At 69.6% G+C, this 42,358-nt stretch carries 40 protein-coding genes; 26 read left to right on the top strand and 14 right to left on the bottom strand.

Going from position 1 to position 42,358, the window contains the following annotated elements; translation table 11 throughout:
* Positions 1 to 147: 147 nt before the first annotated feature.
* Positions 148 to 375, bottom strand: coding sequence for a sugar phosphate nucleotidyltransferase (locus DMB66_RS32825; RefSeq protein ID WP_125808001.1), 228 nt, complete (start codon positions 373 to 375; stop codon positions 148 to 150).
* Between the two features lie 492 nt (positions 376 to 867).
* On the opposite strand from DMB66_RS32825, the gene DMB66_RS32820 reads away from it, so the two are divergent.
* A complete protein-coding gene (locus tag DMB66_RS32820) occupies positions 868 to 1,389 on the top strand; it encodes an NUDIX hydrolase (protein ID WP_233625013.1) in 522 nt (173 codons plus the stop codon).
* A gap of 496 nt (positions 1,390 to 1,885) precedes the next feature.
* On the opposite strand, the gene DMB66_RS32810 is transcribed toward DMB66_RS32820, so the two are convergent.
* The 6 genes from DMB66_RS32810 to DMB66_RS32785 all read right to left on the bottom strand — a co-directional run bounded on the left by DMB66_RS32810 (position 1,886) and on the right by DMB66_RS32785 (position 10,943).
* On the bottom strand, positions 1,886 to 2,998 hold the full coding sequence (locus DMB66_RS32810) for a hypothetical protein (RefSeq protein ID WP_125808000.1): 1,113 nt from the start codon (positions 2,996 to 2,998) through the stop codon (positions 1,886 to 1,888).
* A 44-nt stretch (positions 2,999 to 3,042) separates the two neighbouring features.
* The gene (fxlM, locus tag DMB66_RS32805; protein WP_125807999.1) at positions 3,043 to 5,097 is read right to left on the bottom strand and encodes a methyltransferase, FxLD system; all 2,055 of its coding nucleotides are present in this window, start codon (positions 5,095 to 5,097) and stop codon (positions 3,043 to 3,045) included.
* Between the two features lie 34 nt (positions 5,098 to 5,131).
* Positions 5,132 to 6,358, bottom strand: a complete 1,227-nt coding sequence (locus DMB66_RS32800) for a lanthionine synthetase C family protein (protein ID WP_125807998.1) — start codon at positions 6,356 to 6,358, stop codon at positions 5,132 to 5,134.
* Positions 6,355 to 9,459, bottom strand: coding sequence for a lantibiotic dehydratase (locus DMB66_RS32795; RefSeq protein WP_125807997.1), 3,105 nt, complete (start codon positions 9,457 to 9,459; stop codon positions 6,355 to 6,357). The genes DMB66_RS32800 and DMB66_RS32795 overlap by 4 nt, the downstream gene beginning before the upstream one ends.
* 69 nt (positions 9,460 to 9,528) lie before the next feature.
* Positions 9,529 to 9,693: an FxLD family lanthipeptide gene (locus DMB66_RS32790; RefSeq protein WP_125807996.1), complete on the bottom strand. Its 165-nt coding sequence runs from the start codon at positions 9,691 to 9,693 to the stop codon at positions 9,529 to 9,531.
* A 500-nt stretch (positions 9,694 to 10,193) separates the two neighbouring features.
* Positions 10,194 to 10,943, bottom strand: a complete 750-nt coding sequence (locus tag DMB66_RS32785) for a GntR family transcriptional regulator (protein WP_125807995.1) — start codon at positions 10,941 to 10,943, stop codon at positions 10,194 to 10,196.
* 111 nt (positions 10,944 to 11,054) lie between these two features.
* Between DMB66_RS32785 and DMB66_RS32780 the strand changes: the two genes are divergently transcribed.
* On the top strand, positions 11,055 to 11,894 hold the full coding sequence (locus tag DMB66_RS32780; RefSeq protein ID WP_125808003.1) for a phosphoribosylaminoimidazolesuccinocarboxamide synthase: 840 nt from the start codon (positions 11,055 to 11,057) through the stop codon (positions 11,892 to 11,894).
* Between the two features lie 24 nt (positions 11,895 to 11,918).
* Entirely contained in the window at positions 11,919 to 12,161 is a 243-nt protein-coding gene (locus tag DMB66_RS32775) for a hypothetical protein (RefSeq protein ID WP_125807994.1), read from the top strand.
* Positions 12,162 to 12,498: 337 nt separating this feature from the next.
* Here DMB66_RS32775 and DMB66_RS32770 read toward each other — a convergent pair whose 3' ends face one another.
* Positions 12,499 to 13,323 carry a phosphotransferase enzyme family protein gene (locus DMB66_RS32770; protein WP_199752753.1) on the bottom strand — a complete coding sequence of 275 codons (825 nt, stop codon included), beginning with the start codon at positions 13,321 to 13,323 and terminating at the stop codon, positions 12,499 to 12,501.
* 89 nt (positions 13,324 to 13,412) lie between these two features.
* The gene (locus tag DMB66_RS32765; protein ID WP_125807992.1) at positions 13,413 to 14,792 is read right to left on the bottom strand and encodes a tol-pal system YbgF family protein; all 1,380 of its coding nucleotides are present in this window, start codon (positions 14,790 to 14,792) and stop codon (positions 13,413 to 13,415) included.
* Between the two features lie 218 nt (positions 14,793 to 15,010).
* On the opposite strand from DMB66_RS32765, the gene DMB66_RS32760 reads away from it, so the two are divergent.
* Entirely contained in the window at positions 15,011 to 15,442 is a 432-nt protein-coding gene (locus DMB66_RS32760; RefSeq protein WP_125807991.1) for a hypothetical protein, read from the top strand.
* Between the two features lie 156 nt (positions 15,443 to 15,598).
* Here DMB66_RS32760 and DMB66_RS32755 read toward each other — a convergent pair whose 3' ends face one another.
* Positions 15,599 to 16,090 (bottom strand): GNAT family N-acetyltransferase, encoded by a 492-nt coding sequence (locus DMB66_RS32755; protein ID WP_125807990.1) that lies wholly within the window; start codon positions 16,088 to 16,090, stop codon positions 15,599 to 15,601.
* On the bottom strand, positions 16,044 to 17,357 hold the full coding sequence (locus DMB66_RS32750) for a hypothetical protein (RefSeq protein WP_233625012.1): 1,314 nt from the start codon (positions 17,355 to 17,357) through the stop codon (positions 16,044 to 16,046). The genes DMB66_RS32755 and DMB66_RS32750 overlap by 47 nt, the downstream gene beginning before the upstream one ends.
* 69 nt (positions 17,358 to 17,426) lie before the next feature.
* Here DMB66_RS32750 and DMB66_RS32745 point away from each other — a divergent pair, with 69 nt between their 5' ends.
* From DMB66_RS32745 to DMB66_RS62850, 20 genes are all read left to right on the top strand, one after another.
* The gene (locus DMB66_RS32745; protein ID WP_199752755.1) at positions 17,427 to 18,404 is read left to right on the top strand and encodes a GNAT family N-acetyltransferase; all 978 of its coding nucleotides are present in this window, start codon (positions 17,427 to 17,429) and stop codon (positions 18,402 to 18,404) included.
* 376 nt (positions 18,405 to 18,780) lie between these two features.
* Entirely contained in the window at positions 18,781 to 20,259 is a 1,479-nt protein-coding gene (locus DMB66_RS32740; RefSeq protein ID WP_158647455.1) for an APC family permease, read from the top strand.
* A complete protein-coding gene (locus tag DMB66_RS32735; RefSeq protein WP_125807986.1) occupies positions 20,256 to 21,191 on the top strand; it encodes a hypothetical protein in 936 nt (311 codons plus the stop codon). Before DMB66_RS32740 ends, DMB66_RS32735 begins: the two co-directional genes overlap by 4 nt.
* On the top strand, positions 21,188 to 22,441 hold the full coding sequence (locus DMB66_RS32730) for a pyridoxal-dependent decarboxylase (protein WP_125807985.1): 1,254 nt from the start codon (positions 21,188 to 21,190) through the stop codon (positions 22,439 to 22,441). The genes DMB66_RS32735 and DMB66_RS32730 overlap by 4 nt, the downstream gene beginning before the upstream one ends.
* A gap of 487 nt (positions 22,442 to 22,928) precedes the next feature.
* Positions 22,929 to 23,777, top strand: coding sequence for an SAM-dependent methyltransferase (locus tag DMB66_RS32725; RefSeq protein WP_125807984.1), 849 nt, complete (start codon positions 22,929 to 22,931; stop codon positions 23,775 to 23,777).
* Positions 23,774 to 24,682, top strand: coding sequence for a hypothetical protein (locus DMB66_RS32720; protein WP_125807983.1), 909 nt, complete (start codon positions 23,774 to 23,776; stop codon positions 24,680 to 24,682). Before DMB66_RS32725 ends, DMB66_RS32720 begins: the two co-directional genes overlap by 4 nt.
* Positions 24,679 to 25,395 carry a hypothetical protein gene (locus DMB66_RS32715; RefSeq protein WP_125807982.1) on the top strand — a complete coding sequence of 239 codons (717 nt, stop codon included), beginning with the start codon at positions 24,679 to 24,681 and terminating at the stop codon, positions 25,393 to 25,395. The genes DMB66_RS32720 and DMB66_RS32715 overlap by 4 nt, the downstream gene beginning before the upstream one ends.
* Complete coding sequence (locus DMB66_RS32710) at positions 25,392 to 26,339, top strand: hypothetical protein (protein ID WP_125807981.1); 948 nt, start codon at positions 25,392 to 25,394, stop codon at positions 26,337 to 26,339. The genes DMB66_RS32715 and DMB66_RS32710 overlap by 4 nt, the downstream gene beginning before the upstream one ends.
* Positions 26,340 to 26,552: 213 nt before the next feature.
* Complete coding sequence (locus DMB66_RS32705) at positions 26,553 to 27,389, top strand: hypothetical protein (protein ID WP_125807980.1); 837 nt, start codon at positions 26,553 to 26,555, stop codon at positions 27,387 to 27,389.
* Positions 27,386 to 27,823: a helix-turn-helix domain-containing protein gene (locus DMB66_RS32700; RefSeq protein ID WP_125807979.1), complete on the top strand. Its 438-nt coding sequence runs from the start codon at positions 27,386 to 27,388 to the stop codon at positions 27,821 to 27,823. Before DMB66_RS32705 ends, DMB66_RS32700 begins: the two co-directional genes overlap by 4 nt.
* A gap of 50 nt (positions 27,824 to 27,873) precedes the next feature.
* Positions 27,874 to 28,983, top strand: a complete 1,110-nt coding sequence (locus DMB66_RS32695) for a hypothetical protein (protein ID WP_125807978.1) — start codon at positions 27,874 to 27,876, stop codon at positions 28,981 to 28,983.
* Positions 28,984 to 29,086: 103 nt separating this feature from the next.
* Complete coding sequence (locus DMB66_RS32690) at positions 29,087 to 30,019, top strand: CPBP family intramembrane glutamic endopeptidase (protein WP_158647454.1); 933 nt, start codon at positions 29,087 to 29,089, stop codon at positions 30,017 to 30,019.
* Between the two features lie 191 nt (positions 30,020 to 30,210).
* Positions 30,211 to 31,575: a hypothetical protein gene (locus tag DMB66_RS32685; RefSeq protein ID WP_125807976.1), complete on the top strand. Its 1,365-nt coding sequence runs from the start codon at positions 30,211 to 30,213 to the stop codon at positions 31,573 to 31,575.
* Positions 31,575 to 32,510, top strand: a complete 936-nt coding sequence (locus DMB66_RS32680) for an SAM-dependent methyltransferase (RefSeq protein ID WP_125807975.1) — start codon at positions 31,575 to 31,577, stop codon at positions 32,508 to 32,510. The genes DMB66_RS32685 and DMB66_RS32680 overlap by 1 nt, the downstream gene beginning before the upstream one ends.
* A 428-nt stretch (positions 32,511 to 32,938) precedes the next feature.
* Entirely contained in the window at positions 32,939 to 33,592 is a 654-nt protein-coding gene (locus DMB66_RS32670; protein ID WP_125807974.1) for a hypothetical protein, read from the top strand.
* The gene (locus DMB66_RS32665) at positions 33,589 to 34,314 is read left to right on the top strand and encodes a hypothetical protein (RefSeq protein WP_125807973.1); all 726 of its coding nucleotides are present in this window, start codon (positions 33,589 to 33,591) and stop codon (positions 34,312 to 34,314) included. Before DMB66_RS32670 ends, DMB66_RS32665 begins: the two co-directional genes overlap by 4 nt.
* Positions 34,311 to 35,219: a hypothetical protein gene (locus DMB66_RS32660; RefSeq protein WP_125807972.1), complete on the top strand. Its 909-nt coding sequence runs from the start codon at positions 34,311 to 34,313 to the stop codon at positions 35,217 to 35,219. Before DMB66_RS32665 ends, DMB66_RS32660 begins: the two co-directional genes overlap by 4 nt.
* A 157-nt stretch (positions 35,220 to 35,376) precedes the next feature.
* On the top strand, positions 35,377 to 35,751 hold the full coding sequence (locus DMB66_RS32655; RefSeq protein ID WP_125807971.1) for a hypothetical protein: 375 nt from the start codon (positions 35,377 to 35,379) through the stop codon (positions 35,749 to 35,751).
* Positions 35,752 to 35,780: 29 nt separating this feature from the next.
* Positions 35,781 to 36,536 carry a hypothetical protein gene (locus DMB66_RS32650; protein ID WP_125807970.1) on the top strand — a complete coding sequence of 252 codons (756 nt, stop codon included), beginning with the start codon at positions 35,781 to 35,783 and terminating at the stop codon, positions 36,534 to 36,536.
* Positions 36,537 to 36,701: 165 nt separating this feature from the next.
* Positions 36,702 to 37,448 carry a hypothetical protein gene (locus DMB66_RS62850; protein WP_199752752.1) on the top strand — a complete coding sequence of 249 codons (747 nt, stop codon included), beginning with the start codon at positions 36,702 to 36,704 and terminating at the stop codon, positions 37,446 to 37,448.
* Positions 37,449 to 37,672: 224 nt separating this feature from the next.
* Here the strand turns inward: DMB66_RS62850 and DMB66_RS32640 are convergent, their stop codons facing one another.
* Positions 37,673 to 39,439, bottom strand: coding sequence for a ricin-type beta-trefoil lectin domain protein (locus DMB66_RS32640; RefSeq protein ID WP_158647453.1), 1,767 nt, complete (start codon positions 39,437 to 39,439; stop codon positions 37,673 to 37,675).
* Positions 39,440 to 39,892: 453 nt separating this feature from the next.
* On the opposite strand from DMB66_RS32640, the gene DMB66_RS32635 reads away from it, so the two are divergent.
* Both DMB66_RS32635 and DMB66_RS32630 read left to right on the top strand, forming a co-directional pair.
* Entirely contained in the window at positions 39,893 to 40,075 is a 183-nt protein-coding gene (locus DMB66_RS32635) for a hypothetical protein (RefSeq protein WP_125807968.1), read from the top strand.
* Positions 40,076 to 40,331: 256 nt separating this feature from the next.
* Positions 40,332 to 41,237, top strand: coding sequence for a LysR family transcriptional regulator (locus DMB66_RS32630; protein ID WP_255441074.1), 906 nt, complete (start codon positions 40,332 to 40,334; stop codon positions 41,235 to 41,237).
* Here the strand turns inward: DMB66_RS32630 and DMB66_RS32625 are convergent.
* Together DMB66_RS32625 and DMB66_RS32620 are read right to left on the bottom strand one after the other, a co-directional pair.
* Positions 41,234 to 41,734, bottom strand: a complete 501-nt coding sequence (locus DMB66_RS32625; RefSeq protein ID WP_199752751.1) for a pyridoxamine 5'-phosphate oxidase family protein — start codon at positions 41,732 to 41,734, stop codon at positions 41,234 to 41,236. The two genes, DMB66_RS32630 and DMB66_RS32625, sit on opposite strands and share 4 nt — an antisense overlap.
* Before the next feature lie 7 nt (positions 41,735 to 41,741).
* Positions 41,742 to 42,358: TetR/AcrR family transcriptional regulator (locus DMB66_RS32620; protein WP_148112783.1), on the bottom strand; the 617-nt coding region annotated here is incomplete at its 5' end.

Raw genomic sequence — 42,358 nt, 5'->3', positions numbered from 1 at the left:
TCCACGGCCGAGCGACTCGTCGGACACCGCATCTCGCGAGCGGTGACCGCGCCGGCGCGAACCAGTTGACCGGCCGAGGCGAATGTTTCCAGGCGAGCGGATGTTGTCGCCTACCGGCCCAGCTCCTGTTGTCCGGCTGAGGCGCCATCATCCGATCGCGTAGGCGACGACCGGCCGGTTCAAGATCGGAATCATTGCTTTGTTCACGGATTTCCCTACCGGAAATAACCTGCTGCCGATGCCCCCGATGATGATGATGATGGCCTTCATGCGCTCACCATTCGTCTGCATGCACCGAGCGTCGTGCTCGGTGACGGCTAAGGGGTTCTGTTGGGCGTCCTGGTTACGCAGATTGCTGTGCTCACCTGCTGCCATGGACACGAGCGTCCCTCGGATACGGCGGAGAAGTCCGCCGGCTGCGGCACTTTCGTGCAGGCGTACCTGTCGAAGATCCAGTCGAGATCAGCGCACTGAGGACGCCGACGGAGCAGCCACTTGCGGCTGAGCGCGGGTGATGTGCCAGCCTTCGACGGCGCATGCGGTTACCGTGTTGCGGCCGCGCCGCTGGTCACGTGTAGTCACCTTTTGGGTGATTCTGCGGTCGGCTGGGCCCCGGTACGCACGGCGGGCGGCACGTCGGCGCCTTGACACTGGCGACCTGCGCGAGCGGGTCAGCGTGGCCCGGTACGCGCAGTGCAATGAGTGTTGTGGAGATGGTCGCGGTTGCCGTGGTCCACCGTTTGTTGGGTGTCGCGTGGCGCGGGATGCGGGTGTCTGGCGGGATGTGTCTGCGGGTGTACCGTGCCCTGGGCCGGTCGGCAGAGTCGCCGATCGGTAAGGGCAGGGCTTCCTGGCGGAGCCGCTGGCGTGGAGGCGAAAGAGCCGGTGAGTGGATACGACACGGTGCGGACGGCAGCTTTGGCGATCGTGCCGGGTGCGGATGCGACGATCACGTTTGTCCATCAGCAGCGGGGTCCCTACGCCGGGCATTGGCTGTTGCCGGGCGGCCAGGTCGAGTTCGGGGAGTCGCTGCCGGACGCTGCGCGGCGCGAGACCTTGGAGGAGTCCGGGTGCCGGATCGACAAGGTGACGCTGACCGGCGTGTACGAGATGCGCGGGCAGTCGCGCAGCGGCGCCTACCACGTGATCATGTTTGCATTCCTGGCTGGCAGTCCGGTGGCGGTGCCGACCCTGGCCACCACCGATGAGGGGGTTGGTGAGATCGTTCAGGGTGATCCAGCGGTCGTGCGTCCGCATCCGACGGTCATGCGGATCCTCAATGATGCGGGTGTCGCTCGTTTCGATCAGGCAGAGATCGATGAACTGTTGGATCGCGACGGCATCACGATGGTGTGCATGCCCACCGCAGCACGCACCGTGTTCGCCTAGTGTCGCGTGACTCTGGTTGTGTTACCTGGCGTTGTTGTCGACGAGTTGTCTGACGCCGGTCTTCACCTAGTGGGCCTTGGCCAGGATCTCGCCGGCGGTGGCGGTCCAGACGAACGGTTCCGGATCGGTGTTCCAGTGCTCGATGTAGGCGCGGATGCGGTAGATCAGGGCGTTGACCAAGGTGAACGTGCCCCGGCGGATGGCTTGCTTCGTGATAGTCCCGAACCAGGTTTCGTCGGGTAGGCCGGCGCACTGCTGCGCCAGGGCCGCGCCCCCTGATTGGAACCGGCCGTGCCCGCTTTCAAGGCAACCGGCTCAGGCAAGCCCTGAAGGCTCGCGAGGGGGAAGTGCTGGCTTCCTGCCGTTGCCGGTGGCCCGGCGGTAGCCAGTAGGTGTGGATGAGGCGGGTGGCGACGCGTTCGTCCGGCGCGGATCTCCACGGACTTCGTCACTGCGGGTTCGACCTCGTGGTAGATGACCGCAAGCGCGTGGGTTGTCAGCGGGTCGAGATGACATGTCTGAGGGCGTCGGTCGCGGCGTCCGCTGCCGTGGTGAGAGTTGCATCGAGATCGCCGGGAACGCGCTGTCCAAGACCTGCGGCGGCGACCGTCTCGGTGAGGGCGGTACCGATATTGCGGCTGAGAGGCAGCGCCGGAGACTGTGTGAGCAGTTCCGCTGCCGGGTAGGCGTCCAGGTCGCCTGCGATGATCTGTTCGATTTTGCCGACCACGGCTTGGGTATCGTGATTGCTGGCGAGAGCGATGACGGCGAGGCCAGCCCGCATGAGGAAGACGGTGTGTTCGGGTGGGGCATCCAGCGCGTCATAGGCACACAGCATCGTTTCGACGTCTGCGTTGATGTCGGCGCCACCGAATCTGCCGGCGAGAACGCTCAGGCACGCGGCGACGCAGAGTTCCCAGGGATCGGTCACCACGGCGGTGTCGATCAGCGTTCGCGCCTCGCGGTGACCGCCGCTGGTGGCTGCCGCGATGATCGCGATCTGTCGACCGTCCAGCAGCCGGTCACCGATCCCGTGGTGGGCTCGGGCCTGCTGCTGGGCCTGATCCCACCTGCCGGCGCGGCAGAGGGCTCTGAGGCCGTCGGAGAGCAGCACCATCCACAACGCCTCGACGAGTGCGCGTCGGGCATCGCCGGGTCGGGCGATGCCGCCGAGATCGACAGCCCGGCCGTCGATCGTGGTGGGGGCGTTGCGGCGGACGGCTTCGAACATGGCCTTGTGCACGTGGTAGGCGGCGCTGCCGTTGCCGGCTCTGGTGTGGAGCCGGCCGATGTTGATCAGTGGTTGGATGGCGGTCTTCGCGGTGGGTTCGTCGTACGGGCCGCCGCCAGTGAAGGCCTCGAACTGCCGCCAGCACAGCGCCCGGGCGGCGTCCGGCATCGCGCAGTCGCTGTAGATCAGCGCGGCCAGGTTGAGGGCCTTGGCGGCGTGATCGATTGACCGATGGTGCTGTGCAGTTTCGGCGTTCCGCCGGACTCGTTCGACGCGTTCGGGCAGGGACCGGCACAGGGGTTTGGATCGGGGCAGGAGCGGAAATCGGCGGACGGCGAGGTCGGTGAGTTCTGGTGCCGGTCGAGTGGTTGCTGGCATGGTTCCGCTCCTGCCCTGGAAGGGGGTGGATCAGATCGGTGACCTCACCACGTGACGGTGAGAGTGGTGTTCGGGCGCGCGAAGTAGCGTGCGGTGCTGACCGAGTCGGGGTTGCGGTACGCGGTGACGGTGGGCTGACCCGGACGGGACTTGTCCCACTCGGCCAGCAGGTTGACAGTGGTTTCAGCGAGCGTGCTGTGCTGGGGGCCGCAGGCGACCACGCCGAGTTCGGCGACGTCGTCGCTCAGGTCTCGGGTGACGAGGTAGCTGACCGTGCCGTCGTCGTAGAGGGCGGCGCCGCCCCACCGGCGAGCCGGATCGATTCCCGCCGAGCGGGCCTCGGCGGTGACAGCCAGCCGGCCGAACCGGGCGGTGGCGTGGGTAAGCAGCCACAGGTCGAGGTGGTCGGCCGGGTCGTGGTCGTAGCGGGCGGTGATGCCGGTCCATTGTTCGTGACGGGTCTGGCCGAACCCGTCGGTGAGCGCGGCCGGGTCCGGCTGGTCGGTTGATTCGACCCGGAACACGACGTCGTCGGTGAGGTTGATGCGCTGCTCGTCGCGTTCGGTCATGCCGCGCATCGGGACGAACCCGCAGACGACCGCGCCGTCGGCGACGAGCCGCCCGGCGTCGGTGCGGTTGAACGCGAGCGAGCGGGTCAGGCCACTGCCGTGTAGCCGCAGCGGGACGACGATCCGGCCGGTGAGGGTGAGTTGGTTCCAGAATGCCGGTGGCAGGTCGAACGCGCCTGCGGTGATGATGATCCGGTCGTACGGGGCCTGGTCGGGGTGTCCGAGCGCGCCGTCGCCGGCGATGACGGTCACGTGGGGGTATCCGGCGGCGGTGAGGTGCTCGGCGGCGCTGGCGGCGAATGCCGGGTCGAACTCGATCGTGACGACGGTGCCGTCTACGCCGGTGAGCTCGGCCAGCAGCGCGGCGTTGACGCCGGTGGCCGCGCCGATTTCGAGGATGCGCTGGCCGGGGTGAACGGTGAGTTGTTCGAGCATGGTCGCGACCATGTTCGGGGCGGATGCCGACGACAGTGACATGCCGGCGTCGTCGCGGCGGGTGACGACCGGGGTGCGGCCGTACGCCACATCCAGGGGGACATCGGGGAGGAACAGTTCCCGGCGCACGGTGCGGAAGGCGGTTTCCACCGTGGGGGTGCGGAACGTGCCGCGGCCTTTGATCCAGTCTGCGAGTTCGTGGCGGAGACGGGCGCTGTTGTCGGCGTGGGTGGTGTGGGTGTCGGTCACCGCGCCGAGGCTAGCGGGGCCGCCGCTGCTGGCGGTGGTGTTGCTGGCGGTGTCCCGGATTTCACCCGGTGAGTCGAAGACCGCGTGGCGTGCCGCGGTGGCGAGCTGGTACTGGTCTGCGCCGGAGACCCCGTGTCGGTTGAACAGGAACATCAGGTGATGGGTGATCACGGCGCGCAGGCCACGGGTCAGTGTCCCAGCTGCGTTGAGTTCCGCGAGACGACGGCCCGTTTCCTGTACGGCGGTGGCCCATGCGGGCGCGGCGCTCAGCGGGCTGCCGGGAGCGTCCGCCGCAGACAACAGCAGCTGCTCGACAGAGGCGACCAGGTGGGCTGGGGGTTCGCCGTCGGCGACGGCCGTACGTTCGGCGGCCAGGCGCGCCCAGCAGTCGCCCTGCTCGTGCCATTCGAGGCCTGCGGCGCGCATCAACCGGACGCCGAGCACGAAGGGTAGCTCTCGGCGGTAGGTGCCGCCTGCCGCGGCGAGGTGTTCGAGGACGAACCGGCTGTCAGTGGCGAACAGCCGGTGGGCTGCTGCCATGGCTTCGGGTCCGCCGAACGCCTCGATCTCCGGCTCGTAGATCGTCGCGGTGCACGCGGTGACCGTTGGTTGCGTCGCGAGGCCTTTGATCAGGGTGTCGATGAATCCGGCTGCAGGTGACCCCAGCCGTAGCCGCCAGGTGCTGCCCTTGCGGATGAACCACCATCCGGCGATCGATCCGGCTGTCTGCGCGTCGGTGAGTACCGGGCGCAGCGCGGTGACGGCGACGTGCTCGGCGTCCTGACGGCTGGCGCAGGTGATGTTGACCTGTGTCCAGTCCGGTCCGGTGGTGCTGTCGTGGGTCATTCTCGACGGGCCTTTCGGGTGGATGCTGCGACGGTCAATTGATCAGCAGACACGTCGGCCATGGCTGTGCCGTCTCGGCGGTGATGGTGTGCAGGGTGACGGCGATGCCGACAGTGCCGGTGATCAGTCCGGGCGGCTGGCCGGCGGTGGGTCCGGCGGTGTCGAGCAACGCCGCGGTCAGCCTGGGCAGGGCGGCGGCCAGGTCGGCGGTGCAGGCGTCTGCGGCCGCGTACCGGACGGTGGCGGCGACACCGGCCCACCCGTGACACAGGTAGGGGTCGATGAGCTCGGCGAGCTGGGCGGGGTCGGTCACGCACCGGATCAGGGCCTGCTCGGCGGCGTGCTGCCGGGCCTGGTCACCGCGGGCGATCGCTGCCAGTTGCAGCGCCCGGCTGATGCCGGGTGTGCCGTAGCACCACGACGGCCGACCGGGGCTCGTTTGTGACGGCTGGCCCGTGCGGACGTCGTCCAGGCTGACGTACTTCGGCCACCACATGCCGCCCGGAGGGTGTTGCTGTTGCCATGAGTTGAGCCAGCTGGTGATCCGGTCGATCGCGGTGGCGTGGTCGGGCACGGTGATCCCGCGGCGTGCGGCCAGGGCGAGCAGCGCGAGCGGGCCGGTGATCCCGTGTGCCATCCCGAGATTGCCGTGTCCCCGGATCGGGGAGTTGACCGACGGGGCGTCGTCGGTCCACCAGCCCGGCAGGTCGGTGCCGCCGTCATCATCGGCCGGCACCGGCTCGGTGAGCCGCACCAGGTAGGCGAGGACATCACGAAGCAGCGGGCCGTTGGGGTCACGGAGGAGCAGGTAGGCGCCGAGACCGGTCAGTCCGTTCACGAGATCGAACTCACCGAGCGGCGGCCGGGTCCGCGCCTCGATCCGGGCTGCCGCGGATGCGAGCCGGGCACGGACGAGCCGGCCTACGGCGGCATCGAGGCGTGCCAGGGCGGTGCGGTAGCGGTCCGGGTTCGTGGTCGCGGCGGCGAACGCGACCGCCGGTGCACCGAACCACAGTCCGCAGCCGTCGCCGATGGTGGCCCCGCCGGCGACGGCCTGGGTAAGCCAACGGTGGGCCTGGTGGGTGTCGCCGTGGACCGCGTGCGCTACCGCGATGCCCGCCGCCCCTCGCGACAGCGATTGAGGCAGCCACCACCGTGCTACCCCGTCGTCCTCGGCGGATCTCGGGGGCACGGCGCCGGCGAGGAGGCGACGGCTGGCGGCGGCGCAGTCCTGCATGAGGTCGGTACCTGCACGCGTCATGACCGGCCCGGTGTGGCTGCGGTGCTACGTGCTGCGGTGGCGAGCGCGATCGCGCGGGTCAGGTGGTAGATCCGGGCCTCGCTGTCCGGGCCGATGCCCGCAGCCCGGTTGTGATGCAGGTGCAGCAGTGACCTGGCGACTTCGTCCGCAGCTGGCGCGGCGGGGTCTGCGGCCAGCCGAAAAGCGTAGTCACGGGCGGCGATGCGGCGGTGCTGCCACGCGGCGGTGATCCGCGCGCCGCCGACCACGCCTGCCAAGTCGAAGGGGTCGCGGGGATCTGTGTCGTCGACGCGGGCGAGGGTGAGCGCCCGCCGCCGCGCTTCGCGGCTGTGGCCGGCGGATCGGGGCACCAGGTCCGCGCGGTCGAGGAGCCACCGGATCGCTGCGTCCCGGGTGCCGAGCAGGCCTGTGAGCAGGTCGAGGTGACTGATCGCCGTGATCGCGTCGGCGTCGTCGCAGGGCCCGCGACACGCGGCCAGTTGGGCGGCGGCGGCAGCGGAGTCGGCCACGAACAGGTTCTCGGCTGCTTGCAGTGCCTGGCCGGTGCCGTACCGGGAGGTTTCCGGCCGGTAGGTGTCCAGGGCCAGGTCACCGGCCAGGCGTAGCCGCCGAAGTTGCGCAGCCCAGCGGCCGAGCCGGGCGGCGTCACGGCCGAAGTCATCGGTTGTCTGCCGTATCCGCAGGTGCGGATACGGGTCGCGGTACCGGACGAACCACCACCGCCCACCGTCGTCCTCGTCGACCAATTGCGGTAGGTAATCGCAGATGATCGTCGAGAAGGCTTCCGGTGGTCCGTACAGCTTGCCGAACAGCACTCCGGTACCGGGCAGGTGTCCGTCTTCGCGGCCGACGATTGGCCGATGGCCGAGTCGCCGCACGATGCCCGGCCGGGCGCCGGGACCGGTGCGGACGAGCGGAACGACGATTTCGTGTGCGCGGCCCGCGCACCAGCCGAACTCATCAGGACCGGCGGCTTCGGTGATCATGACCGGGTCGGTTGCTCTGGTGAGGTGCGCCCGCAGCAGGGCCTGGTCCATCGGTTCGTCCAGCCTCAGCCGCAGCTGCTGGTCCCCGTCGCCGACGAGAACATGGCCCGGCAGCCGGAGCCGCTCCCGCAGGCGGCCGAACGCTGTCTCCCACCGGCCGGGCGGCACATCCGGGCCGGGCAGGACGTCAGGGCACAGGTGCCAGCAGGCCGGGGACAGGATCGTTCGCCCGTACCGCAGCCGCGGCAGGAACGGCAGGTGCGCCGCGGCTCCCCAGTCGAACAGGCTGAGCGCAGGACCGGTCGCTCTGGGGATCTCCAGCAGCAGCCGCACGACCGGCGGCATGGTGTGCGGTGCCGCGGCGGACGTGACGACCGGTTCGATGATCTGCCGGCCGGTCAGCGTCACCACGTACATGCGGTCGAGGTCGGCGGTGACGGCCAGGTCCCGCACCCGGATCGTGTTCCCGGCATCGGGGCGGTGCTCGCCGACGCTGATCACCGTCGGGAGCACCTGCTGTACCCGGGTGACGGTCTCGGCGGCCGGCCGGCGCGGCGGGAACGACAACTGTGCGAGCGTTGCCCCGTCGACAATGGTCGCTACGGTGGCCAGCAGGTTCTCCTGGTGCCCGGGTATCAGGTCCAGGAAGCGGCCGCTGAGCGCGACGATACTGCGGCCCAAACCGTTGACCGTGAGGGTGAAATCGCCCCGGTCGACGGCGGCCGGGGAGACGGCACGAACCTCGACTGTCGCATCGAGATGAGCGGGCCAGGAGCGCCTGCGGCCACGGTGATTGTCGTCATCGACACCGGCGAGCGCAGCCACATCAGTGCTGGCAAGGTGGACTTCGGTGACACCGTCGAGGGCGGCCTGCTGCGCCAGCCGGGCAAGTCGCTCGTCGCGTGTCGCCCACGGCACCGCGGCGGGAGCCGGCGAGGCGGCGAAATGCCGTGGGTAGCCGAGGCCGGCCGCGGGGTCGACGAGATCCGCCACCGGCACCAGCGCACCGGCGCCGTACCGCTGCAGGAAGCGGTCGTGGTACTCGCGCCAGGCCGGCAGGCCGGTGGGGGCCCAGCTCAGCTGCAGCAGCGTCTGGACAGCCTTCGCGGCCTCGGCGGCGACATGCCGGGACACGGTCGGGGTTCCGCCCGCCCGTAGATCGATGCCGAGCGGCCGGTCCGGGCTGGAGGTGATCGCCCGCATCCGCGCGGCGAGCCGGGCCCGAGATCGACCGTCGGACGCTGCGTCCCGGCTGATCAGGGTGTGAACCGCCTGCAGTGCCCTGCTCATACCGCTGGTTGCAGGCTCCGCGGACAGGTCGATGGCATCCAGCACGCGCAGCACATGTCCCAGCGGGTCGATGTCCGTCGACGGTGGCCGCAGCTGGGTGATGAGGGCGCCGGCGGCAACCAGCTGCTGGATCAGCGACTCCACCGTGGGCACGTCTGCGGCCGGGAACTGCTCCTGGACCTTGCCAGCCAGGTCGGCCACCGCGATCGGGTGCTCAGCGAGCACGAGAGCGAAGGCGACCGGAGCGGTGTACCGCAGCGACACCTCGAGAGGCCGCGACAGGTTCGGGTCGCCGCCGTGCGGTTGCCATTCCACATGCAGGCGCCGGCCGCGGACCACCACCAGGTCGTTCGCGGTGACCTGCAGACGCCGCACCAGCCCTGGCGTGGCCTCAATGGTGGCGATGACCGCGGCAACCCATTCTCCGTTGGCCCGCAACCGCACCTGGGTCCGGTCCTCGTCACCGTCCGCGGCGGTAACCAGGCCGAACCGCAGCGGTGCGACACCGGCGAACAGCCCGAACGGCGTCGCGCGGCCCCGCATCCGCACGACGTACCGCGCCAGGGCATACCCGATCTTCTGCCAGCGACGGTCCTCGCGGGTGCTGCCGTCGAGGACGGCGAGGACCTGTTCGGTGAGGACGGGTGACGCCTGCGTGATCGCCTCCGCGACACCGGGACACGCCCACACCTTCGCGATCCATGCTCGCCATTGATCCCTGCTGCCGTCGCGGCCGGGCCAGGAAGCGGCCGGGGTAGAGCCGAAGGCGCTGACACGCCACAGTGCCGCGTCGGCGGGCCGGTACTCGGCGAGTGCCTTCACCACGAGTTCCTCTCCTGGACGGCTAGTCCGTGGCCCGCCCCCGGGATGGCTACCGGGGACGGACTGTCAGGGTCAGCAGTCGCCGGGCTTCTTGGTGTCACAGTTGTCGTCGGTGTCCGCCAGCAGCGCCAGCCGGCCCGGTCCGGCCTCGACGATCTTCACGTCGAGCTCGAAGTCGCCGTCGTCGGCGGCACTGCTTGCCGCGGTTGAGGTCAGCGACAGGTCTGAGGTGATCATTGGGGATTCCTCTCCACAGGACGCGAACACCGACCAAGCAGCGCTCGCTGCGAACCCGGCTGCGGACGCCTGCCGGGCGACGAAACCGGGCCAGCCCTGTGACACGACCTTGGGCAGGTGACCGGCTGGACAGTTGAGGCGCCGCGCCGTAGCGGCCGAGGCCGCCCTTGGGACGCAACGTCCGGTTGCCGTCCGCCCAACCTCGATCCCCCGGGTTCTCTGGGGGATGACGAAAGCTCGATGTGCCTCGTCGCTGGTTGGGCATATCGAGGACCATAGTTCGCGTTCTATAACGCGGTCAACACGCTCCGTCAGATCACGTGCACGCAGTGGTGAATGGGCGCAGTGGCGATCGCCGCACAAGCACGACCCGCCAACTGCCCCGCCGGCACTCAGAACTGGGCGAACACACGGAAAAGCAGTAGCCGCCGGCCGCAAGGACCGACGGCTACCGTCGCGAAATGTCCGATTGAGCTAACGAGTGAGACTGACGCCGAACGTCAGCCGTTGATCTCGTATTCGTAGGTCTGCCACCTGCCGGCCAGCGCGACCGACTCGCCGAACTCGATGGTTTCCCCGTCGCGGTCAAGCACCCAGTTGCGGCCCAGCAGGACCGGGTTGCCGACCTCGACACCGAGGATCTCGGCGACTGCGGCGTCGGCGACACCTGCGGCCACCTGGTCGCGCCCGGAAGTCATGACGCGGCCTGTCCGTTGCTCGATGTATCCGGCCGTGCCGACCTTGATGCGTTCCGCGACGAGCAGGTCCGGTGCGGCGTCGGCCAAAGCTCCGGAGAACCAACTGGTCGACGTCGAGGCCGGCTTGTCGTTGCGGTAGGTGGCGCGCTGCCGCCGGATGACCCGGGAACCGGCCGGGACGCCCAAGGCTTCCGCGACCTCGTCAGGGGCCTCCACGAGCTCGGCGGCCACGATCTTGGCGTACATGCCCTTGGCGTAGATGTTCCCGGTTCGCCGCGTCGACAGCATCCAGTCCCGCGCCGGTGTGCCAACTTTCTGCACGTCGACGAACGTGCCGCCGGCGCCACCTTGGGTGGTCCGCACCAGCCCTTCGGCGCGCAGTGTCGCCAGTACCTTCGCCGCGGTGGCGTGAGCCACCTTCCAATCAGTGGCAAGTTGACGCGCCGAGGGCAGCTGATCGCCGTCCTTGAGCCGGCCTTCCCGGATCTCACGGCGATAGTGATCAGCGATCTGCTGGTACGGCGGCGGTTGGCGGTCGACGCTCGGTGACACCAGGACTCTCCCTACAGAGGTCGTGTTCTATAACGTGAACTGTAAGGTATGGTGACTCCGCTGCAGGTAGGAGGGGCGGTGGCCCCGCCCGACAGGATGCGAGGTCCGCTGGTGCAGTTGATCCACTCGGGCAAGGTTCGCGACGTCTACGCCGATGGCAACGACCTCGTCCTGGTCGCCTCGGACCGGGTGTCGGTCTACGACGTCGTGTTACCCACCCCGATCCCTGACAAGGGAAAGATCCTCACCCAGCTATCGCTGTGGTGGTTCGACCAGCTCGCCGACCTCGTGCCGAACCACGTCATCTCCGCCACGGACGTGCCAGCCGAGTGGGCCGGGCGCGCTATCCGCTGCCGACGGCTGAGCATGCTCCAGGTCGAATGCATCGCCCGCGGCTACCTCGCCGGGCTCGGACTGCGGGAATATCAGGCCACCGGCGCCGTCTCCGCCGTGCCACTTCCAGGCGGGCTCATCGAAGGCTCCCGACTGCCTGAGCCGATCTTCACGCCAACCACCAAGGCCCCACCGGAGCCCGGCGTCCACGACGAGTTCATCACCTTCGACGACGTGGTCGCCCAGGAAGGCGCGGACGTCGCTGAAGAGCTGCGCCGCATCACCCTCGAGGTCTACGGCCGCGGAGCAGCCATCGCCGCCGACCGCGGCGTCATCATCGCCGACACGAAACTCGAATTCGGCCGGGACGCCACCGGCACCCTCACGCTCGCCGACGAGCTACTCACCTCCGACTCGTCCCGGTTCTGGCCCGCCGACCAATGGGAGCCCGGCCGGGCCCAGCACGCGATGGACAAGCAGTTCGTCCGCGACTGGGCAGCCGGCACCGGCTGGGACAAGAAACCCCCAGCACCGGAGGTGCCCGACCAGATCGTCGCAGCGACGCAAGAACGGTACGCCGACGTCTACCAGCGGATCACCGGCCAGCGTTGGCGGTGAGCTCACGGCACGAAGGGACGACCTATGGACGCTCCTGACACCTTTACGATCGCGCGTTGGCCAGACCACGACAGCTACGACCCCAACCAACTCATCGCCGATGTCCGCGACCTGTTGCGGAGCAAGGGCCTGCAGCCCGATGCGACCGGCCACCTGGGCGTCGCTACCGGCGCCGCGGGAACCCTGCTGCGCGCCTTCGGCATCGCCCCGCTCGGCGGGCCGACCACGATAGACCGACACGAGGCCCGCGACTCCGACACCCGATAGGGCCAACCGCCTGCCGGTCGCAGCCCGACGGCCCGACTCCCGCCCCGGCGTCGTGGCCACCAGCAGCACCAGCCAACTCCATCGCCGGCACAAGTCACCGGAGTTCCGGCAGCTCACGCGCCCACATGGTCTCGGGCAGGAATCCCCTCGAACCCGACGAACCAACCGCAGGAAGCACCCACGCATCGATGTCAGTTCTTTGGCTCAGACGTCCAGGCGGCGGATCGGATCGTGACCCCTCAGCACGGCGCGAGATGGCGCAGGGTGCGCATCGGTTTCTCGAGTTGCGCGACGGATGAGCGAGGCCCGTGGCCGTGTTGCCACGTCGGCTGCGAGGTCAGGCTGCCCGGACGTAGGTCGACCAGCGTGCCTTCTGGTTCCCGTCGCGGTAGGTGTCCAGACGGCGCTGCCACTGCGGGCGCAGCACAGCGCGGCTGCCGAGAACCGGGACGAGACTGGTAACAAGCTTCAGCTCGCGCAGCCGGCGCAGGACCGGGAATCCCGGCCAACTGATCACGTCGAAGCCATATCCACGAGCCAGCGCCCCGTAGTCATCGCCTGGGTAGTCGAATCGCAGCTTGCCGACCGCGAGCGGGACCAGATCCCATTCCCGCGGCCCTTCGCAGCTGGAGTCAAAATCGCAGATCACCGCCCCTGCCACACCGTCGATCAGGTTCCCCATGAACGCATCACCGTGGATCGGGCCAGCCGGCAAATCGTACGACAGGTTGCCGAGCTGCTCCTGGAGCCGATCGCACTCGTCACGCAGGTACGCCACGTCGCCGGCGCCGACCCCATCCGGTTCGGTTAGCCGGCCGCGAATCTCCGCCATCGGAGCCCACGCTGGCAGGCCACCTTCGGGCGGTGCGAGCTGGTGCCACTGCCGCAGGATGACCGCCAGGTCGCCGCCGGTTGGCGCGGGACCACCGCTAGCCGCCTCGTCCCACAGGGTAACGTGCAGACCGTCGATGATCAGCGGCTGGTCCAGGTCGAAGAGCCGGACCGCCGGCACGTCACCGTGCTCAAGCCAGCGGGCGACCCGGATGACCTTGTCAACCCGGTCGGCTATCGTCGCCGATGCGGCGATCCGTACGACCACGCCAGCGGCCGGCAGGGCGAAAACAGCGTTGTTCGTGAATTTGATCAGCTGCACGCCGGTCACGTCGACGCCAGCCATCGTCTGCACACCGGCAAGCACGGCGTGCAGCCGTTCATCCGTGATCCGCGCGCCGGGCGGTGAAGTCCTGCTTGTCATCCTCCCTGAAGGGTAGCAATGCGACGTGCGAGCTCTATGGCGCCGTCGTCGTCGGGGTGCTCCCGTGCAGCGAGCAACAGAGGGTCAAGGCGGTCGATCGTGCGTACCGACCGGACCTGCTCGGCCAGCACCACGGCGCGGTTGCCGTCAGCAACCCCACCCGTACGGTCTCCGGCGTTGAGCTTCGCAGCGCCGAGAGCTGTTAGCTCGAAGATCGTGCTGCGGGCAGTGCCCTCGCCGCGGGCCTTGATGCTGGCCGTCAAGTACGTGATCGCCTTGTCGACGTTCTTGTAATCCTTGTCATCCTTGTCATCGGGCAGCAGGCTGTAGACCATCCCTGTGAGTGCGGACAGATCGGCCGCCCCGAAGAACGCCACCCAGGCCGGTAGGTTGTCCTCCCCGCGGACGAACTCGTCCTCGGCCCGACCCAGCGCACTGAGAGCTTTGCTGCCGTTGCCCATCATGGCGTGGGTCCAACCGAGGTTCGCGTGCAGCATCGCCACCGTCAGCGGGTCGTCTGCGTCCTGTGCGGCGAGTTGCCCGAGCTGCAAGAACCGCAGGGCGTGGTCCAGGAATCCACGATGTAGGTGAACCCGGCCCTGCCGGTAGAGGATGTTCGCCGCAAGGGACAGGCTGTCAGTTGCCTTAGCCTGCTCGAGGGCGAGCGAGAAGTGCAGCCGGGCGTTGCCGTACAGGCCGACGTCAAATGACGTCCACCCGGCAAGGTTATGTAGATCGGCAACGGCGATTTGGATACGTCTCCTGACCTCATCGGTGCAATCGGAGTGCATCATCGCTCGGGCGTGCGCGGTCTGGGCGATGACCGCCTCGCGGCATGCTCCGCCGCCGTTCTGGTAGTCCACGGCCCGCAGAACCCGGGTGAGGTACTCCACGTTGTTGACATCTTCGTCACCGATCCGGTCCGGGACCGGGGTGCGAGGCTCGGCAAGCGGCTGCCACCATCGGGCGGCCTCCGGGAGCGAGGTCCCCATCATCACCTCGGCTGCGCGCTTGAGCGCCTCACGAATCTCCTCGGCCTCGTCGAGTGTGGTGGCCCCCACGGTGAGCGCGTCCTCGACCGGGGTGTGCTCGTCGTGGTCGTAGTTACCCAGGCCCATGTAGCCGCGTGGAATCCGCAGACCATCGGCGATGCGCTGAAGCACGCTATAGGCCAAAACCTCACGACCGCCCATGATGTCGGAGATCTCCGACTGGCTTTGCCGGGTCAACTCGCCGATATTCCGCTGGGTGTAACCGCAGCCCTTCAGCTTGTGGAACACCCACGCCAGGTCGTGGTCGCGCAGCGCCCGGCGCATCTCCGGGTTCTCCCACGTTGTCGGCGGCGGCGGGCCGCCGTCGGACCGAGTCGTGTTCACGGAAACTCCATACCGTCAGGTTCGTAGCCGAAGAGTAGCCCTCGACGAGGCTAGATGGAACGGGTAATCGGTCGAGCCGATCACCCGGACCGATCCCATCGGAGATCGGCAAAAGTGATCGCCTTGACGGCTTTCTTCGACCATTGCGTGAGTGAGATCGTCATCTACATCGACGGATGCCATCCATCGACTCAGAACCTTCTCGAGCGAGGCGAGCGATGACTCAGTTTCCCACCGAAGGGCCCAATTCCGGGGCCGATCGCCTCGGTTCCGCATCCACCAGCGAATCCAGTCGAGCGGCCCACAGCAACGACTGGATCAACCGAATGCAACAGCTTCCCGAGGCGCTACTCTGGGCCACGGTCGGCGATCTTGACGTGATCGAGCGACTCAGTCGGCAAGCGCACCAGGTGCGGTTCCCGACCTGGCTTTGTAGCTACGACGGACAGCAATGGCCGTGCGAACCCGCTCGGAGTGATCTGCTCCTCGACCTGGGCTGGATCAAGGTAGCGATCTACTGCGCTGTGCTGATGGAACGCGCCACCAAGGACCTCTCCTCATCTACCCCGAAAGAGCTGTGGCAACGGTTCATCGAGTGGACAGAGCCGCCACACGAGGCTCGGAACCTCCTGTTGAGACAGACGGCCTGAATCGTCTAGACATCGAAATCTCTGACACACAGCAGAGACATCCAGTTGTCACCATCGGAGAGCCAAACGCCTCCTGGAGGCCGCAACACTCTGACCCTCCACCTCGGTTTGGTCACGTCCGATTCCGTTAGCCCCAACGGATCAGGTTCCAACAGTTCAGGAGAGAACACCATGATCCACGTCGAACTGCTTTCGCACGCGTACCCCAGCGACGTCGCCGTGATTTTCGATGGCGGTGATGGTGTAGCCGCTGGCCTGGTAGAGGTCGATGGCGGGGTGCTGGTCTGGCCGGGTGAACAGGACGGCGTGGTGGTAGCCGAGCCGTTGGGCGTGTTCTTCGAGTGTGGTCAGGATCTGTTTTCCGTAGCCGCGGCCTTGGACGCTCGGGTCGACGCGCATCCGGGTGATCTCGCAGGTCAGGTCATCGACGTATCTCAAGGCGCCCATCGCAACGACGTTGCCGTCGATCTCGCCGACGAGCATCGTGGCTCTGCCGGTGAGGTAGGTCGTGGTGATGGTGTCGAGGTCGCCGGCGTCGACGTCGACCGCTACGCCGGCGGCGGCGAGTCCGTAGGCGTTGAGTATGACGACCTGGTCGTGGTCATCGTCGCGGTAGACGCGGATGGCCAGTACCGATGTGGTCGTCATGGTCTCGGCCGGTCAGTGGGTAAGGCCGGCGCTGATGGCGAGGACTTCGTGCAGGGCCCTGACCATCGGTGTGTTGCGGCATGCGGTGGGGATGGCGTCGGCGATCGATTGGGCGCGGCGCAGCACGATGACCGGACGGTAGGCGGCGGGCAGTTGTTGCAGGACGGTGCTGGCGTAGTCGGCGCCTTGGGTGATGTCGCCGTCGTGGACTATGCACAGGGCTCGGTCGAGCCGGACCAGGGGTCGGGTCGAGGCGTTCGCCGGGGCCGAAGGCGGCGATGGCGTCGTCCTGAGCTTGCCAGGCTGCGCGGCTTTCGCCGAGCGTGGTGAGCGCGTGCGAGCGGTAGAAGTGCAGCTGGCCAGCTGTGAACGCGTACGCGCTATTCTCGGTGACGTTGTCGACTGTGCCGAACAGGCTTTCGGCGCGGCGCAGGGCATGGCGGGCTGCGTCGGGTTGGGCCATGCAGGCGGCGGCACGGGCGAGGATGGCCCAGACCATCGCGGTGATCGGCTGCGGGTGGTGGCGGGTGAGCAGTTCGGCGTCCCGGGCGGCGGTGACCGCGGCCTGTGGGTCGCCGAGGTTGAGGCAGGCGACGGCGCCACGGGTGGCGACCCAGGCGCGCAGGGCAGGATCGCATGCCTCGTCGGCGGCGAGCCGGGCGGTGTGGACCCAGTCGCGGGCTTGGCGGTAGTGGCCGAGGTTGACCATGGCCATCGAGACAAGCCTGGCAAGGCGGGCGGTGACCGCGCACAGGTCGCGGCGTTGCCCGGCGGGCAGTTTACGGTCGGTGAGGACCTGCACGTCCTCAAGGTCTTCGAGGATGTTGTCCAGGAACACGCTCGCCGGCTGGGTTTTGTAGGTGCGGCCGTACTGCGCGGCCACGGACTCCTTGTAGGCGACGGGGCTGTCCGACAGCGTGGACGCCGACAGAGCTTCGTCCATACGCCGCCGTACCAGGTCAGCGCGTCGCGCCGCCGCCCCCAGGCCGGAAACGATGCCACTGCGGCCAATGGCCGGGTCGTGCCGCAGCCAGGGCTCGCCGTGCCCGTCTGTTGTCGCGGCGGCGGGGTCGTGGCTGCTCGGGTTGCCGGCCGCACGGTTGTCGCCGTAATCGGCACCGAAGCCGAGATCGACCGGACCGGTGTTGTACACCTGGCACAGCGCGTCCAGGTACGCGTCCGACGGGCGTTCCTGGGCGCGTTCCCACCGCGACACCCGGGACGCGACCAGCCGCTGCCCGACGCCGGCGACGGCGACGGCGACCATCTGACTAATCAGGTGCGTCAGCGACCAGCCACGGGCCAGCCGGCACGCGCGCAGCCGGTGGTAACCGCAATGCCCGGCGATCGCCTCGGCCAGCTCGCGGACCGTCCAGCCCTGCTGCGGTGCCTGCTCGCGCAACCGTTTCGCGCACCGGGCGGCATGCGGAACACGGGGCGACATGTCGGTGAGGCTCACTCGCTGAGCAAATCACGTTTCTGCCGATTCGCTCCTGGCGGTGCGCAACATGGCGCGGTTTGTGTGCGCCCCCCGCAGATTACCGACCAGCCCCAGCGACACGACGCTCAGTACTCGATCGATCACCTTCGAACGACATGCATGTCGTTGCCGGTCCGGCGCGTTCAGTTCGTTCTGGCCTGTCAGGCCGGATCCGGTACATCAGGAAGGACAACCGTGGTGACCTCACCGGCAGCGGTGCTGACGATCCGGGATGCACTCGCGCGGGATGCGTTCATGGTGACCCAGATGTTGAGTGCTCCGTTCGCCGGCAGCGCGGTGGGGCGGTGGCTGGATCCCGACCCGAAGACCAGGCGGCTGTCCGCGGTAGGCCACATCGGGGGCCTGGTCGCCGAAACGATCGCCTCCGGGATCGTCCGGGTGGCGGAGGACGACGACGGTGAGATCGTCGGTGCCGCTCTGTGGTCCCGATACCCCCGGACCGCCCGGCGGCCGAGTAGCGCCGGATCCACCGCGAGCCTGCCCGGCCCGGCCATCCTCGCGATACGGCGTCGGCAGGCTGTGTTGGAGCAGATGACGGAACGTTCCAGGCCGGCTGAGGTGGAGTCGCACTGCCTGGCCTATCTGGGGGTGCGCCCGGATCGGCAGGGCCAGGGCATCGGAGGTTATCTGCTGGTCAGCCACCACGCGTTGCTGCACCTGTGCAGGATCCCGGCGTTCCTGCTCGCCGAGCATCGCAGCCGACCACTGTTCGAGCGGCATCGGTACAACGCCGTCGGCCCGCCACAGATGCTGCCCGGTGGGGTACCGGTATGGGTGATGCGGCGCCCACCGGTACCAGCTGATCCCCTTTGAGCTCCTCGCTCGTCGTGCCTGCCGTCCCCTATGGCGGCATGGCGGGTGAGGTACCACGTACCTGGCCTCTGCGTGGGCCGGTACCCGGGCGGGGCGTGTCTGCGAAGGACGACGCCGGCACGCCCCGCCCGCCCTTCACGCATCGCTCTGTTCCTGCTTCGTCCCTCGATCTTCATCCCTCGTTTCGAAAGGTCTTTCGCGTGATGTTGGGCATCGGCACCTACGACCGAGACGCGCCACACGCGGATGACGTGCACCAGCAACACCCGCCATGTCGCCGCGGCCTCGATCGAGTGCCGGACCCGCCCACCTCGGCCAGCGCGAACGCGGACCGGGACCGTCAGCTTGGCTTGGGTTCGCCTGGCGGGTTCGCGGGATGAGCGTCTCCCAGGTGACGTTGGCCCGTCGAACGATGGGGGCAGGATCGCTGATCGCGGTGGCGATGATCGCGAGTTCACCGCAGACGGTCCTCAACGGTGGCATCCCGACGACGTATGCCCGGACCGGGGTCCTCGGTGTGCCGCTGTCGTTCCTGATCGTGACGGTGGTACTGGCGTGGCTGTCGGTCGGCTCCCTCGCAGTGTCGCGGCATGTCCAGCACGGTGCACCGTTCTACGCGCAGCTGGCGCTGGGGTTCGGACCTTCGTGGGGTCTGGTCGGCGCGGGTATCGCGCAGGTCGGCTACAACAGTCTGGGAATCTCGCTGTTCCCGCTGTTCGGTACGAGCGTGGCCAGCCTGGTCGGCGTGACCGCCGATACATGGTGGATCTGGGCGCTGCCGGCGTGGGCCATTGTGTTGTTCCTCGGGCAGTATCCGGGCGCGGCGAACGCCAAGTTGCTGGGTGTGCTGCTGGCCTGCGAGGTCGCGATCGTGTTGGCCTTCGACATCGCAGCGTTCGTCAACCCCGCCGAGGGCACCACGATCAGCCTGGACGGGTTCGCGCCGTCGAGTCTGTTGGTCGCCGGCGGCGGCGCCGGAGTCATGGTGTTCGCCGGGGCGGCGAACGCCGGCGCTGAAGGGCTACCTGCCCATGGAGAGGAGGCCCGCACGTGGCGTGACGTCGTGGTCGCCTCGTTGGTCGGGTACGTGCTGCTGGGCATCCTGTACGCGCTCAGCGGGTGGGCGTACAGGACCGTGGTCGGGGCCGCTGGTTTGGCGACCGCCGAGCAGGATCCGGCGAAGGCACCGATGGCAATCCTCGCCGCGGTGTGGGGGCCGGGGTTCGGCTTGTTCGGAAACTTCCTGGTGCTCACCAGCGTGACCGCCGCGATGTTGGCGTTCCACGGCTACAGCGCCCGCTACACCTTCGCGCTGGGCCGGGAGCGCGTCATACCCAAGGTATTCGCGACGGTCACCCCAGGCCGCAACGGTGGAGCGCCGAAGGCGGGATCGTTCACCCAGGCGGCGATCTCCGCCGTCGTCCTGGCCATGTTCGTGATCGGCGGCGCGGCCCCGATGGAGACCATGTTCGTCTGGTTGTCCACGATCGGCGCGGTCTGTGTGCTGGTCTTGCTCACCATGTCGTCGTTCGCGGCGGTGAACTTTTTCGCCAGGGGTGAAGGCGGCGGCGAGCCGTGGGTGGTGCGGCAGTTCCTGCCGTTCAGCGGCGGCGTCATCGGCATCCTCGCACTGGTGTTCATGTTGTCGACCCTGAACACGCTGCTCGGCCTGCCGCCCGGCTCAGGACGGGCATGGTTGGTCGGGGGCCTGCTGGTGGGTGCCGTGCTGGGTACCGCAGGCGTGGTCGGACGGCGGATGAAACGCCGACGGCCGGCCGACTACGACCAGTTGGGCCGGGGCACCCCGGATCCGGTCATGGTCCGGGACGCCCGTCATCGCGGGTTGCAGCTGTGACCGCGATGGCCGACCGAGGATTTCTACACCCGCAGCAGCAGGCCGTACCGCGCCGTCCGGACCTGTCCGAGATTGCGGATCTGACGGAGCGCTCCCGCGTTTTGGGCTACCAGTTCGACCTGCTGCGTACCGGGGTCACCCGGATGCAGTCGCTGAACGTCGGGCACGCGCAGACGGCATGGACCCGGCGCCGCCGCGACCCGATCGCAGCGCACGTGCTGGCGTTGTTGTTCGCCCAACCGAACCCGGACTTCGTCGCGCCGCCGCCGGAGCGTCAGCTCTCGGGCAGTGACTGGCGGACCGTGTCCGGCGACGAATGGACCGGGGCTTGGCAGGTGAGGGTGGCCACCCGGATCTGGACCGCCGGGCCGGAGAACGCCGACCTCGGACAGTTGCTGTTCCGCCTGGAGCAGCATGTCAACGACAACCGGCAGGTCGACGGCTGGACCCTGCGTGAGCAGTTGACGGACAGCATGGACCCCGGACTGCATGCCGACGCGGTCTGGGTCGGGCTGGCCGTGTCCAGCCTCAATACGAGGACCGGCTCCTTCGCCCAGGTCTGCGATACCGCCCGTGACGGGGCGTACGTGCCCGGCGTGATCCGGCTGGTCGTCAACGTCGTGCCGGAAACGTACAGGCCGCACCTCGCCTTGGTCGTCGGTGACCGCCGCGGCCTGGACGAGTACGGCACCAAGACCGTGCACAGCACCCACGGGCTGTCCGGCAACGGCTTCAACAGCCCGTTCCCCTACGGCCGCGCCACTGCGGATCAGCTGTCCGGCGATCCCTGGCACGAGGTTGCTTTGCGTCGCATGCTCGGCCTCGACACCGCCCTACGCTCGGCGTATCACTTCGCGCGGCCGGCCGGGCGGCCCGCGTACGGCACGGTCTGGCGGGAGGCCGCACACGCCGCCGGGTGGCGGCCGTCATGATCCCGCTACGGCCTCGACCGCCGTTCAGCCTCCACGACGCGAACACTGTCACCTCCGCCGCCGCGCTGGCTCAGCACTACGCCGACCTCAACGCTTACTACACCTGGACCCGGTACTACAACCTGGCCTATCCCGGCTTCGACGACATCAGCCACGCGGAACTCGCGCCGTTGCTCACCGGCCAACTGCTGAACAACATCGGCGACCCCTACGACGGCGGTCACGGTCACGACCACACCAAAGACCACGAGCAGGAGGTGGTGAACTACCTCGCCGACTTGTTCCATGCCCCTGCTAGCCGTTGGGGGTATGTCACCGGCGGGACCAGCGAAGGCACCGACCACGCCCTGCACGATGCCCGGCTCGCGTTCCCCGATGAAACGCCGGTGGTGTTCGCGTCCTGCGCCGCGCACTACTCCGTCGGCAAGGCCGTCAACCGGCACCGGCTCACCCTGGTGCAGATCTGCACCGACGAGACCGGCCGGATGGACATCGGTGACCTGCGCGCCCAGCTCGGCCGGTTCCGGCACCGGCCCGCGGTCGTGGTCGCGACCGTCGGCACCACCCTCACCGAGGCGTATGACGACGTCGCCGACATCGCGAATGTCTGCGACAGCCTCGCCATCAGTCGCCGGCGGATCCACGTCGACGCGGCCCTGTCCGCACTACCACTCGCGCTGCTGGCCGACCACGACCGGCCCGCGGTCGACTTCCGCGCCGGGGCCACCAGCATCGTCACATCCGGTCATAAGTTCCTGAGCACGTTGACCCCGTGCGCGGCCCTGATCTATGCCCAGCCGCCGAACGCCGCCCGGACCCCGGCCGTGCCGTACACCGGGACCCGGGACACGACCATCAGCGGGTCACGGTCAGGGCACACCCCGTTGCTGCTGTTCTCGTCGCTGGCCAGCCGGGGCACCGCCGGGCACCGTCTGCGCGCGGAGAAGTCCCGGGAGATCGCGGCCGACATCGTCGAGAAGCTGCGCTGCGCCGGGTGGCCCGCCGAGCGCGGCCCACACGGTTTCACCGTGGTCTTTGACCAGCCGCCGCAGACGGTCCTCGACAAATGGGTCCTAGGCCCGGATGGCCGCCGGGTGCGCATCGTCTGCAAGCCCAACACCGACCCGGCCGCGATCGACGAGCTGATCCACGACCTCAAGGCAGCTGCGAACGGTGCCCGTGTCATCCCGGTGCCGCGGCCGCGGCACCGGCCGCCGGTCGGGCTGATCGCCGCGGAGGTGACCGCATGAATGCTCCATCCGCGTGGGTCACCGAGCAGCTCAACGCCCAGGTTGACCTGTTCCCGGGTGCCTTGACCGGGCACCTGATACCGGTGTGGACGGGCGACGCAGTCACCGAGTGGCCGGCGGTCCAGCTGGCCCGGCAGCCCGGTTGGATGCCTTTGTTCACCGGCCCGCATCCGGACACCGGCGTGCACTGCTCCCACCGGGGTCTCACCCGTGGGGCGAGCCGCCGCCCGATCTCCGCGACAGACCCGAAGTGTCTGCGGTCGGGGCGGCACGAAGGGGGTGTGCCGCTGTGTCAGTTCCCCCGTACCGCGGCGGCGCACCCCCGCCATACAGAGGGTTATGCGATGGAGGGCACCGTGCAGACGAACCGGGCGTTCGAAAGCAAACCGACCGCGTCCGCGGATCGCCTCCGCGCGGCGGCGCCCACCGTGGTCGCTGTGCGACACCGACGCGACACCGCACCCGTCCGGGCAGGCTGGTGCCGGACATGACCCCGGTAACAAGATCGGCCGCGTTGGATACCGGCGTCCCGCACCCGGCCCGGATCTACGACTACTGGCTCGGCGGCAAGGACAACTTCGCCCCCGACCGGGCCGTCGGCGAGCAGATCATCAAAGCCGTGCCGACCGTCGCGATGATGGTCCGGGCGAACCGGTCCTGGATGCTGCGCACCATCCGATACCTGGTCCGCGAGGCGGGGATCCGCCAGTTCCTGGACATCGGCACCGGCATCCCCACGGCACCGAACCTGCACCAGGCAGCCCAAAAAATCGCCCCCGCATGCCGGGTGCTGTACCTCGACAACGACCCGATCGTCCTCACCCATGCCCGTGCGCTACTGCCCAGCACGCCGCAGGGCCACTGCGAATACCTCGACGCCGATGTCCGCGACATCTCCCGCGTCCTGACCAGTCCGGAGTTGGCCGCCACCATCGACCCGTCTAAGCCGGTCGGGATCATGTGCGCCTCGGTGCTCATGCTGCTGGCCGACGCCGACGACCCGTGGGGACTCATGGCGAGACTGCGGGACTGGGCACCACCGGGCAGTCACCTGGCCATCAGCCACCCCACCGCCGACCCCAACCCCGACGCGATGGCCGCGGTGGTCGCCACGACCGCCAAGGTCGGGATCACCTTCGTTCCCCGCACGCACGAGCAGGTCGCCCGGATGTTCGGCGACTGGGAGCTGATCGGGCCTGGCTTGGTTCCTGTGTTGGCCTGGCGCCCCGACGAGCCGCCGGAGGACCCGAACGCCGCGTACTACTGGGCCGGCGCCGCCCGCAAGCCTGACGAAGCCGACGGTGGGCAACCGTCCGCGACCGGGGTGTCGCCATGATGACCATCACCGTCGACCGGCGCCGGACCGGCCACGTACGCGAGGGCCTCGGCCCGCATGACCTCGGCCGCATCCCTCAGGGATTCTGCAGGGTCTTCGCCGACTTCGTGCTCGTCGACCCCGGCACCACGATCGTCAACCACCGGCAGCTCGAACGTGGCGCACCCCACCCCCAGCCGGAACAGGTCTCCGGGTACGGCGCCGTCGCCGAGATCGCCGCTCCGGGAGAAGGGCGCCGTCGTGTCGCCCAGCCCAGCCCGAGCCCGGCGGTGGTCGCGGTGACCCGGCCACCGGTCCTCGTCGCGCGGATCGCCGACAGCACCGATGTGCCAGCTGGGGCGGCCTTGCTCAGCAGAGTGTGCCTTGCCCGTGGCCCTCAGGGTCGGCTGCCGGGCAGCGCCACCGCCATGAGCGTGCCGGGGTTCTGTGACATCGTCACTACCACCCTGGCCCGCGGCCGCGTCGACCTGATCACCACCGACGGCACCGTCACCGGTGTCTCCTGCTGGATCGGCCACCCGGCGCACGGGCACGACCTCACACCGTCGGCCATACCCGCGCTGGCCCGTGGCAGCGGCGACGACGACCCGCTCCACCGGCTGAGCATGCTCGGTGTGCCCGCCGGCGAACCGCACCAGCACCTGGCCTGCCTCGCCGCCTGGCCCGGACACGGCGCCCGCAGCATCACCCAGCACCTCCTGCGCCGCCAGCAGATCATCGCCGACCGCGACCGGCACACCCTCTACACCGAAATCCACGACGACTTCAACACGGTGCCCGACGTGCACGGATCAGCCTGGCTACCGCCGTACTGCCACACCCAGGTTCACCTGATCCCGTGCCGCGGGCTCCGCGCCACCGCCAGCGCAATGTGGGTCTCCCAGCATCTTGGGGGTGCCCGGTGAGCACCGACCCGCACCCCGGCACGCCGGACAGGCTCGTGGCCCTGTGGCGCAATCTGGTGCTCCGCAGCCCGGGATGGGCCGCCGGACAGCTGCGCGAGTTCCTCGACAGCTCCCACCGGCCCGCTGGTCCGATCGCCGCCGACCTGCAAGTCCTCGTGGCCGAGGCCCTGCACCGCAACCATGCCCTCGTCGACGCATTCGACGCCAGCGTGGAGGCGGCGCGCACAGCGGCCGACCTGGAGCCACCTGACTGGCAGCGGCTGACCACTGCTCTGATCATCCACACCGACATCGTGGTGTGCGCCGGCGATGACCGAGCGGTCGCCGCGGCCACCGACGCACTCACCTTGGTCGCGGACCTCGACGAGCCCGACCCTGACCGGCACGCACTCGCCCGAGCCCTGCACGCCGTGGCCGTCTACCACCACGAGGACGGCGAAGAGGGCCACCGCGAACTCGCGCTGATACGGGCCACCTCCGCCGACACGCCGATCGGCGCGGTGCTGGCCGCGGCCGGCGTGGCGATGGCCGACGGTCTACAGGGATCCGGACCGCACCAACGGCCGGCAGGGACGCCACCGCCGCTACGCGGCGGCGTCCTACAACCGCATCTCGATGCCCCTGCCACCGATGAGCTGGCCTACCGCGTTCGGGCCTGGCCCGCCAACCGCCCTGCCGGCTATGCCGCCGACCCAGGGCCGAGGCAGCCATGAACATGTCTCAGCCGCCGTTGCCGGTGACCGGCGCCGCCGCGGTGAACCCGACCGGTGCACTGGCGGCCGCGGCAGGGCACCGGTGGTGCGGGGCCGTGGTGTCGCTGTTACGACACCCATACACCGCGCCCGCCGACCTGGGCCTGGCCGGCATCGTGCTGGCGTCTCTGACCCGCCAGCCCACCGATCCGTTGGCGCTGGCCTGGGCCGTCTACGCGGTGCGTGCCACCCGCGAGCTGTGCGATCCGGACGACACGCGGCGGCGGACCGCCGTTACCGTCCTGGCCCGGCTCATGCAGGACCGCGGGCGCGGTGACGCACCCGCCTGGCAGGAAGAACGCAACACCGTCGCCGGGCCGACAGGGTTGACCGCATCCCGGTTCGCGCTGGTACGAGCCCTGCACGACCGGGGCCTCTGCGAGCCTGCGCTACGGGAGGCGCACGCCGCCCTGCACGAGTGGACCGGCCGCGACCGCGGCCGGTCCGCGATCGGCGGTATCTTCCTGCTGTCGACCGTGAGGGTCCTCGACGTGTGCGGCCGTATCGATGAGGCCCGTGCGTTGCTCGACGACCGGCGCCGGATACCCGACGGTGATCGGCTACGGCCGGTGGTCGCCGCTTTGGCGAAAGGACTGCTCGGCGATCCCCTCACGATCGTTGACCACCGCAACATCTGCACCTGGACCCCCGCCCCGACCGGCCGGCCACGGCGGCACAGCTACGGGCAGGTGCAGCGGATGTTCCTCGACCTGTTCACCGACGATCCCCCGACGCGGGCACCGCTATGGCCGCCGGGCGGTGCCCGCCCCACCCGGTCCAGGCCCACGCCCGAGGCAGGCGCCCCGAGCCAGCCGCCGGGCCGGGCCGGTCCGGGCCACCCGCACTGGCGGTCGCCGCCCGGCCCTGCATTGAGTACGCGCCGGCCCGGCTCAGCCTCACGCTGACAACCGTCCACCCGAGGACATCCGGTGACGCCAGGGCTTGTCACGTTGGCAAGGCACGCCCGGCGTTTCCTCCGCACACCCCCGGCCGACCCGCAACACGCGGTGGCCTGACCCGCACCCGGGCATCGCCGCACCGGGCGCGGGCTCCCCGACCGTCTCCAGCTCCGGCACGTCGAGCCAGCCCACCGAATCACTCCACGGAGATACCCGCAGATGAGCCAGCCGTACAGCCACGACCGCCAGCACCCACCGACCAGGGCACCGTGCAGGACGCGCCGGGTACCCCAGTCGGCAACCATCACCCCGCTCGCCGCGATGCTTCCCCTCGCCCGGGCAATGGTCGACACCCACGCCTACGTCAAGGCGGCACGGTTGCTGCGCACCTGCACACCCGACGTCGACGCGAACACCCCGCCCAACGTCGAGCTCGCCGCGGCAGCCACCCTGCTGACCGCCATCGCGGAGGCCGACCTGCCCACGATGCGGTACGCCTACGACACCTCCCGGCATCTGCACGGCTATACCCACCCCGACACGATGAACGCCGGATGCGCGTACGCCGAGGCCTTGGCCGATCTGGGCGACGCAGCCGCACTCGACACCTACCGGGCGCTGATCGACGGCTACTGCGCCGCCGCCGAGGCCGAGAACGCGCCGCCGCCTGATCCCGCAGTCTCTTACGCCGTCTGTCTGGCCCGCACCGGGTATGCGCAGTGTCTCGCCGCAGCCGGTCGGCGCGACGACTCGTCGACCGAAGCCGGTCTCGCCATCGCCGAGCTGCGTCACGCTGTCGGTGACCACCGTTCACCGTTCAACGTCGGATCCCGGTTGCTGGCTCTGGCGCTGAGGATGCACGCCGTCGACGAGCGAACACGCCAGCGCGGCGGAGCCGCATATCTGCAGTGTCTCGCACCAGCGCTCGAGGGACTCCACGGCTGGGAACTCTTGGAGCAACTCGCCATCATCCGCCACGCGGCGTCCGCACCCGTCGTCGGATCCGCCGCCCGGCCGCCGCTCGCCGACCACGCCAGCACGGTGACACAGCGATGACGGATCCGAACACCAGCCCCACGCCGGCCGTGACGCCCCCGCCGCGGTGGCTCACGTCCCACGCGTGGGCGGTCATCGCCGTCCTGGACCGGGCAGTCGAGCAGGACCCCGCCTACAGCAACCAGATCTGCGAGGCCACCGGATTGGGCCAAGGCACCGTGCATCCCATCCTCACGCACCTCGTCGACGCCGGGTGGGCCGAGTCCTGGACGCATCCAGCGCATCAGGACGGCCTTCCGGGGCAACCGCGGCGGCCCGGCGGCCCGCCACGGCGTTACTACCGGCTCACCGAAGCCGGTCGGACCGCCGTGGACGAGCTAGCGCCGCAACCCGCTGCGCCGGTCGGCGCAGCCGGTGGCGGACGACCGGGCGTGGCCGGCCCACCGGACGTGCCGGTGTTCCGCGGCGGCATGACGAAACGGGTGGTGCCATGACCGCCGATCGCGAGGCGTTGGTGTTCCGTCGGCGTCGAGCCCGGAGGGCGGTGGAACTCGTTGTGGCGGTGGACGTGTCCGCTCTGCTGGCATGCCTGGCCGGCCCTCTGATCCTCATGCCCGGGCCGGTGGACTATCCCGCCTACCGGTGGCTGGCCGGCATCGCCGCCATCATGGTGGCTGCGCTCACCGCGCTGTTCGTGCTGCCCCTCGCGCTGGGTCGGGGCACAGTGGTGGTCCTCACCCCGGACGGAATCGACAGTGGCCTGCCCATTCCGGGACATATACCGTGGTCGGCCGTTGTCAGCCTCCGCGCCGTCTGCCGTCTCGAGGGCCGGCAGGTCCTGCTCACCCGGGCCGACGGTACCGCTGTGACGTTGTACGCGCCGTGGGGACCGGGGTGGCTGCCGGACCCGACGTTCGAGCGGGAGATGGCCGAGCTTCGAAACTGGGCCGCCCGATACGGCGCCGTGGTCGAACCGGACGTTCAGGACCGGCGGCGGCCGGCAGCGGTCATCGCGGTGGCCGTCGCCTCGGTGCTGGCCACCGCCGGAGTGCGGGCGGCCGAACGCGAAGTGATCTGGCCGTGGACACCGACCGCCTCCCACGTGACAGCTGCCTGCCCGGCGCTGCAGGCCGCAGGGCTGGACCGGGTCTGGCCGGCGAACACCCGCACCAGGGACCGCAACGAGCTAGACCGGCACGAGCTCGGCGAGTCCTCGTACTGCGGGTGGGTGCACCGCGCCCGGGACGCGCCCTACATTCGACTCTCCGCAGTGGTCCGCCGACACGACGCCTTCGCAGGGTTCAGCGCGATAAACATGGCGATCCGCGGCTACACCACCGACCGCACCGTGCAGACCTTCGCTGAGCCGGTACGAGATCTGGGCGATGACGCGGTCATGAGCTCGGCAGACGACGCGTTCATGACCTCGTCAGCCGATCAGGTGCTGGTGGTCGCTCGCCGAGCCAACGTCACGGTATCCGTGGACGTGAGCATGACCCCGCAAGACCCGGCACGGGCTGAGACGGCCGCCCAAGGCCTGACCGCGGCGATCATCGCCGGTATCGGCCTGGGTGACCAGGACAAGACGATGAGCCAGGGCAGCAAGCCCGGCAAGCCAACCGATGAACCGCTCGTGCGGACAACTACCCGCTGATCCCCCATTTTGGAGGTTACTTCCCGTGCTCAGCACCACCCCACTGGCATCCGAGACCACCACGCAAGCGAGCCTGCCTCCGCCAGGGACACCGTTTCACCGGATGGGCCGGACGACCCGGTGGTGGCGGCCCGTGGTGGGCACGATCGCCGTGCTGACCGGTACGGGCATTGTCATCACCGCACCGACGCTGATCGTCGAGGCGACCCGCCCGCAGCTGCTGGACGCGCCCCTCGCCGCGCTCATCCTGAGCCTCGCGGAGATCTGTCTGGCGCTGCCGTTGGTCCTGGCCATCACTCGGTGGATCGGTGCCCGGCCGGCCGGGACCCTGGCTTCGGTCGCCGGCCGTCTGCGGTGGCGGTGGTTGGGCCTGTGCCTGCTGATCGCCGTACCCGCCACGCTGGTGATCGTCATCGGGTCGCTCGTGCTGACCATCGCCACCCACTCGGCCGCACCGTCAGCCGCCAGTACCCCGGTGATATCCGTGACAGCGGGCACACTGATCGCCCTGGCTGTCTGCCTGCCCGTCGTCGTCGCGCTCACCGTGGTGCAGTCCGCCGCGGAGGAGTACGTCACCCGCGGCTGGCTCCTCCAAGCGATCGGCGGCTTCAGCCGCAGCCCATGGCCCGCGATCACCGGCCAAGCCGGCGTCTTCGCCGTGCTGCACGGCCTCGACGGCACCGTCTGGGGATACGCCGACCTGACCCTCTACGCCATCATCGTCGGCTGGCTCGCCGTGTCCACCGGCGGCCTCGAAGCCGGCATCGCCTTGCACGTCGCCTGGAACACCACCCTTGCCATCCCTACCTGCATCGTGCTGGCCCTCACCGACGTCGACCTCGACACCCAAGCCAACGTGTCCGGCGCGCCGTGGCAGACCCTCGTCGTGCACCTGGCCGGCGTCACCGGCTACGTCCTCACCGTCACGCTCATCGCCCGGCGTCGCGGCCGCCAAGCCAGCCGAGCCGGGACTGGCCCGAACCGTCACCGCCGGGTCGACGTCACCGTGCCCGACCCGACGCGGGCACAGCGATGACGCGCGCCGAGCCCGCAGCTATACCGGCCCGCGGCTCGGCCCCGTCCCACCGCATCTGGGCCACACCGGCAGGACAACGCCGGCGGAACGACATCGACGTCCCCCGAGCACGCCCGCTACGGATCGGTGCTCACCTCGAGAGGGCCACGGTGCGGGTGCCGGGCCTGCTTGTCACAGCGATCGCAGCGACCGTGACGGTCTGCGTCTGCGCTTCGCTGCTTGCCACCCCGAGGGACGACCTGATCCTGACCATCATCGTGATCACGGTGGCTGTCGAGGCCGTCGCCGGCGTCGCCGACCGGGCCCCTGCTCGCGGGCGGGCAGCCCTCCCTGCCGGCACGGCACCGCCCACCACCGTTGACGATCCGGTGCCCGAGCGTCACGCCGATCTGCCCAACCTCTCCCCCCGCTGCGCTGCGCAGACCAGCAGAGCATCCGGCACCGCGCAGCCGTCCCGCGAGAGCCCGGACCCGCACGACGTCATCAACGGTGTCCAAGGCCTGATGCGCTACCACCAATTTGTCCGCGCCCGCGCCCTGATTCACCAGCAGCTGGAACCGCTGTGTGCCGGCGATACGCCCGCGGACCCGCCGACGGTCGTGCGTGCCACACGTACCGCCGTGCGGTGTGACCCGCGGGGTTTCGACCCGGCCACCCGGGCGTGGGCCTGGCGCTACTACCGGCACGCCACCCGCCGACACGGACCGGGCCACCCGATGAGCGTGGACGCCGCCCGGCGGCTGGTCGTCATCCTGCGCGCCGGCGGGCAGGCTGCCCAGCTGGCGGCGTTCTACCGGGAAGCCGGCGACGACTACGACGCCTTCGGTATGTGCGGTGAGGCGCTACGTGTCCGGATCTCGGCGGCGCAGGTCCTGCACCAGATGGGCCGCTGCGCGACGGCCCAGCACCAGCTCGACCACAGCATCAGGCAGTGGCACGACACCACCGGCGCCGCTCGTGGGGACGTGGCCCTCGTGCTGGCAATGCTGCACCTGCCGATCGTGTGCGGGCATCCCCGCCAGGCCAGGCGCATGCTCCGCCGGCTGCCCGCCCTGCCGGCACCACGAGCCGCAGTGCCCGAGCTGCTGCTCGGCTTCCACCGCGGCATCACCGACCATCGTGGCAATGCTGGGCACCGCAGGGTGTGCACCATAGCCGCATCCAGCACGGACACGGTCAACGAACGCCGCCTGTTCTTCGCAGAGCTTCGTGCCGCCGTGGCCGGCCACCCGCTCGTCGAGCTGGTCGACGACGACTACCTCGGCCATGCCGCAACACGGCTCAGCGCCCGCGAGCGCATCGCCGTGCGCACCGGCAGCGTTGCCCTGCGAACATCGACCCTGGCCAGGAAGTTCCACCGTGGTGTGGCCGAGGTGGCGCGGATCGTGCACGCCGCCGCCGACACCGGGCAGTCACGGCTGATCATCGCCCGTCCTCGCGTGCACGCAGGCAACCGCGTGTCCGCTAAGAGCAGTCCACACTGTGCTTGTCTCGGCCGGTCCGGGACCGACGCGGACCCGCAGCAGGTCCGTCCGGTCCTCGAGGACAGCCGCTGATGAGCCGCACGGGCATCAACGCGGGACAGGTCGACCCGGCCGGCACCGAACCCGGGCCGGCCGACGCCCGGGTCTTCGACGCGCTCACCCGCGGGGACGACAACATCAGTGCCGATCGCGAGGTCGCCAGCCGTCTGGAGGCCGCTGACCCGCGGGTGTACTGGTGGGCGGTCGCGCACTGGCACTTTCGTCGCCAGGCGATGATCGCGCTGGCCGACGCCGGGTTCCGGCAGTGGATCGACCTGGGGTGCGGGCTGCCCAACGCCGCGTCCGCCTACGACCTGCTCGCCACCGACCCGGCTCTCGGTGGCGGCCGGCTGGTCTGCGTCGACAACGACCCGATCGTCATCACCCACCTGCAGCACCGGCCACCACCGGCCACCGGGCTGCACGTCGCCGCCGTGCTTGGCGATCTCCGCGACCCTGATCAGGTCATGGCGGACATCGTCCGCCTCGACGTCGTCGACCTGGGCGAGCCGGTCGCGGTCCTGCTCACCGCAGTCCTGCACCACCTCGACGATCCCGCCGCCGGGCGCCTGCTCGCGGTGCTGCGCGACTACGTGGTGGCCGGCTCGGTGCTGGTGGTTTCGCATCCGAGTAGTCCACCGCTGATCAGCCCACCGCTGCGCGCCGCCGCCGCGCACTACCAGCGCGCCACCGGTGCGCACTGGACGCTGCGGGCCATCAGCACCGCACCGGACCTGCTCGGTCCCTGGTGGATCCCGCACCCGCCTGGGATCACACCTGTCGGCCGTTGGCATCCCGCCAGCGCGGACCCCAACCCTGGCGACGACCAAGACCCGCCCGAGCTGGAAGCGCTGCGGGCCGCACCTGGCTGGGCGGTACTCGCCGCCGCCTGCTCACCACCGCAGGCCACCAACGATGCGGCCTCCGTTCCGGCTGAGCACTACGCCACCTCCGACATCCGTCCCTGAGTGACCACCCAACAGAAAAAGGACACCCCCCCTTGACCGCCCCGAGCCCCGCCCGTCCGAGCAGCCACCATCGGACTCAAGGCCAACCCGAGCACCCGGCAGCCACGCCGATCAGTGCCCCTACCACCGGCCCAAGCCTCCCCGCCGGCGCACCCGCTCCACCACCCGCGCGGTGGGCGAAGCCCAGCGCCGCTGCCGCCGTCGTGTTGATACTCGGCGTACCCGGCTGCGCGGCTACCGACGCCATACCAGCAACCGGAACACTGTCCACGCCCGTCTCCGCGCCGCCGTCCTCGCTCGTTTGTCCCCGCCCGGACATCGCCCCAGCCGGGACCCCGCCGGCACGACCGTCCACCGGCACCACCCGCGTGCAATACCCCGGCGGCGCGGCGCCCGCTCGACCGCACCTGCGGGACATCCTGCGACGGGTGACCTCAGGCCCGGCCGACCCGGCCCGCTGCGGCCGGTACGACTACGTCCATGTCCGCGGGTGGACCGCCGACGGCACTATCGGCCCGGACGGGCAGGCCACCAACCAGATCACCGTGTCGGACGACCGCCGATGGGCCGGCGACGACGGCTCCGCGCGGGTCGTCAGCATCCGCCGCGAGGACCCGGCCGCCCCGCCGGCCACCAGCAGCAACACCTACCCACCCGGCCAACTACCGACCCCACTTGCCGGACCGTTAGACACCGACCCCGGCACCCTGGCCACCACGATCAACACCGTGTATCCGCGGTCGAAGGGCGGCCAGTCCGGTATTCGGGCCGCGGCCGAGATCTACACCTGGCACCTCCCGTCCCGGGACCAGCGCGCCGCCATCGTCAAGATCCTCGCCGACCGGCACCTGATCTGGCGGGGCACCGCCGTCGACCGCCAAGGCCGGCCCGGCGTCGCGGTCAGCGCCGACAGCGACCGCGGCACCATCAGGGACCTGCTCATCCTCGACCCGCACAGCGGTGCGGTCCTCGCCTACGAACAGCTCGCCCTGCGCAACCCGGGCCTGCTCAACGGCCCGGTCCCGCCGGTCCTGACCTACCGGATCTATCTCGACCACCACCGCCAGGACGACGCCTCATGACCGCGCCGACCGAGCCCGACACGCTGACCGCTGTCAACGCCGAGCCGGCCCGAGAAGACCCGGCTCACGACAGGAATCACGACCCGTCCATGACCGACGCACCACAGAGCAACGCGTTCCGGATGCACCTTCGCACCGCCCACGGCGCAACGGCTCACAGCGCCGTGCCGATACTCGTCCGAGCGTTCATCCGCACACCGCTGGCACGCTGGCTATTTCCGACCGTCGGCGAACGCGGCAACGGCCTTCGCACGGTGTTCGCCCGGCTGATCGACGACACAGCTGGCAACGGCTCCGTGGTGCTCGCCTACCAAGGCCGCACGCCGGTCGGTGCGGCGCTATGGAGGACCTGCCCCGCGCGGGACGAGACCGACCCGGCAGCTCCCGCCTTCACGCTCGACGACCCCGGCAGCGCGCGGCTGACGGAGCTCGCCGACCGGCACGCGCACGGCCATCCGCCCGAGCCGCACGAATGTCTACTGGCGCTGGCCGTGGTCCCCGGCCGCGAATGGCAGGGCATCGCCGGCACTCTGCTGGCCAGCACAACGACACGGCCGGGCACGTCCCGTTTCGTGCTCACCCCCGGCCTGGTCCGGGATCTGCTGCACCAGCTGGGATACCAGCCCTGCGGTGAGGAGATCACCCTGCCGGACGACGGCCCGACTCTTCATCCCTTCTGGCTTGCAGTGCCGGCCCTGCAGCCGAAGGAGACGAAACGGTGAGCCCCGACCCCGTCCTGCCAGGCCGGGTGCTGATCGTCTGCATACCGTGCCGAATCGTCGTGGTCCTCGGCGACCGTCAGGAAGCCACCACCGGCGGCACCGAGGTCATCACCGTTGCCGGCCGGCCCGCCTGGCAGCATCAGGAGACGAATGCGGCGCTGTGGCGGTTCATCACCGACCACGGCGACCATCGCGCCGCGACTGTCGTCGAAGGCGACACCCATTTCGGGGACGGCACACCGGTCCCGGGCGACCTGCGCCTTGTCGAACTCAGCGCCGCGGCCCGGTACAAGGCGCCCGATGACCTCACTGTCAGCGACTACGTCCGAGGCTGGCCCGAGCGGCCGCAGCACCCCGTCGTGGTAGGGCCGCGCCGCTACACCGCCCTGTACCCGCAGCCCGAGCCGCCTCCCATAGCGGGAGTCGTCGACAAGCGGGCCACCCTGCGGCCAGGAATACCGGCGGCCCCGACCGTCCGTCGGCCGCTGTACGTTCCCGGCTGGATACGCCCTACCTGGCTGGACTACTTCTTGCACTACAGCTACAGCCTGGACTGTTGGGTGTTGGCCGCGGTCACCACCGTCGGCGACATCGCCCGGCTTGTCGACCTCGACCACCACGGTCACCTCGACGAATGGGCTGCCAACACCGCTCAGGACTGGGCCCGCCAGCTGTTGGAAGCCGGCATCGACGAGGACGACCTGCGCCCTGCCGGTGTCACCGAATGGCGTCCGGTCGTCTACGACGACACACCAGGCTGGGCGCCGCTGTTCGACACCACCGACCCCCGCCGACTGCTGTGGACCGATCTTGCTGCCGCTACCGGCTCACGCCATCAGCCACGGCACACAGGCCCGGCCGGCCTTGCCAGGATCGTCGACCCGGCCACGGCGGGCAGCCGATGACCACGCATGAACCCTCGACGACCGGGTTCGCGGTCGACCGGCGTTTGCGCACCGTGCACCTGACCGCTGTCTGCGCCTCCTCCACCGCCGCGAGCCGGGTCCTCGCCCGCCACCGCTGTGCCACCGTAACCGTGTCCTGCCGAGCGGAGGTGCTGCGATGACGCGCGCCGAGACAGCAGCAGACCTCAAGCTCCGCCACGACCGGGGCGAACAGGCCACGAACCCACCGGAGCACATCACGCCGTACCCGACCGCGCTGCCGGAGCACAGCGCGGGCGCGTTCCCACCGCCAGCGGGGCCGTCCGGGGCCAGCCACGAGGAGACCCGGCGGCTGCCGGACCTGACCCCCAACGTGCCTCCGATCAGGCGCCGCCGCTGGCTTACGCGGGCTGCCAACATCCGCCGGCTCGCAGCTGACTCGTGGCCGGCCGACCGAGCCACACCGGCCGGATGTCCGCGCGGGTTGCCGGGCGCCCTGATGGAGGTCCGCCGCCGTTGGCTGCCAGGCCCGCCGGTCGGGTGGCCGTCATGACGGGTCGACACCACCGGCCTGCCGCTACAGTGTCCGGACGTCCCGACACCTGCCACCGCGACAACCCCGCCGCCGACCGCAACGCCGACGATCGGTACGCCAGGGACCTTCCCGCGCTGCGGGCCGCGGTGTCGACGATGCCAGTCTCGGCCGCGCGGCTGCTGCAAAACCTGCTGGGTGCCCGCGGGTCAACCATGGCCGCCCATGGCGTCGACCTGATGATCCTGCTCGCAGAGGCGTTCCTACGCTACCGGGATGCCGCTGCGGCGCTGGAGACGGCCGGGCATGCGGTGCACGCCGCGGAAACGCTGCACCCAGTCGACGATCGGCGCAGGCTGTGCGCACAGGGGGTCGCCGCTGACATCACGCTGTACACCGGCGGGCCGGCCGTGGACGCCTACAACGAGTACCTGCACCAGCTGACGGCCGCCGGCGACTGGGCCGGCGACGCTCTGCCAACCGTCTACGCCAGAGCCGGGCTCGCGGTCGCCGTCTGCCGGGACATCGACCGCGACCACGGTCTGCACCTGCTCACCCACATCTGCGAATGGTCGTCGGACGCGCTGGGCCGCGACCATGCCGTGACCGAGGCGCTCGTGGCAGGGTTCACCGCCTTGCGCGTCGGATGTTCCGCGTGCGGGTCGCGGCCGCACGGCTCAAGGGCGTCTGACCACGCGGTCCCGCTGGCGCCGCTGCCGGGCGGGCTCCTGCAGCCCGACCTCATCAACCCTGATCGTGGCTATCTCGCCGCCCGAGTCCACGACTGCCCGCGGGAATCGCGGTGACGCAACCACAGAAACGCAGCGCTGATGTCGAGTCGCACGACACCCGGCGTCCCGCCCAACCGGTCGCCCCCGTAGCGGTGACTGACCGAGCCACACCCCCGCCAGCCCGCCCGAGCCGACCCCGCGCCGGCGCTGCTCATCCACGACTCACGAAAGGACCCGCTGATGCCGAACCTGGTCATCGCGACCATCAACCACGAGGCTGGCGGCTACCACGACGGCACGTTCGACATGCAACCCCTGAAACAGACCTTCACCGGCCTTGACACCCCGCCCGCGGTCATCCTGTTCTGCGAGGCCAAGCACTACCGCCGACACCAGCACCAAGGGTTACGCTTGGCCGAGAGAGCCCTCACCGAGGTTCTCGGCGCCCCCTACGCCGGGCTGCTCGGCACCAGCCAGCAAGGCCCCATCCCACCCGCGATCTTCTACAACACCGACCTGGTGACGAACCTGAACTGGCCCGGTGACGACCCACACGACCCCGACGTCTTCGCCGACCAAAGCAATGTCGGACGGTTCCGGGCCAACACGACCGGCGCTGAGTTCGGCGCGTGGGTTGCCCACTTCAACGCCCGCAGCGCCGTCGCACGCCTGGACGAGGCGAAGCTGCTCGACCGCTACGGCAGAGACCCGCTCCCGTTCATCGGCGGCGGCGACCTGAATTCCACCGCTAGCGGCCCGCATTTCCCGCAACGCGACTGGCGGGCCGCGAACCACGGCCGTTGGATCGGCGGGTCGGTGGCGCAGTGGATCGAGGAGTTGACCGGGGCTGTGCTGGAGCACGACGCGTCCGGCTTCATGTTCATCGAACCCGGCGGCGCCACGCAGGACCTGACCACTCTCGGCAGTTGGGCGGCTGAGATCGCTCCAGCCGTCCGTGAAACCGTCGCCAAGGCGCTGGCCGCCTGAACGCTGTTCTGGCAGGACGTCTCGGCGAGGTACGCATCGTCAAGGTCGGCAATCGCGCAAAAGTCGGCATGCAGGCCGACGAGTTTCGCTCTCCGTTCGCCGATGGCGGCCGCTCGCCGGACGATGGACGAGCGGCGCGAAACGCACCACCACGTCCCGGCAGTGCTAGCGGCGACTTGGGCGCCGGGCCCGCGATTGGCCCGGCGCCCACTACGGGTCAGTACTCAGTAGTTCGGCAGCCGCCACACCATGGACCTGGCCGAGGTGCAGGGCAACTGGACGAGTCCGGTGTTGGACGCCGATGAACCGCCCGCCGGCACGATGCACTTTCCGGAGTGCACCGCCATGAGGGTGAAGGTCTTGTCGGTCCCGGCGATGCTCACCGGGGTGAGCTGCCACTTCTGGTTGTCGCCGCCGTGGCAGGTCCATTGGTGGATGGCGGCGTTGTCGGCGGTCGAGATCTCGGAGACGTCCACGCACTTACCGGCGGCCGTGCCGATCGTGTATTGGCCGCTGGTCCCGGCGACGGGGATGAAGGCGAAGGACTGGTTGCCGCCGCCGTTACACGTCCACTGGATCAGCTTGACGCCGTCCTCCGTCCCGCCAGCCGGCACGTCCATGCAGTTGCCGCCGTTCTGGTTCACGGCGGTCGAGGTGAAGGTCCGCGGGCCGGGCGGGTTGGGGTCGGGTCCGCCGGTCGCCGGGTAGAGGGTCAGGGCATAGGCGTCGTCGGCGTTGCTCCACGGCACGGTGAGGCTGGCGGCGTTGTTGCTCACCGCGATGCTCCGGTCCGACACCACAACCCGGCCGGACGATGCACCGCCGTTACCCTGCGGGACGCGCTCGAGCACTGCCCGGATCGCGCCGCCGGCCACCAGGCCGGTGGTGTCGAGCCGGTTGAGGTTGACGGTGATGTCCCCGGTGACACCGTGGTTGCCGAGCAGCACCGCGGCCCGGCCGTTGTCCTTGGTGGCGTACCCGTCGATGAGGTTGCCCCGGGTGACGGCCACGGTGGTGCCGGTCATGGCGGCGTAGGACTGGTAGGCAAACCAGTCGCCACGCGGCTGGTAACCGGATCCGTTGCGGACCAACAGCGAGGCGAGGTTGTCGTGCAGGCCCTGCTGGGAGCCCCAGTTGGCGCGTAGCCCGTCGATGCCGGCACGTTCCATCCGGGCGATGTACCAGGCGGAGCGGCCGGGGGTCTGTTCCTCGGGGGTGCCGTACTCGTTGATCTGGTACTGCCGCAGTGCCAGACCACGCGATGACAACAGTTGGTCGGCGTAGGTCTTGTTGATGGCTGGGTCGACGCCGGTGTTGAGCGAGTGCCAGCTGATGACGTCCGGGACCACGTTGTTGGCCTTGGCGAAGTCTAGGAACCGCGCCCACCAGCCGTTGTCCGGGGCCGGCTGGTACGCCGTGCTCGGCCCCACGATGACCGCGTTCGGGAACGCGGCCCGGATGCGCTGGAAGGCCCGGCGCCACATCTGCAGGTACTGGTCCTGGCTGCGGCCCCAGAACGATCCCCAGTCCGGCTCGTTCCAGATGTCCCACTGCGGGTTCATCCCGCTGGCCTGCGCGTCGGCGATCAGCCGTTCGAGGAACCGGTCGAAATTGGACCAGTCACCGTTGTCGCCGGGGAACGTGGGACTGGTCGTGCCGTCGGCTCCCCACAGGTCGTGCGGCAGGATGACGAACGTGCCGCCCAGCGCGACGGTCCGCCGGTACTGCGCCAGGGTGGACCGCCACCTGCGGTCGTAGCGGCCTGCTACCCAGCCGCCCGGGATGTCAAGTTGGGCCCCGCCGGCCCGGACGAACCGCAGCTTGATGTCGGTGATGAAGCGGTCCGGCGGCCCGGAACCGTCCTCGGTCAGGCCGTAGATGATGCCCGACGCCCGGTAGGTCGGCGCACCCGAGGTGCTGGCGAAGTTCACCGACACGGTGTCCTGCGCCGCCAACGCAGGCGTGGCGGGCGCCATGACGACCAGCGACACGCCAACCGCGACAGCCGACAACGATGCCGACCACCGGCGTCCAGGTCTGCGCTCAGGCGCCTTGATGCTCAGTTCTTTCATCCCAACCTCCAAGTTGGCGGACCAGTCAGGCCGCCCGCCGGGAGGCGGGATCGGCCGAGGGTTCCGGCCGCATGAGACGGCCTTCAGGCTGATGGCTTGCCTCGGGGAAGGCCGAAACATACGCCGAAACCATCGGCATTCCTCGATCGAACCGATTCGGCTACAGGGTAGAGACGCCACGGGCTGCCGGTCAATGCCGACGACCCTAGGCACAAGCAGGAACCGCCAGATCCGCCTGGCTGTGCGCGGGGAGTTGGACTCAGATGCCGTGAACTGACAACCGGCCACGGCTGTTGACACATCGAACCGATTCGATCAATGATGAGAGGCTGATCTTGAAAACGATTTCGGGCTAGGCCTTGGAGGATGCCCGTGAGACTCTTAGTGAAGACGCTCCTCCGGACCGTCGTGTTCAGCGTGATCGTGTCGACGGCCGGGGTCGGCTGGGCAGCACCCGGGCAGGCCGACGACCTGGCCCGCGCCGGCACGCCGTCCGCGTCGTATACCTCGCCGTGGGAAAGTGCCGCGGCGCTCAACGACGGCCTCCGCGCCTGATCGACCAGGCGCGGATTGTCTGGGTAGACCCATCAGAACCTCCCACCCTGGGAGAACAGCGCGCCGACCGGTTGGCGTCTGTGCACTCTGTCTTGCTCTCCGTGGATTGCCATGGGGGTGATGGTGTGTTCCACGAGCGCGTCGATGCTGGAGATGTGTGGCACCGGGGCGGGGGTGACCGCGTCGAGCGCGATCGGCAGTTCGGTGCATGCGGCGATGAGCGGGATGTCGGCATCATGGGTGAGCCCTTCGTGGGCTGGTCGCTCTTCAGGCTTTGCGCCGGTACGGCACGATCGCGGGCGCGGCGACGGCGCTGGGATACACGGCATCCGCGGTGTCACAGCAACTGGCGGGTCTGGAGCGCGACACGGGTGTCACCCTGGTCGATCGGGGGCCGCGGAGCGCGATCGTCAACGCGGCGGGCACGGAGTTCCTCAGCGCCGCAGGCGATGTGCTGCAGATGCTGGACAGCGCGCGGGCACGGGCGGCCGCCGCGGTGGGCAGGATCAGCGGACGGGTGGTTGTCGCGGCGATCCCGTCGGTCGCGCCGGCGGTCGCCGCCGCCCTGGCCCGCCTGCGCCGGGAGGAACCTCTCCTGGACATCGCCCTGGTGCAGTCTTCCGCCCCGCGTGCGGAACGCAGTCTGATCGAAGGCGTCGTCGGCATCGCCGTGGTCGACGACTGGGGAACGAGGCCGGCCGTCGTGGACGCCCGGCTGAGTTCCGAGTCCTGCTTCGCCGAGCCGATCGTGCTCGCCGCCCACCGTGATGTCGTCGCCGGCGCCGGCGATGACTGGCTGTCGATGCTGAGTGAGTGCCTTCCCCACGTGCCGCTGCTGTGCGCGACTGAGGGGAACTACTCCCGGGAGTTCGCGGACGGCTGGCTGGCACGCCGCGGCCTGAGCCCACGGACGCGGTGGGAGTTCGACGGGCTGGACATGCTCGCCGAACTCGTCGCCCTCGCACACGGCGTGGCGTTCCTGCCGGCGAGCGTTGTCCGGCGATATCCGGCGACGGTGCAAGCCGCACTCCCCGCGCCGTCCACCCGCACCGTGAACTGCCTGCGGCGCCGCGACGCGGACGGCCCGCGTTCCGCGATCATTCGTTGCGCTCAGACCTTGACGGCCGAACTCGCGTCCACGGCCGGAAGCAGACTTTTCTAGAGCGTGGACGGTGCGGTCGTGCCGCCGAGCGGCAGCGGACCGAGGCCCAGTTTCCGGTGATCCCAGGACCGGGTGCGTTCCACGTCGAGGCGTACGGCGACGCGCTTGTGCAGCATGAACTCCACCAGCGGGCGGACCTCGTCGTTGTACGGGCCGTGATAGCGCTCCCAGATGTTCACGCCGACCTGCCACAGCGCCGCCGGGTCATCGACGATGGTGGCGTGGCCTTCGAGCGAGACGCCGCGTAGGGCGTCGTAGGTGAGGCCGTCCTCGACGAGCACGGTGGCCCTCGGGTCGCGGCGGAGGTTGCGCGCCTTCTGCGCCTTGGCCTTGGTTTCGAACCAGATGGTGCCGTCGAAGCAGGCGAACCACATCGCGACCGCGTGGGGATGGCCGGTCGGGCCGAGGGTGACCAGCGTGGCAGTGCGCTGGCCGGTCAGGAAGGCGGTCGCTTCGTCGGAGGTCATGGCGACCTGGGATCGCTGGTTGATGCCCACTCTCTGCTCATTTCGCCGTGGTGGGGGTGCTCCCGGACGCCGGCGGGCCGGCAAGGATCGCGGTCACGACGTCGAGAAGATCGTCGACGATGTCCTGCCGTGACCACTTGTCGTTGTCGGCGGACATCAGGGCGCGGGTGCGCTCCACGTCGCCGAGCACGTCGAGGGTGATGCTCATGGCCTGAGTCAGGCGGAACCCGAGCGTCCGCGGTGCCGTGCCGGGTGTCAGCCGGCCGAGCAGGCGAACGAACTCGGCGTTGCGGTCGAGGAACGTCGTGGAGATCTCCGCGAGGCCGCCGGGCCCGCTGCGGAGCAGACCGCCGAGCAGCCGCAGCCAGTGCTCGCCCCCCGATTCCAGCACGACGACGACCGGCCGCACCAGCGCGCCGGCCAGGTCGTGGAATCCGATCACGTCGGCGTCGGCGAGGCCCTTGACGATCGTGTCTCGCTCGGCGGTCACCTGGTCGATCCGGCTGCGCACCACGGCGGCGAGCAGGGCCTGCTTGGAACCGAAGTGGTAGTGGACCGCGGCGACATTCGTGCCGGCCTGCTGCATCACCGCTCGCAGCGAAACTGCACCGACGCCGTGCTCGGCGAACAGCCGCTCCGCGGCGGCCAGCAGAC

The sequence above is a fragment of the Actinoplanes sp. ATCC 53533 genome (genome assembly GCF_003947245.1).
This window is presented reverse-complemented; position numbering and strand designations above follow the sequence as displayed.

Bases quoted from the DNA above. Each gene is read 5' to 3' on its own strand.
- DMB66_RS32825 (WP_125808001.1), bottom strand. From the start codon at position 375: ATGGCAGCAGGTGAGCACAGCAATCTGCGTAACCAGGACGCCCAACAG.
- DMB66_RS32810 (WP_125808000.1), bottom strand. From the start codon at position 2,998: ATGCCAGCAACCACTCGACCGGCACCAGAACTCACCGACCTCGCCGTC.
- fxlM (WP_125807999.1), bottom strand. From the start codon at position 5,097: ATGACCCACGACAGCACCACCGGACCGGACTGGACACAGGTCAACATC.
- DMB66_RS32800 (WP_125807998.1), bottom strand. From the start codon at position 6,358: ATGACGCGTGCAGGTACCGACCTCATGCAGGACTGCGCCGCCGCCAGC.
- DMB66_RS32790 (WP_125807996.1), bottom strand. From the start codon at position 9,693: ATGATCACCTCAGACCTGTCGCTGACCTCAACCGCGGCAAGCAGTGCC.
- DMB66_RS32775 (WP_125807994.1), top strand. From the start codon at position 11,919: ATGGACGCTCCTGACACCTTTACGATCGCGCGTTGGCCAGACCACGAC.
- DMB66_RS32760 (WP_125807991.1), top strand. From the start codon at position 15,011: ATGACTCAGTTTCCCACCGAAGGGCCCAATTCCGGGGCCGATCGCCTC.
- DMB66_RS32755 (WP_125807990.1), bottom strand. From the start codon at position 16,090: ATGACGACCACATCGGTACTGGCCATCCGCGTCTACCGCGACGATGAC.
- DMB66_RS32750 (WP_233625012.1), bottom strand. From the start codon at position 17,357: ATGGTCGCCGTCGCCGTCGCCGGCGTCGGGCAGCGGCTGGTCGCGTCC.
- DMB66_RS32745 (WP_199752755.1), top strand. From the start codon at position 17,427: ATGCCCGGCGATCGCCTCGGCCAGCTCGCGGACCGTCCAGCCCTGCTG.
- DMB66_RS32740 (WP_158647455.1), top strand. From the start codon at position 18,781: ATGAGCGTCTCCCAGGTGACGTTGGCCCGTCGAACGATGGGGGCAGGA.
- DMB66_RS32730 (WP_125807985.1), top strand. From the start codon at position 21,188: ATGATCCCGCTACGGCCTCGACCGCCGTTCAGCCTCCACGACGCGAAC.
- DMB66_RS32725 (WP_125807984.1), top strand. From the start codon at position 22,929: ATGACCCCGGTAACAAGATCGGCCGCGTTGGATACCGGCGTCCCGCAC.
- DMB66_RS32720 (WP_125807983.1), top strand. From the start codon at position 23,774: ATGATGACCATCACCGTCGACCGGCGCCGGACCGGCCACGTACGCGAG.
- DMB66_RS32710 (WP_125807981.1), top strand. From the start codon at position 25,392: ATGAACATGTCTCAGCCGCCGTTGCCGGTGACCGGCGCCGCCGCGGTG.
- DMB66_RS32705 (WP_125807980.1), top strand. From the start codon at position 26,553: ATGAGCCAGCCGTACAGCCACGACCGCCAGCACCCACCGACCAGGGCA.
- DMB66_RS32700 (WP_125807979.1), top strand. From the start codon at position 27,386: ATGACGGATCCGAACACCAGCCCCACGCCGGCCGTGACGCCCCCGCCG.
- DMB66_RS32690 (WP_158647454.1), top strand. From the start codon at position 29,087: ATGGGCCGGACGACCCGGTGGTGGCGGCCCGTGGTGGGCACGATCGCC.
- DMB66_RS32680 (WP_125807975.1), top strand. From the start codon at position 31,575: ATGAGCCGCACGGGCATCAACGCGGGACAGGTCGACCCGGCCGGCACC.
- DMB66_RS32665 (WP_125807973.1), top strand. From the start codon at position 33,589: ATGACCGCGCCGACCGAGCCCGACACGCTGACCGCTGTCAACGCCGAG.
- DMB66_RS32655 (WP_125807971.1), top strand. From the start codon at position 35,377: ATGACGCGCGCCGAGACAGCAGCAGACCTCAAGCTCCGCCACGACCGG.
- DMB66_RS62850 (WP_199752752.1), top strand. From the start codon at position 36,702: ATGCCGAACCTGGTCATCGCGACCATCAACCACGAGGCTGGCGGCTAC.